Below are 56,709 nucleotides of genomic sequence, written 5' to 3'. Positions count from 1 at the left end.
CGTTCCGTACGCGCTCCCCAACCCGAGGAACCGCACCGAGAAAGGCCCGAACCTCCCATGCCAGAGCTGGTGTTCTTCTCCGGAACGATGGACTGCGGAAAGAGCACGCTGGCGCTCCAGATCGAGCACAACCGCTCGGCGCGCGGTCTCCAGGGGATGATCTTCACCCGGGACGACCGCGCGGGTGCCGGCAAGCTCTCCTCCCGGCTCGGCCTGGTCGCCGAGGCCGTCGAAGTGGCCGAGGACCTCAACTTCCAGCAGCACCTGGTACGCCATCTGACCGCCGGGGGCCGCACCGACTACGTGATCGTGGACGAGGCGCAGTTCCTGGCGCCCGAGCAGGTCGAGCAGCTCGCCCGCGTCGTGGACGACCTGGGCATCGACGTCTACGCGTTCGGCATCGCCACCGACTTCCGTACCCGCCTCTTCCCCGGTTCCCAGCGGCTGATGGAGCTGGCCGACCGGCTGGAGACCCTCCAGGTCGAGGCGCTGTGCTGGTGCGGTGCCCGTGCCACCCACAACGCGCGCACCGTCGGCGGCCGGATGGTGGTCGAAGGCGCGCAGGTGGTCGTGGGGGACGTCGGCGAACCCAGCGGCCAGGTCGGCTACGAAGTGCTGTGCAGGCGCCACCACCGCAGGCGGCTCACAGCGGCCTCGGCGGGCGCCGGCGCGCTCTCGCCCGATGTTCTCCCGGTGGACGAACCCACCACGGCGCCGAAGGTGCCGCCGCGGCGCGGACTCAGCGATCCGCTGCGACGGGCCGAATCACACTGAAGTGCGCACTTTCCGGGTCCGCGAGCGTCACCAGCCGCCCGTACGGTGAGTCGTCGGGGCCGCGCACCACCAGGCCCCCCAGCTCCTCGGCGCGGCGCGCCATCCCGTCCGGGTCCTCCACCGCGAAGTACGTACGCCAGTGCGGCCCCCGGTCGCGCGGCAGCGCGTCTCCGACGCCGTGGATTCCGGCCACCGGTTCGCCGTCGACGCAGAGTGTCAGATAGTCGAAGCCGGGCGCCTCGATGCTCTCCGCGTCGTAACCGAACACCGCCTGGTAGAACTTGACCACCGTGCTCGCCTCCCGGGTGACGAGCTCGAACCAGACCGGAGCCCCCAACATCCCCCGCGGCGCCGTCCCCAGGGCCGGAAGGTGCATGTCCTGCCACAGTCCGAACGGTGCACCGTGCGGATCGGCGACGATGGCCATCCGCCCGGCCGACTCCGCGTCCAGCGGACCCACCGCGACCGTGCCGCCGTACGAACGGACGGCGGACGCCGTCTCGTCGGCGTCGTCGGTCGCCAGATACGGCAGCCACGCGGTCGGCAACTGCCTGCCGCTCGCCTTCTTCCCCAGCCCCGCCACCTCGTGTCCACCCGCGACCGCGCGCACATACGGGCCCAGCTGCTGGGGCCCGGCACGGAACTCCCAGCCGAACAGGCCCTGGTAGAACTCCTTGCCGACATCCAGCCCGTGCACCATCAGACTCGCCCATGCGGGCGCGCCAGGCGTGTGCCGTAGCCGAGTCGCTGCCTCGGTCATCTGCTTCGCTCCTTGACCATCATCGATGCGGTCGTGCGGGTGGAAGTGCCCCGGCGTCCTTGCCGCGACTCCATGACTACTCGCCAGTGCAGATGCTGTCACCACCTGTCGTGCCGCGCTCCCCGGCCGCGCCGCTTTTTGCCGCTTCCAGACGGAGAATCCCCGATCCGTGTGCCGTCACAGGACCGCGGGGTCGGCGAGCGGAAGGCTGCGCGAAGATGGCGCCATGACAGCCATCATCTCCGTACCGGCGCTCGCGAGCGACCTCGCAGCCGGAGCCGCACCCGTGCTGCTCGACGTGCGCTACAAGCCGGGCGACCCCCCGGGCCTGCCCGCGTACCAGAAGGGCCACCTGCCCGGCGCCGTCTACATCGATCTGGAGAGCGAGCTCGCCGCACCCCCCGGGGAGGGCACCGGCCGCCACCCGCTGCCCGGGCTGGACATCTTCGGCGCGGCCATGCGCCGTGCGGGTGTGTCCGCTGACCGGCCCGTCGTCGTCTACGACGCGGGCGGCCTCGGCGGCGGCTGGGCCGCGGCCCGCTGCTGGTGGCTGCTCCGCTGGGCGGGCCATCCCGATGTCCGGGTGCTGGACGGCGGCCTGGAGGCGTGGCAGAGCTACCGCGATCCGGAAGGCGGGGGAGCGCTGCCGGTCAGCACCGAGACCCCCGATCCGGTGCCCGGCGACTTCACCCCCTCGCCGGGCGGACTTCCCACCCTGGACGCGGACGAGGCCGCCGCACTGGCCCGGCGCGGGGTGCTGCTGGACGCGCGCGCCGCGGAGCGCTACCGGGGTGAGGTCGAGCCCATCGACCCGGTCGCCGGGCACATTCCGGGCGCCGTCTCCGCGCCCACCACGGAGAACCTCACCGACGCAGGCACCTTCCGCTCCGCGAGTGCCCTCGCGGAGCGGTTCGAGGCCCTCGGCGTCGGCCCCGACACCGAGGTCGGTGTCTACTGCGGTTCCGGCGTCTCCGCCGCCCAGGAGGTGCTCGCCCTCCACCTCGCCGGCCTCGACGCGGCCCTCTACGTCGGCTCCTGGAGCGAGTGGACCGCCGACCCCGGCCGCCCGGTGGCCACCGGCCCCGAACGCGGCTGAACCCGTCCCCGCGAGGGGGAGCGCGAGGGGGCGAACGGACCGGCAGGTCCATTCGCCCCCTCACAAAAGTCCGCCGCGACAGCGCCGGCCCTCACGCTCGGCTGCTCGGCTACTCCTTCTTACGGCGGGTGCCGAAGACGATCTCGTCCCAGCTGGGCACGGCGGCGCGCCGCCCCGGGCGGACGCCGTCGGCCTCGGCCTGCCGGTCCGTGTTGCCCTTGAGCCGGTCCCGATGGGCGCCCACCGACCGCGGCATCAGCACATCGGCGTACGCCGATCCGGCACTCGCGGCGGGGGCGGGCGGCTCCACGGCCTCCTGCTCCTCCTCGCGCTCCCGCTCGCTTTCGGCAGTCTCGGCCGCCGCCGTCTCGGCGGAGGCGGCCGTCTCACCGTCCTCGTCCGCGACGGAGGGCTTCGGCTCGGGCACGACCAGGTCGCCCCGGAAGCTGGGCACCGCCTCCAGCAGGCTGGTCAGCGAGTCGGGGGTGCCGCTGCCGTCCTCGGCACCGGGCGGCGGCTGGTCGTCCTCGTCGCCCGGCGCGGGCGCCGGCCCGGCGGGCTCCAACTCGTGCCGGCCGGAGCCGGAGCGCTCGCTCCGGTCCGTACGCTCCCGCGGCAGCCGGGCGATCCGGGGCACGAACGGGAAGCTGGGCTCCGGGGTGTCGTCGGTCTCGCCGATGAGCGCCCTGGCCTCGTCGTCCACCGCCTGCACCAGTCGGCGCGGCGGGTCGTAGGTCCAGGTCGCCGAGTGCGGCTGGGCCGCGACGCGGTAGGCGAGCAGCACTTCCCAGGTGCCGTCGTCGCGTCGCCAGGAGTCCCAGTGCACGGAGTCCTTGTCGGCGCCGCGCAGCAGCAGCCGCTCGGCGACGGCCTCACCGAGCTGCGGCCCGACGTTCTCGCCGGGGCGGCGTACGGGAGTCTTGCGGGCGCGCTCGGCCATGAACGCGCGCTCGGCGAGCACGGGGCCCTCGAAGCGGCGTACCCGGTCGACGGGGATGCCCGCGAGTGACGCGACCTCCTCAGCGGAGGCACCGGCTCGTATCCGGGCCTGGATGTCGCGAGGCCGCAGGTGGCTCTCCACCTCGATCTCGATCTGGCCCAGCCGCGCCCGGTCGTTCCGGACGGCGGCGCGCAGCCGCTCGTCGATCGGAAGCGTGTATTCCGTGCTGTCGGCAGCTTTGAGCACCAGTCGTGTGCCGTCGTTGCTGACGGCCACGACACGCAGTTCGGGCATGGGGACCTCCCGGGTGGTGCCTGCCGACGTCACGTGCGTCGCTGCTCCCGCTAGACGAGTGTGGCCTGCCCGGGTGCAGCCTGCCACAACCTTGCCGACTTCCTCGGGGTCCGAGGCTGTTTCCAGATCGTTGTTCGAATCCTATGGAACTGCCCAGAACCGCCGCTATGGCACGGTTACCTCCTCACAACGCACAGTGACCGAGGTGGTCACCGTGTGCAGCCAGCGCCGGGTCAGAACCGAGACCAGGGCTCGTCACACTACTCCATTAGGGCCACCCGGGTGGACCGCCGCGCCACCGAAGTTGCTCCGGAGTAAGGGAGTTGACGCCCCAAGAGTCCATTTGGCCTGGATACGGGGGTGGGAAGCGTCACAGAACCACCCTAAATGGAACCTTTGCCTTCCCTCGAAAGTCCCCTATTCGTGCACAGTGGTTGGAGTGTGCGATCAAGGGCGGTAGATGGACAAGAGCGACAAGCGATCGATATCCAGCAATGAATCCGAAAAGCAGGAAGAGAGCAAGAGTGCCAAGAAGCCGGATCTGAGCGTGGCCCAGGTGCTGGGCAGCGCGGTCGCCGCGGTGATCGCCGCGTTCGCGGCAGGGCAGCTCGGGGTGTACGGCACCTTCCTCGGCGCCGGTGTCGTGAGCCTCGTCGCCACCAGCGGCGGTCCGATCTTCCAGCACTTCTTCAGCAAGACCGGCGAGCAGCTCAAGGAAGTCACCGTTCCGCCCAAGGCGCGGCAGGCCCCGGTGCGGGACCCCGCCGCGGGCTGGAAGGACGACGACGGCCGGCACACCGGCCAGGCCGTCCACAACGCCGAGGCGCTGCACGGCAACCGAGCCGCTGCCACCCAACTGCTTCCCACCACCTCATGGGGCAGGGAGACCGAGAACGGCACGCAAGGCAGCTCCGAAGGCGCGGATGCCACCCAGGTGCTGCGTACCTCGGGCGCCACCCAGGCGCTGCGGAGCGAAGACGCGACGCGGATGCTGCGCCGCGACGACGCGACCCGGGTGCTGGGCACCGTCAAGCGGCCCGCGGGCGCGCCCGGCGCCGAGGAACGTGCCGGGGCACGAGCCGAGGAACCGCCGGGGAACGGGGAGTTCACCGAGGCCACCACTCATGGCACCAAGTGGCGCGGCTGGCGGCGCACGCTGCTGCCCGCCGTCGTGGTGTTCGTGATCGCGATCGGCGGCGTCACGCTGTACGAGGCGATCTCGGGCCACAGCGTGTCCGGCGGGAAGGGCACCTCCATCAGCGGCGTCTTCCGGCCGGGCCACGGTTCCTCCACCGGCGGCTCGCCTGACGCGCCTCCCGCCACCCCGGATCCGGACACCTCGGAGAACGGCGGCAGCCCGACCCCCACTCCGGAGGGCTCCCAGCAGTCCACCGATCCGAGTGACCGGAACAGCGGCGAGAGCGGCCGGACCGACTCCGGCGACAACGGAGGCAAGACGACGCCGACGCCCGCCCCGTCCCGCTCCCAGTCGAGCGGAACGGGCGACACCGGCAGCGGTGACACCGACACCGGGGACACCAGCGGCTCGGACAGCCAGCAGGGCGGCCAGGACGGGACCGGCTCGGGGGAGACCGGTGGCGCGGGCAGCGGCTCCCAGCTCCCACAGGGGCAGCAGCCCGGGCTCAGCTCGCAGGGCTAGCCCGCTTCCGGAGCCGTACCGCCGGGGCCGTGCCGCCAGGCCGTATCGCCGGGCCGTGCCGTGCATCCGAGCGGGTGCGCGGCACGGCCCGTGCGCGGTCAGTCGCCCAGTACGCGCCGCAGATAGTCGTTGCCGAAGACCCGGTCCGGGTCCAGGCGGTCGCGCAGTGCCGTGAACTCACCGAACCGCGGATACACCCCCGCGAGGTACTCCGCGTCCCTGCTGTGCAGCTTCCCCCAGTGCGGGCGCCCGGCGTGCGCCGTCATGATCCGCTCGACCGCGCTGAAGTAGGCCTCGTGGGGCGTGCCCCGGTACAGGTGCACCGCCACGTACGCCGTCTCACGACCGCTCGCCGTCGACAGCGGTATGTCGTCCGCGGGCGCCGTGCGCACCTCGACGGGGAAGCTCACCCGGAAGTTGGACCGCTCCACCAGCGTCTTCAGCTCCCGCAGCGCCTCCACCAGCGCGGCCCGCGGTATCGCGTACTCCATCTCCACGAAGCGCACCCTGCGCGGGCTGGTGAAGACCTTGTACGGGATGTCGGTGTAGCTGCGTGCCGACAGGGCGCGGCTGGAGATACGGGCGACGCCCGGAACGGCGCCGGGTACGGCCTTGCCGAGCGCACAGGCGGCCTGGAAGACGCCGTTGGACAGCAACTCGTCGTCGACCCAGCCGCGCACCCGGGGGAGCGGTGCCGCGGGGCCCGCGCTGCGGTTGTTGCGCTTGGTGTTGCAGCTGTTGGTGTGCGGAAACCAGTAGAACTCGAAGTGTTCGTTCTCGGCCACCAGTTGATCGAATTCATCGACGACCCGGTCGAAGGGCATCGGCTCCTCGCGGGCCGTCAGCAGAAACTCCGGCTCCACCGCGAAGGTGATCTCGGTGACTATGCCCAGCGCCCCGAGTCCGAGCCGGGCCGCCGCGAAGAGCGCCCGCTCCTCCTCCGTACCCTCCGCCGAGCAGCGCCGCACGGAGCCGTCGGCCAGTACCAGCTCCAGCTCCCGGATCTGTGCGGCCACCGAGGCCGAGTCGCGGCCGGTGCCGTGGGTACCGGTGCTCACGGCGCCGGAGACGGTCTGCTCCATGATGTCGCCCATGTTCGTCAGCGACAGGCCCCGCGCCGCCAGCGCGACGTTCAGCTCCTTCAGCGGGGTGCCCGCCGCGACGGTGACCGTGCCCGCGGCCCGGTCCACGGCGCGTATTCCGGTCAGCCGTTCGGGGCGTATCAGCACCCCGTCCGTGACAGCGGCGGCCGTGAACGAGTGACCGGTGCCCGCGGCCTTCACCCGCAGTCCGTCGGCGGCCGCGCGGCGCACCACCTCGGCGAGGGCCTCCGTGGTGGAGGGCGAGACCGTGCGCTGCGGCGCGGCGGTCACATTGCCCGCCCAGTTGCGCCATGTCGCCGCCCGGCTGTTCGTCGTCGACCGCATGCCGCCTGACCGCACGCTCATCCGTGACCGTCCCCTCTCGCCGCGGCGCCGGCCGAGGGCTCGCCCTGCGGTGGCCGAGGTGTGGCATCACGGCCGCCGGCGCCCCCCGCTCCAGCGGACCCCCACCAGTTGGAGAGGGATCATACTCACGGGTGTCACCCGGAGACCCCAGAGTTCGCGCCGAGGGCGGCGACTGCTCGGGAGCACCGGATGGCAGGATCGAGACATGTCCGATGTGCTGCCCACCGAGCCTCCCGGCCCCGGCCCCGGCTCCTCTCCGGCCCCCTACGACGCGCTCCTGCTGCTCTCCTTCGGCGGCCCCGAAGGGATGGACGACGTCGTCCCGTTCCTCCAGAACGTCACCCGGGGACGAGGTATCCCCACCGAACGGCTCGAAGAGGTGGGCCGGCACTACTACCTCTTCGACGGGGTCAGCCCGATCAACGAGCAGAACCGGACGCTGCTGGACCGGCTCCGCGAGGACTTCGCCGCACACGGCCTCGATCTGCCCGTCTACTGGGGCAACCGCAACTGGACGCCCTACCTCACCGACACCCTGCGCGAGATGGCCCGCGACGGACACCAGCGGGTGCTCGTACTGGCCACCAGCGCGTACGCGTCGTACTCGGGCTGCCGTCAGTACCGCGAGAACCTCGCCGAGTCGCTGGCGACGCTGCGCGAGGAGGGGCTGCGTCCGCCGAGAGTGGACAAGCTGCGGCACTACTTCAACCATCCAGGCTTCATCGAGCCGGTGGTCGACGGCGTACTCGACTGCCTGAAGGACCTGCCCGCCGAGGTACGCGCCGGCGCCCACCTCGCTTTCACCACCCACTCCATCCCCACCGCCGCCGCCGACACCTCCGGCCCCGTCGAGGTACACGGCAACGGTGGCGCATACGTGGCACAGCACCGCGACGTCGCCGCGCTGATCACCGAGGCGGTCCGGGAGCGCACCGGTACGCAGCACCCCTGGAGCCTCGTCTACCAGTCGCGCAGCGGCCCTCCTTCGGTGCCCTGGCTGGAGCCGGACATCTGCGACCACCTGGAGGAGCTGCACGGGAAGGGGGTGCCAGGTGTGGTGCTGGTGCCGGTCGGCTTCGTCTCGGACCATATGGAGGTCCGCTACGACCTGGACACCGAAGCCATGGCCAAGGCGTCCGAGTTGGGCCTGCCCGCGCGCCGCTCGCCCACCGTCGGCGCCGATCCGCGGTTCGCCGCCGCCGTACGGGAACTGGTGCTGGAGCGGGCCGCCACCGAGCGGGGCGAGGCACCCACCCGGTGTGCGCTGGGCGCGCTGGGCCCGAGCCACGACGTGTGCCCGGTCGGCTGCTGCCCGGCGCGAACCCCGAAACCGGCCGCCGCCGGCGCCGACGCGCCCGCCCTCTGAGGCCGTGCGCGCCTCGGCGGCCCCCGCCCCTTGCGGGCATCCACCCTGCGACATACGTACGACTGGAGCAGCGACAAAGTGACTGACACCCCGCAGTCCGCACCCGAGCGTGCCGACGACGCGCTCAAGGCCGAACTGCTCACCCTCGCCCAGGAGGCAGCGGTCCGCGCGGGCGCCCTCCTGCGCGACGGCCGCCCCGCCGACCTGGGCGTCGCCGCGACCAAGACCAGCCCCATCGACGTCGTCACCGAGATGGACCTGGCCTCCGAGAAGCTGATCACCGGCTTTCTGACCGAGCACCGCCCGCACGACGGCTTCCTCGGCGAAGAGGGCGCCAGCAGCGACGGCACCTCCGGCGTCCGCTGGGTGATCGACCCGGTGGACGGCACCGTCAACTATCTGTACGGACGCCCCGACTGGGCCGTCTCCATCGCCGCCGAGTACCACGGTGAGCGCGTCGTGGGCGTGGTGGCGGCACCGGTACGCGGGGAGACCTGGCACGCGGTCAGCGGGCAGGGCGCCTATCTGGACGGGCACCGGCTGCGCTGCCGCCCGTCGCCGCCGCTGGACCAGGCACTGATCGGCACCGGCTTCGGCTACATCACCGAGCGGCGGGTGGCCCAGGCGGCCGTCGCCCAGGAACTCCTGCCGCGGGTGCGCGACATCCGCCGTGGCGGGTCGGCCGCCATCGACCTGTGCGAGGTCGGCACCGGACGGCTCGACGGCTTCTACGAGCGCGGCCTCAACCCCTGGGACCTCGCCGCGGGGGAGCTCGTCGCCCGTGAGGCCGGCGCGCTGACGGGCGGCCGCCTGGGCCGCCCCGCCGACGGTGACCTCACCATTGCCGCCTCCCCGGGCGTCTTCGAGGTCCTCCAGCCGCTGCTGGAGAGGGTGGGCGCCTGGCACGACTAGCCGGCGAGCGGGCGCCCCGGCGACCCGGCGACCCGGCGACAAAAAGGTGCGGCCCCCGGAGAGGGGGCCGCACCATTGATGAGAGTGAAGTGCGCCGTCAGGCGACCTGTACGCCGTGTTCGGCAGCGAGGCGGTGGAGGTCTTCCAGTTCCGACTGCTCGACGTCCACGAGGAAGTCGTCGCCCGATTCACGTGCGCGGTGCAGGTCGGACTCGGTGGTCCGTATACGCTGCAAGATGCCTGCGGTGAATGCGTCCATGGTGTGCCCCCTCGTCGCGGGTCGGTGGCACGGGGAGTGCCGAGGGTTTGTGGTGCTTCCCCGATCACGGCGTGGTCCCCGGGCTTGCGTCAGCGGTGCGTCGTGGCACGCTGCGCACAGGGCGTGATCGCGGTTGGTTCTCAGGTACTCCCCAACCGGAACCTCAGAGAAACCTCAAACGCTCTGAAAAAGTGCCAGGGTCCCGTGCGGGAGTCCGTCCCCAGTCTCTCACCTCGGCTCTTACCGCCGATTTACCGGGGTCCGAGGCACGATGGAGAGCACGATCCCCCTTTGTGTCCAGGGATCCTCATCCGTATCCAGGGAAGGACAGCGCCGTGCGCGTACTCGTCGTCGAGGACGAGCAGTTGCTCGCCGATGCCGTGGCGACGGGCCTCCGCAGAGAGGCCATGGCCGTCGATGTGGTCTACGACGGTGCGGCAGCGCTGGAGCGCATCGACATCAACGACTACGACGTCGTCGTGCTCGACCGCGACCTGCCGGTGGTGCACGGCGACGACGTCTGCCGTCGGATCGTCGAGCTCGGCCTGCCCACCCGGGTGCTGATGCTCACCGCCTCCGGGGACGTCAGCGACCGGGTGGAGGGCCTGGAGCTGGGCGCCGACGACTATCTGCCCAAGCCCTTCGCCTTCTCCGAGCTGACGGCCCGGGTGCGCGCGCTGGGCCGGCGTACGACCACTGCCCTGCCGCCCGTGCTGGAGCGTGCCGGGATCCGGCTGGACCCGGGCCGCCGCGAGGTCTTCCGGGACGGCCGGGAGATCCAGCTGGCGCCCAAGGAGTTCGCCGTGCTGGAGGTGCTGATGCGCGGGGAGGGCACCGTCGTCTCCGCCGAGCAGCTGCTGGAGAAGGCGTGGGACGAGAACACCGACCCGTTCACCAATGTGGTGCGGGTGACGGTGATGACACTGCGCCGCAAGCTTGGTGAGCCGCCGGTGATCGTCACCGTGCCCGGCGCGGGGTACCGGATCTGACGTCGATGGCTTCCTCCACCTCCCCCACCGGGGCCGGCCCGGGCGCCGGCAGCAGCGCGGGCAACGGCCCGAGCAGCAGCCGAGGCGGCGCCAACGGCGGCCAGATGCCCCCCGCGCCGCCCAAGCCGAACTGGGACCCGCGCGAGACGCCCCGCTCCTCACCCTGGCTGCGGCCCACCATCCGGATAAGGCTCACGCTGCTGTACGGCGGCATGTTCCTGATCGCGGGCATGCTGCTGCTGACGATCATCTATCTGCTGGCCGCGCAGGCCCTGGACGACGCCAGCCAGCTGCCGTTCCGCATCCTCAACGGGAACGCCCAGCCCACCTCGGACCGCTGTCCTGGGCTGACCGGGACGCTGCCCAGCGATGTGTTCATGCAGCGGCTGTCGGCGTGTGCGGAGGCGCAGCGCAGGATGGCGCTGGACGGGCTGCTGCGCCGCTCCCTGCTGGCACTGCTCGGACTGGCGGTGGCCGCGTTCGCCTTCGGCTATGTGATGGCGGGCCGCGTGCTGTCGCCGCTGGGCCGCATCACCCGCACCGCGCGCCAGGTGGCCGGTTCCGATCTGCACAAGCGGATCGAGCTGGAGGGCCCGGACGACGAGCTGAAGGAGCTGTCGGACACCTTCGACGAGATGCTGGACCGCCTGGAGCGTGCCTTCACAGCGCAGCAGCGCTTCGTGGGCAACGCCTCGCACGAGCTGCGCACCCCGCTGGCGATCAACCGCACGCTGCTCGAGGTGCAGCTCGCCGACCCGGACGCCTCGCCGGAGCTCCAGCAGCTGGCCAAGACCCTGCTGGCCACCAACGAGCGCAGCGAGCAGCTCGTGGAGGGTCTGCTGCTGCTCGCCCGGAGCGAGAACGAGCTGGTGGACCGCAAGCCGGTGGACCTGGCCGAGGTGGCCTCGCAGGCCGTCGAGCAGTCGCGTGGCGAGGCCGAAACCAAGGGTGTCGAGTTGCGCGGAGTACGCCAGCCCACATATGTGCAGGGCAACGGGGTACTCCTGGAGCGCGTCGCACTGAACCTGGTGCAGAATGCCGTGCGCTACAACCTGCGTGAGGGTGGATGGGTCTCGGTGAGTACGGAGGCCCAGCCGGGGCAGGCGGTGCTGGTCGTGGAGAACACCGGGCCCGTCGTCCCTGCCTACGAAGTGGACAACCTCTTCGAGCCGTTCCGGCGTCTGCGCACGGAGCGGACGGGCAGTGACAAGGGAGTCGGGCTCGGGTTGTCGATCGTGCGCTCGGTGGCGCGGGCGCACGGCGGCGCGGTCTCCGCCGTGCCGCGCGAGGACGGCGGCCTGGTGATGCGGGTGACGCTGCCGCTGTGAGAGCCACAGCGGTCGGCGGCCCCGGCGATGTGACAGACGTGGGAGGTGACGAAAAGTGACCAGAAATGGCTCGACGTAGCCGGGATGCCGTTCGCTATATGCGGAATTGACGGCCTTCTCGCCGGTTACGGCCGGGCTGTGATCGATCACACACGCGATTCTTCAGGTGGGGGCACAGCGTGGCGGTCAGGTGGGAAGAAATCCCGGAAACGCCAGGTTTCCGCAGGTGGAAATCGTGGGCAGTACCGGGGATGGCGTGTGCGGAGCGCTACCGGGGACCGTTTATGGTCCTCCTCGACAACCGACATGATCACCTCTTCAGGGGTCCGGTTGGGTGTCGATTGAGTAACAGACCTTGATGTGAGGCAAAATCTCCGCCTCAGGCCGGGCACAAGTCCGGCCTCTCACGCGTTACGTGCGCTGGAGACACCACAGACACCCAGAGGGGGAGAGCGACAATGGCTACGGATTACGACACTCCACGCAAGACCGACGACGACGTCAACGAAGACAGCATCGAGGAGCTGAAGGCCCGGCGGAACGACAAGTCCGCGTCCAATGTCGACGTGGACGAGTTCGAGCAGGCCGAGGGCCTCGAGCTGCCCGGCGCCGATCTCTCCAACGAAGAGCTGTCCGTGCGGGTGCTGCCCCGCCAGGCGGACGAGTTCACCTGCATGAGCTGCTTCCTGGTGCACCACCGCTCCCAGCTCGCAGCGGAGAAGAACGGTCAGCCGATCTGCCGCGACTGCGCGGCCTGAGAACGGTCCGACTGCGTGGCGGTCGAAGGCGCACGTGACGACGGGCGAGGCCCTCATGACCGGTCGGCCTCGCTCGTCCGGTACGAGGGCGGACTCATGCCGTACGAAAGCGGCCCAGAGCCGTACGAGGGCGGTGCCGCACCGTCCGCACTGCCCGGGAGCGGCCCGCACGAGCCCGGGAGCGACCAGCGCGGCAAGGGCTTGTGGCGCACACGGGGGCGCCGCGCCCAGGCCTTTCTGCGCACAGTCACCGAGCGCATCATCGAGACCGCGCCGCGCGTGCCGGTGCGGGATCTGGAGACCCTCCGCACACAGTTCCCGGGGCTGAGCACCGAGGAGCTGGCGGACAAGCTGGTCGCCGGAGCCACCAAGGGCTCGGCGGCCGTGGGGGCCGGCGTCGGCGCGGCGGCCATGCTGCCGGTGCCACCCGCGATGCCCGCCGAGCTGGCGGCCGAGATCGTCGGTGTCGCCGCTGTCGAGCTGAAACTGATCGCCGAGCTGCACGAGGTCTACGGCCGCCGCGCGCCCGGCAACGCCCGCGAACGGGCCACCGCCTACCTGGGGGCCTGGGCCTCCGAGCGGGGCATAGAGCTCACCCGGCCCGCCACCCTGAGCGTGGCCATGGGAGGGGAACTCCGCAGCCGGCTGCGGCAGCAGATCATGAAGCGCACGCTGCGCAATCTGCCGAACCTCACACCGTTCCTGATCGGCGCCGCGGTCGGCGCCTTCACCAACCGCCAGGACACCGCGAAGCTCGCCGAACGCATCCGCGCCGATCTGCGCGGCACAGCGGACGAACTGCCCGGCACCTCGCATCAGCTGCCCGGCGCCTGAGCTACGAAGCGGACGTCTCCCGGGCCGCGCGCAGCGCCGCCGCCAGTTCCTCCGGGTGCCGGGTGGAGACGTACACGTACGGCGTCGGGTCCTCGGGGTCGGTCACCTCGATCCGCACCGCAGTGGGGATGTAGCCGCGCAGCACCATGTGCGCACGGGTGTCCGCCTTGTAGGTACGCCAGGCGCGCGCCTCCTCGGCATCCAGCGGCTCGGCCTCGCCCAGCGCCGACACCGGGATCCGGGCGTCGCCGGCGACCAGCGAGTCGGCTACCACACGCACCCGCACACTGCCGTACGTGCTCACGCACACGGCCGCCAGCGCGGCGCCGGCCACCAGCCCGCACAGCAGCGGCAGCGGGCCGAAGGGGAACAGCACCAGTGCGCAGGCCACCCCGATGCCGGCGGCGATCAGCCACCAGGAACGGGGAGCTGTCAGACGTTCGTCGTAGGGCGGGGCCGCGGGAACCATGTGTCCAGCTTGGCACGGCGCCATCGGCCGCTCGTACGACGGTAAGGTCTGCACCCGTGAGTGCAGTCGATCCACCCAAGACCTCCCTGGTGCCGCCGCCCGACGCCGTCCCGCCGGTACGCCACCCCGAGGCCCCCGCGCCCGGCGAGCCGCTGGGCGCCCATTACGACATGTGCTTCGGTTGCGGCGGAGGACAGCCGCACGGGCTGCACTTGGTCGCGCGGGCCGGGGAAGGTGTCAGCGTCACCGCCGAGTTCACCGTCAGGCCCGCCCACCAGGGCGCTCCCGGACTCGCCCACGGCGGACTGCTGACCAGCGCGCTGGACGAGACGCTGGGCTCGCTCAGCTGGCTGATGCATGTGATCGCCGTGACGGGGCGGCTGGAGACCGACTTCCTGCGGCCCGTGCCCGTGGACGCGCTGCTGCACCTGGAGGCCCACGCCACCGCCGTGCACGGGCGCAAGATCTACGCCACGGCAACCGGCAGGATCGGCGGCCCCGACGGGCCGGTGGCGGTGCGCGCCGACGCCGTCTTCATAGAGGTGAAGGTCGAGCACTTCATCGACAACGGCCGCCAGGAGGAGATCCAGGCGGCCATGGCGGACCCCGACCAGATCAGGCGCGCACGTGCCTTCGAGGTGAACCCATGAGCGACAGCGTCGAGATCCTGCTGCGGCGTACGGACCCGGAGGTGCCGGTCCCCTCCTACCAGCACCCCGGGGACGCCGGGTGCGATCTGGTGACCACCGAGAGTGTGGAGTTGGCACCCGGAGAACGGGCCGTACTGCCGACCGGTATCTCCCTCGCCCTGCCCGACGGCTACGCCGCGTTCGTCCACCCGCGTTCGGGCCTCGCGGCCCGCTGCGGCGTCTCGCTGGTGAATGCACCGGGAACGGTGGATGCCGGGTACCGTGGTGAGATCAAGGTGATTGTGGCCAATCTGGATCCGCGCGAGGCTGTGCGGTTCGAGCGGTTCGACCGTATCGCCCAACTCGTCGTCCAGCAGGTGGAGAAGGTGCGTTTCCGCGAGGTTGAGGAGCTGCCCGGCTCGGTACGTGCCACGGGCGGGTTCGGCTCCACGGGTGGCCACGCGGCAGGCCGCCCGGACCGGCAGCCGGCCTCTGCCGACGAGCCGGGTGTCGCCCGGCAGACAGCCGCACAGCAGAAGGATTACGTTGCGGTCGGTGCCGATCGAGCTTCCGACCTGAGAGGACAGTGACGTGTTCGGACGTCGTCGCAAGAAGAGCGAAAAGCCTGAGGGCACCTCGGACGAGTTCGAGACGGAACAGGACGGCCAGGACGAGCCGCAGGACGGCGTGGAAGCCGAAGCCGACAGCGCCGAGACCCGTATCAAGCTGCCCCCGGCGCCCCGCCCGGACGGCCCCTGGGACATCGAAGAGGTCACCGAGCCCAGCTCCGGCCGGGTCGACCTCGGCGGTCTCTTCGTACCCGGCGTCGAGGGCATGGAGCTGCGGGTCGAGGTCGCCGGTGACGCGATCGTCGCGGCGACCGTCGTACTCCAGGACAGCGCCGTCCAGCTCCAGGCGTTCGCCGCGCCCAAGCGCGAGGGCATCTGGGACGAGGTGCGCGAGGAGATCGCCTCCGGGATCACCCAGCAGGGCGGCGTCATCGACGAGGTCGACGGTCCGCTGGGCTGGGAGCTGCGGGCTCAGGTGCCGGTGCAGCTGCCCGACGGTACGGGCGGCGTGCAGGTCGTACGGTTCGTCGGTGTCGACGGCCCGCGGTGGTTCCTGCGCGGTGTGATCTCCGGCCAGGGCGCGGTGCAGCCGCAGGCGGCCGGGGTGCTGGAGCAGATCTTCCGGGACACGGTCGTGGTGCGCGGCGACGGGCCGATGGCACCGCGCGACCCGATCGTCCTGAAGCTGCCGGAGGACGCGCAGATGGTGCCGGACGGCGTGCAGCAGGAGACGGTCGAGGAGGGTTCCCGCTTCGCGGGCGGCCTGGACAAGCTGCAGCGCGGACCGGAGATCACCGAGGTTCGCTGACACACGTGCCGAGTAGGCCGGGCCCCGCCGGGGCCCGGCCTTCGTGCGTACCGGCTTCCCCGTGGGCGCACCGTGGGGGCATGGTGTCCGCTGGGAGGGCCGGAATCCGGCCGGTGGCCGTGATCCATACGGAACCCTGACGGCCTGCGAGGTCCTCGTCTGCGGGTTCGGGTGGGGAAGCGGTGACAATGGGGGCATGTCGTCTGGAGAGCGGTCGCGGCGGGGCCGGCTGCGGGTCTTCCTCGGCGCTGCACCCGGAGTCGGCAAGACGTACGCCGTACTGTCCGAGGCGCACCGCCGGGTGGAGCGTGGCACCGACCTGGTGGTCGGTTTCGTGGAGCACCACGACCGGCCGCGAACCGAGGTGCTGCTGCACGGGCTGGAGCAGGTGCCGCGCCGCGAGATCACCTACCGTGGTGCGCTGCTCACCGAGATGGACACGGACGCGGTGCTGGCGCGCCGCCCGGCCGTGGCCGTCGTGGACGAACTGGCGCACACCAACGTGCCGGGCTCCCGGAACGAGAAGCGCTGGCAGGACGTCGAGGAGCTGCTGGCAGCGGGGATCGACGTCGTCTCCACGGTCAACATCCAGCACCTGGAGTCGCTCGGTGACGTGGTGGAGTCGATCACCGGCGTACGGCAGCGGGAGACCGTGCCGGACGAGGTGGTGCGGCGCGCCGACCAGATCGAGCTGGTCGACATGTCGCCTCAGGCGCTGCGCCGCCGGATGGCGCACGGCAACATCTACGCGCCGGACAAGGTCGACGCCGCGCTCTCCAACTACTTCCGGCCCGGCAATCTGACGGCGCTGCGCGAGCTGGCACTGCTGTGGACGGCCGACCGGGTCGACGAGTACCTCCAGCAGTACCGCTCCGAGCACCGGATACGTTCCACCTGGCAGGCCCGCGAACGCATCGTCGTCGGCCTCACCGGCGGGCCCGAGGGCCGCACCCTCATCCGCCGCGCTTCCCGGATGGCGGCCAAGGGCTCGGGCAGCGAGATCCTGGCCGTCCACATCTCCCGCGCCGACGGCCTCACCTCCGGGTCACCCCAGGAGCTGGCCGTCCAGCGCACCCTCGTGGAGGACCTGGGCGGCACCTACCACCACGTCCTCGGGGACGACATCCCGCAGTCCCTGCTGGAGTTCGCGCGGGGCGTCAACGCGACCCAGATCGTGCTCGGTTCCTCGCGCCGCAAGGCGTGGCAGTACGTCTTCGGTCCGGGGGTCGGCGCCACCGTCGCGCGGGACTCGGGCCCGGACCTGGACGTGCACATCGTCACCCACGACGAAGTCGCCAAGGGGCGCGGGCTGCCCGGGGCGCGGGCGGCGCGTCTTGGCACGACGCGGGTCGTCGCCGGATGGCTGACCGCGTTCGGCGCACCGGCGCTGCTGACGTTCCTGATGCTCGCCTTCGACCCGGGCATCGGCTTCGCCAACGACGTACTGCTCTTCCTGGTGCTCACCGTCGCCGCCGGGCTGGTGGGCGGGCTGCTGCCCGCGCTGGCCTCGGCCGCGGTGTGCTCGGCGCTGCTCAACTACTTCTTCACCGAACCCGTCCGCACCTGGACCATCAGCGACCCCCGCAACGTCGTCTCGCTCGCCGTGTTCTTCGGCGTCGCTGTCGCCGTCGCCTCCGTGGTGGACCTGGCGGCCCGGCGCACCCAGCAGGCGGCCAGGCTGCGCGCCGAGTCGGAGATCCTCTCGGCCCTGGCGGGCAGCGTGCTGCGCGGCGAGGCACAGCACGGCAGCGGCAGCCCCGGACCCGGGCCCCTGGACGCGCTGCTGGAGCTGGTGCGGGAGACCTTCGCCATGGACAGCGTCGCGCTGCTGGAGCGGGCCGACGAGCGGGCCGCCTGGACCTGTGTGGGCAGCGCCGGCAGCACCGAGTCCGGCAAGCGCCCGGCCGCCCCCGAGGACGGTGAGACGGACATGCCCGTCGGGGACAACATGATGCTGGTGCTCTCCGGGCGGGTGCTGCCCGCCGAGGACCGCAGGGTGCTGGCCGCCTTCGCCGCACAGGCCGCCGGGGTGCTGGACCGGCAGCGCCTGCTGGGCGAGGCCGAGCAGGCACGCGAACTGGCCGAGGGCAACCGCATCCGCACCGCCCTGCTGGCCGCCGTCTCGCACGATCTGCGCACCCCGCTGGCCGCCATCAAGGCGTCCGTCTCCTCGCTGCGCTCCGACGACGTGGAGTGGTCGGCGGAGGACGAGGCGGAGCTGCTGGGCGCCATCGAGGAAGGCGCGGACAAACTCGACAACCTCGTCGGCAATCTGCTCGACATGTCCCGGCTCCAGACCGGCACCGTCAAGCCCCACATCAAGGACATAAGCCTGGAGGAGGTCGTGCCCAAGGCGCTCGGCGGAGTGCCCGAGGGCAGCGTCCGGCTGGCCGTCGCCGAGGCGCTGCCGCTGGTCGCGGTCGACCCCGGGCTGCTGGAGCGCACCGTCGCCAATCTGGTGGAGAACGCGGTCAAGTACAGCCCCGAGGGCAAGAAGGTACTGGTGAAGGCGAGTGCGCTGGCCGACCGGGTGGAGGTCAGGGTCACCGACCGCGGACCCGGGGTGCCCGACAGCGACAAGGACCGCATCTTCGAGCCCTTCCAGCGGTACGGCGACGCCCCTGGCGGTGCCGGTGTCGGGCTGGGCCTCGCCGTCGCCCGCGGCTTCGCCGAGGCGATGGGCGGCACCCTGGAGGCCGAGGACACCCCGGGCGGCGGGATGACCATGGTGCTCACCCTGCGTGCGGCGCACGGGCGCGGGCCCGTACGCCACCGGCCGCCCGAACGGACCGGCGCACCGCTGCAGCCCCAGCCGCAACCGCAGCGCTCCGGCGCCTGAGCGGCCACAACCGAATCGAGAGGAAGCAAGCATGCACCGGGTGCTCGTGGTCGACGACGAACCGCAGATCGTCCGCGCCCTCGTGATCAATCTCAAGGCCCGCAAGTACGAGGTGGACGCCGCGCACGACGGCGCGACCGCGCTGCGCATGGCCGCCGACCGGCACCCCGACGCCGTCGTCCTGGACCTGGGCCTGCCCGACATGGACGGCGTCGACGTCATCCGCGGTATCCGCGGCTGGACCCGGGTGCCGATCCTCGTGCTCTCCGCACGGCAGACCTCGGACGAGAAGGTGGAGGCCCTGGACGCCGGGGCCGACGACTACGTCACCAAGCCGTTCGGCATGGACGAGCTGCTGGCCCGGCTGCGCGCCGCCGTGCGGCGTGCCGAGCCGCCGGCCGGGATGCCGGACGGCGCCGGCGTCATCGAGACCGAGACCTTCACCGTGGACCTGGCCGCGAAGAAGGTGCGCCGCGACGGCGGAGACGTGCGGCTCACCCCCACCGAGTGGCACCTGCTGGAGGTGCTGGTCCGCAGCCCCGGCCGGCTGGTGAGTCAGAAGCAGCTGCTGAAGGAGGTCTGGGGCCCCTCGTACGGCACCGAGACCAACTACCTCCGCGTCTACATGGCCCAGCTCCGCCGCAAACTGGAAGCCGACCCCTCGCATCCCCGGCACTTCGTGACGGAAGCGGGGATGGGATATCGGTTCGAGAAGTGACCTGGCTCCGGCCGGGGGCCCGGGGGTTGTCCCCCGGGTGGACACAGCGTGACGGAAGCGGGGATGGGGTATCGGTTCGAGAAGTGACGGCTCCGGGCGGGGCTCTTCCGGGTGGGGGACCGAGGTGCGACGGCCGGAGGCAACGGGGTGGCGTCCGGCGGTACCCTGGCGGTTATGACTGGCGCCACCCGAGAACAGCGGGGCACGGGAAGCGGGCGGTTCCGACGGTTCCTGGAACGGCTCTCCTCCTCCGAAGAGGACCTGCGCTCGGCCGAGCTGCGCGAGGAAGCCGAGGACACGGGCTGTGCCCGTATCTCCGAATGCGGCGACCGCGAGATGGTGCGGGTAACCGGTACGCTGCGCACCGTGACGCTACGGCCACGTGCCGGGGTCCCCACCCTGGAGGCCGAGCTGTTCGACGGGTCGGCCTCGCTGGACGTCGTCTGGCTGGGCCGCCGCTCCATCGCGGGGATCGAGCCGGGCCGCAAGCTGATCGCCTGGGGACGGATCACCGTCAACCACGGCCGTCCCGTGATGTTCAACCCCAAATACGAGCTGCGACCCCTCGGACAGGAGTAGCGGGTGACCTCTCCCGACAAGCAGACCGAAGCGGAGGCTCCGGACGGGCAGCAGGCCGACGACGCCGGATCGCAGGCCGTGACGGAAGCGGCACTGTTCGAGGCGTTCGGCGGCGTGCGTGGCCTGGTCGAGACGACCGCGCCCGGCCTGGTGTTCATCGCGATGTACACGATGACCCAGGACATCCACCTCCCCGCCATCACCGCGCTGGTGATCTCCGGCGTGCTGGTCGTCTTCCGGCTGCTGCGCAAGGACACCGTCAAGCACGCGTTCAGCGGGATCTTCGGCGTCGGCTTCGGTGTGCTCTTCGCGATGATGACGGGCAACGCCAAGGACTTCTATCTGCCGGGCATGCTCTACACGCTCGGCTTGGCGCTCGCCTACATCGTCACCTCGCTGGCGGGTGTCCCGCTGCTCGGACTGGTGCTCGGGCCGGTGTTCAAGGAGAACCTGTCCTGGCGCAAGCGCAACCCGGGCCGTAAGAAGGCGTACACCAAGGCCAGTTACGCCTGGGGTTTCATCCTGCTCGGCAAGTCGGCCGTGCTCTTCCCGCTCTACTTCTGGGGTGACACCACGCAGTTCGGCTGGGTGACCGTCATTCTGAAGATCCCTCCGTTCCTGCTGGCGGTCTATCTCACCTGGATCTTCCTGGCGAAGGCGCCGCCGCCGATCAACGTCATCGCGGAGATGGAGGCCGAGGAGCGGGCCGCCAAGGCCACCAGCTCCTGAGGCCGTATGTGGTTGCCACGGCAAGCAGCCACGGTGGGGAGTGTCCGGCTGCTCTGTGACGGCCTCGGCCAGTACGCTCGGCGAGCGGACGGAGGCGACGGCATGGATGAGCCCACTCGGGCCGGGCGGCCCGCATACGGACCGACGACGCGCAGGGTGTTGCTGCGTACCGCGCTGGCGGTCGGCACCGGTGGTGCCCTCGCCGCGTGCGGGGCCGGCGGCGACGGCGAGGACGACGCGTCGCCCTTCACGGGACAGCGGCGCAAGGGTGACCACGTACTGGCCGTGAAGGTCGACAACGTGGCGCCGGCCCGCCCGCAGACCGGCCTGGAGCACGCCGACATCGTCTACACCGAGGAGGTCGAGGCGGGCCTCAGCCGGATACTGGCCGTCTTCGCCTCCGACGTCCCCGCCGCTGTCGGCCCCGTCCGCAGTGCGCGCGAGTCCGACATCGAGCTGCTGCGCCAGTTCGGCGAGCCCGCACTGGCGTTCTCGGGCGTACAGGGCAAACTCCTGCCGACCCTGGAAGCATCCCCGCTGCACCTGCTGCCGCCCGGCGAGCTGCCCGACGGCTACAAACGGGACCCGGGCCGCCGCCCTCCGCACAACCTCTACCTGGAGGCACGTCGCGCCGAGCAGGCTGCCGACGACGCCTCGGAGCCCCGCGACATCGGCTTCCGGTTCGGTGCCGCTCCCAAGGGGGGCCGGGCCACGTCCCGGCAGACCGTTCGGTACCCCGCGGCCCGGTTCGGCTTCACCTGGTCCGCGGACCGCCGCCGCTGGCTCGTCGCGATGGACGGTTCCCCGGCCCGCTCGCGCGGCGACGGACGGCTCGCGCCGGCCACCGTCGTGATCCAGTACGTGGACTTGCGCCAGTCCCGCTTCCACGACAGCTCCGGCAGCAACACCCCGTACACCGTGACCGTGGGCTCGGGCGACGCACTGGTGCTGCGGGACGGCAAGGCGTACGAAGCGCGCTGGTCGCGCCCCTCGGCGAACGGGGGCACGACCTTCACCGAAGCGGAGGGTGGGCGCCGACTGCCCTTCGCGCGCGGCCAGGTGTGGGTCGCGCTGGTGAAGAAGGACTGACGGCGCCCGCTGCGCGGACCGTTCAGGGCCGGACCCGGGGCCAGATCCGGCCCCCGTCCCTGGGTCAGACGCGTGTCAGCTCCGGGTCGAGAGCAGCTCCTCCAGCTGTTCCTCGCGCGCGGGCGCGGCGACGAACAGCAGCTCGTCGCCCGCTTCCAGCGCGTCGTCCGGGTCCGGCGTCAGTACCCGGGTGCCGCGGATGATGGTCACCAGCGAGGTGTCCTCGGGCCAGCTCACGTCTCCCACGCGGGTGCCGGCCAGGGTGGACTCCGGCGGCAGCGTCATCTCGACCAGGTTCGCGTCGCCCTGCGAGAAGCGCAGCAGCCGCACCAGGTCGCCGACGCTGACGGCCTCCTCCACCAGCGCCGACATCAGACGCGGTGTCGAGACGGCGACATCCACGCCCCACGACTCGTTGAACAGCCACTCGTTCTTCGGGTTGTTCACCCGGGCCACCACCCGCGGCACCCCGTACTCGGTCTTGGCCAGCAGGGAGACAACCAGGTTGACCTTGTCGTCACCCGTCGCCGCGATCACCACATTGCAGCGCTCCAGCGCCGCCTCGTCGAGCGAGGTGATCTCGCACGCGTCGGCCAGCAGCCACTCCGCCTGCGGCACCCGCTCGACCGAGATGGCCGTCGGCGCCTTGTCGATGAGCAGCACCTCGTGCCCGTTCTCCAACAGCTCGCCCGCGATGGAGCGACCCACGGCGCCCGCCCCGGCAATCGCCACCCTCATGCTGCGTTCCCTTTGTTCGCCTGTTCGCCCATGCTGCTGAGCGCGCGTTCCGTGGTCACGACTCCGGCCCCACAGAGAAGACTTCCTCCACTCGTGCGACCTCGTCGCAGCGCATCATCACATGCACCAGGTCGCCCTCCTGAAGCACCGTCTGGGACGTGGGCAGTATGGCCTCGCCCAGCCGGGTGAGGAAGGCGATACGCACCCCGGCTTCCTCCTGGAGCTTGCTGACGCGCTCGCCGACCCACGCGGGCGAGGTGTGCACCTCGGCGAGCTGGACGGCGCCGCTCGGGTCCCGCCACAGCGGCTCGGAGCCGGACGGCAGCAGCCTGCGCAGCATCTGATCGGCGGTCCAGCGCACGGTGGCCACCGTGGGGATGCCCAGCCGCTGGTAGACCTCCGCGCGCCGGGGGTCGTAGATCCGCGCCGCCACATGCTGTGTGCCGAACATCTCACGTGCCACCCGGGCCGCGATGATGTTCGAGTTGTCACCGCTGCTGACCGCGGCGAACGCGCCCGCCTCCTCTATGCCGGCCTCGCGCAGGGTGTCCTGGTCGAAGCCGATGCCTGTGACCCGGCGGCCGCCGAAGCCCGAGCCGAGGCGCCGGAATGCGGTGGGGTCCCGGTCGATGACCGCGACCGTATGGCCCTGTCGCTCCAGGGTCTGCGCGAGTTCCGCTCCTACTCGTCCGCAGCCCATGATCACAATGTGCAACGCCCGTCCCTTCGTCCCGTACAGCGGGCCGTCTCAGCATCGCACGACTGACCGCATACGATCCTCTGCGTGTCCAGGATGACCGACGTACCGAAACGCCTCCTCCTCGGGAGGGCTCTGCGCAGCGACAGACTCAGCGAGACGCTGCTCCCCAAGCGCGTCGCCCTTCCCGTCTTCGCCTCGGACCCGCTGTCCTCGGTCGCTTACGCGCCGGGCGAGGTACTGCTGGTCCTCTCGGTGGCAGGGGTCTCCGCCTACCACTTCAGCCCGTGGATCGCCGTCGCGGTCGTCGTGCTGATGTTCACCGTGGTGGCCTCCTACCGGCAGAACGTGCGGGCCTACCCGAGCGGCGGCGGCGACTACGAGGTCGCGACCACCAACCTGGGCCGCAGAGCGGGTCTCACCGTCGCCAGCGCACTGCTGGTCGACTATGTGCTGACCGTGGCCGTCTCGATCTCCTCGGGGGTGGAGAACCTCGGCTCGGCCATCCCGTTCGTGGTCGAACACAAGGTGCTCTGCGCGTCCGCCGTGATCGTGCTGCTGACGCTGATGAACCTGCGAGGCGTCCGCGAGTCCGGCAAGCTCTTCGCCATTCCCACGTACTGCTTCGTCGTCGGCGTCTTCGGGATGATCGTCTGGGGGCTGGTGCGGGCGGTCATCCTCGGCGACGAGATGCGGGCACCCACCGCGGACTACGAGATCCACAGCGAGCAGACCGGGCTCGCCGGGTTCGCGCTGGCGTTCCTGCTGCTGCGCGCGTTCTCCTCCGGCTGTGCCGCGCTGACCGGAGTCGAGGCGATCAGCAACGGTGTGCCCGCCTTCCGCAAGCCCAAGTCGAGGAACGCCGCCACCACGCTGGCCATGATGGGCGTGCTGGCCGTCACCATGTTCTGCGGCATCATCGCGTTCGCCCTGGTCACCGATGTGAAGATGGCCGAGAACCCGGCCAAGGACCTGCTGATCGACGGACAGCCGGCAGGGGAGGGATACACCCAGAACCCGGTCATCTCCCAGGTGGCGGCGGCCGTATTCGGCGACGGGACCCTCCCGTTCATCTTCCTGGCGGCGGCCACGGCGCTGGTGCTGTTCCTGGCGGCCAACACGGCCTACAACGGCTTCCCGCTGCTGGGTTCGATCCTGGCGCAGGACCGCTATCTGCCCCGTCAGCTGCACACCCGCGGCGACCGGCTGGCCTTCTCGAACGGGATCGTGCTGCTGGCAGGGGCCGCCGCGATACTCGTGGTGGTCTACGGAGCCGATTCCACCCGTCTGATCCAGCTCTACATCGTGGGCGTGTTCGTCTCGTTCACACTCAGCCAGACCGGCATGGTCCGGCACTGGAACCGGCTGCTGACCACCGAGACCGACCGGGCGCGCCGCCGCCACATGTACCGCTCGCGCGCCATCAACACCTTCGGGGCCTTCTTCACCGGGCTGGTGCTCGTGGTGGTACTGGTGACGAAGTTCACCCACGGGGCCTGGGTGTCCCTGGTGGGCATGGCCCTCTTCTACGCCCTGATGACCGGCATCCGCCGGCACTACGACGGGGTCGCCGAGGAACTGGCGACCGAGGACGCGGGCGAGGCGAAGCTGCGCCCCTCGCGGGTGCACTCCTTCGTTCTCGTATCGAAGATCCACAAGCCGACGCTGCGGGCCCTGCGGTACGCCAAACTGCTGCGCTCCGACACGCTGGAGGCCGTCACCGTCAACGTGGACCAGGCCGAGACGGAACAGCTGCGCAGGGACTGGGACGAGAGCGGTATCGACATTCCGCTCACCATCCTCGACTCGCCCTACCGGGAGATCTCGCGCCCCGTCATCGACTATGTGAAGCGGCTGCGCAAGGAGCAGCCCCGCGATGTGGTGAGCGTCTTCATCCCTGAGTACGTCGTCGGCCACTGGTACGAGCATCTGCTGCACAACCAGAGCGCGCTGCGGCTCAAGGGACGGCTGCTGTTCACACCCGGCGTCATGGTGACATCGGTGCCCTACCAGCTGGAGTCCTCCGAGGTCGCCAAGAAGCGGGCCAGGCGGCGCGAGCAGTGGAACGCGCCGGGCTCCGTCCGCCGCGGCCCTGTCATCCAGCCGCGCAAGTCACAGAAGGACGGCAAGGACGGCAGAGCCGCCAAGGGCGCGAAGGGCGCCAAGAACTCCGGGGACGGTCCGGGAGCGGCGGGCAGCGTGACCCGGCAGCGCGGGAAGTAGCCGGGAAGTAGACTCGGCGGCTGCGGCCCAGGACGCTCCCCGTCACACCCGGCCGGCCGGGGCCCGGCGTCCCGCCGCACGGCGCACCCGTTCCACCTCTCCCACTTTTGGAGTCACTGCCTGATGCCCGAAGCCAGCGCGTCCGAAGAGCTCGCTCCCTCCCTGGTAGGGGAGGAGTACGAGGTCGAGGTCGGCCCGGTGGCGCACGGCGGCCACTGTGTCGCGCGTACGGAGAGCGGCCAGGTGCTCTTCGTGCGGCACACGCTGCCCGGCGAGCGGGTGGTCGCACGGGTGACCGAGGGGCGGGCCGACTCCAGGTTCCTGCGGGCCGACGCGATCGAGGTGCGGGAGCCCGCGAAGGACCGTATCGAGGCGCCTTGCCCCTTCTCCGGGCCAGGGCGCTGCGGCGGCTGCGACTGGCAGCACGTCAAGCCCGGCGCCCAGCGCCGCCTCAAGGCCGAGGTGCTCACCGAACAGCTCCAGCGGCTGGCCGGGCTGACCCCCGAGGACGTCTCCTGGGACGGCACCGTCGAGCCCGCGCCCGGCGACAAGGTCGCCCCCGGCGAGGTCCCCGCCTGGCGCACCAGGGTGCACTACACCGTCGACGCCGACGGCCACCCCGGACTGCTCAAGCACCGCTCGCACGAGGTGCAGCGCATCGACCACTGCTTGATCGCCGCGCCCGGCGTCGAGGAACTGGGCATCGAGGACCGCGAGTGGCCGCAGATCGCAGCCATCGACGCCATCGCCGCGACCGGCTCCACCGACCGGCAGGTCATCCTCACCCCCCGCCCCGGCGGCCGGCTCCCGCTGGTGGAGCTGAACCGGGAGGTCTCCGTCCTCCGGGTCGGCGAGAAGGACCGCGCCGTACACCGCGTACACGGCCGCGACTTCGTGCGCGAGCGCGCGGACGGCCGCACCTGGCGGGTCGGCGAGGGCGGCTTCTGGCAGGTCCACCCCCGCGCCGCCGAGGTCCTGGTGGACGCCGTGATGCGGGGCCTGACCCCGCGCAAGGGCGAGACGGCGCTCGATCTGTACTGCGGCGTCGGTCTGTTCGCCGGCGCGCTCGCCGACCGCATCGGCGAGAAGGGCGCGGTGCTTGGCATCGAGGCGGGCAAGCGGGCCGTGGCCGACGCCCGCAAGAACCTCGAGGAATTCCCGCGCGTACGTATCGAACACGGCAGGGTCGAGAAGGTGCTGCCCCGCACCGGCATCACCGAGGCCGACCTGGTCGTCCTCGACCCGCCCCGCACCGGCGCCGGCAAGCAACTCGTCAACCACGTCGCCACCCTGGGCCCCCGCCGCATCGCCTACGTCGCCTGCGACCCCGCCGCCCTCGCCCGCGACCTCGCCTACTTCGCCACCGCCGGCTACCGCCCCCGCTTCCTCCGCGCCTTCGACCTCTTCCCGATGACGCACCACATGGAGTGCGTGGCGATTCTGGAGCCGGTGAAGAAGGGGGCCTGACCTGCGGTTTTGCGGTGTTCGCTAGCTAAGCCATACGTTTCCACTCGTCCAACAGGTGAACGGTGGTGATCGTCTGCAAAGGTCGTCTGACCTGCAGATTCGGGCCAATGTAGCGACAGCAGTGCAAGCCGTGTCCGTGCGTTTCTCGGGGGCTGTTGACGCTCGCATGACGCTCGTTCTGAAGCTCCGTCACATCGGCAGCCCGTATCCGACACAGCTGTGCGGCGTCCTATTCCACTACCTGAAGAAGGCTGGTACACCGCGGCTGGAAGCCTGACTTGATGCCGAGGAGCAGTTCGCTGTTCTTCTAAGGGCTGAGGTCGTGGGGCCCACTGCCTGTTTGGGATCATGCCCGGAGAGCTCGACATCATGGTCAAGGTGCTTGACCGCCTGGTGGCACGGCGGAGCTTGCGGGCTGTTCCGGCACAGCGTGTGTCACGACGTTGAGGACTTCCATCACAAGCGCTTCATCTACCAGCGCGTGCGATGGCGATGCGACCCCATAGAAATGTCAGTCGGGGAAGTCGAGGCTCTCCTGATCAGGTCCAGGGGTGCGCCGGGACTTGCGCGGTGGCCTCGGCTCCTTGATCGCGTAGGCAGGCACGGGCAAGATACCCCCGCCCCGGAGGTCGTCGGTGGTGATGAGCGGGCCGCTGCTCACGGCGTCCAAGAGCCGGGCCTGTCCGGGTTCGAGGGCCACGAGCAGCCCGAGTGCGTTGATGAGGTCCAGAAGGTCGATGGTCCACCGGGAAGGCCAGGTTGGAGGCAGGATGTCGTTCAACGGGGTCTGCCACTCCACGTCCGGGTTGCGTTTGCGGAAGCTGAACCACTTGCGGATCACCTGTACCCCGCCGATCCGGTAGTCCCAGACCTCCGGCGCCACTGGACGTATGCAGCCGGTGCCCACAGTGAGGGTTCGTGTGGGTGCGTCGTAGGAGATGTTCTCCGGGATCCCGTCGTCCTCTCCGATCGGGACGACGGGTTCCGGTCGCTCCTCTGGGGGAAGCCTCGGGGCCGATCCAGGCGGACGGCCATGGCGGTGAGAGGCGAAGCGCTGGCCGTACGTGTGGATCCACACCGTGCGTCTGCCTACTTCCACCATCTCCGCCCACAGGGCCGGGTCGCGTGTCAGGGGGATACGGGCTCCACGCTCGGCGAGGTTTGCGGAGAAGCGTTGCGTGTAGCCGCTGTGGCCGGCCGTTCCCGCGATGTACGCAAAGAGGTCTTCGGCGGTGATCGTCACTCCGTGCACTTTGGTAAGCAGCTGCAGCAGGCCGGGGGTCACGTTCGGTTCTGCCTGGTGAGGGTGGCGGTAGAGGGGGGCGACGCGACCCCCTTCGGTGCCTTTGAAGTGATGGATGTCGGGCAGAAGGGCGGTGAAGCTCACCGCTGGCCCCGGACGGCCTGATTCCGTGTGGAGTTCGGACAGGTAGATCTGACGCTGGTCGTTGTGGGCGAACCACAGGGCTGGCCGGGGCCGGTCGATCACTCTCCGATCCGCGATGACGTATTGCCGGTCGAAGGTCATCCGTCCGTACTGGAGGACGACCGGAACCGTCTCCTTCTCTGCGGCGAGACTGCCCGTCTCCTGCTGGCCGGGCAGGGGTGGCTCCAGCTTGTCTGGACGGCGGTCTCCGGTGCTCTTCATCAGCGCCGCTTTGGCGTCTTTCGGCGCCTGGATGAGCCTGCGCCAGCGCCTCTCCAGAACATCCCGGCTGGGTGAGACGGGCCAGTTGCGGTTGTTCTTGTTGCCGGAGCTCGTCCAGGGCAGCAAAGCGTCCACTGGTGGCATGGCTGACCACTCGGAGTTGGGGGTGATGTGAAAAGGCGTGGTCCATTGTGTGGGGCAGAGCTGCCAGGAAGTCCCGTTCCGGTGGCCCTCGACGCTGAGCCCGTCCAGCCAGTCGAACTTCTCCTCGCGTGTGCCCGCGGGGACGTCGAGTCGCCACACCCGGGCTGGGTTCCTAGTGTCCGGCGCACCCCGGCGGACGAAGACGGCGATACAGACTTCGCGCTTAACTCCTTGGAAGACGCGGGTGCGTGTGTCGGAGTAGGGGCCTTCAGGGGAGAGACCGATGATCCAGCCCTCGTCGGCGGCCTCACGCAGGTAGTGGCGCATGCCGGCCGCGCCCTCGCTGTCCAGGTACCCAGAGTTGGTGATGAGGGCGACGATCCCGCTGGGGGCCTTCGGTGCTCCCGAGGCAGTCATCTGGTCGAAGACCTTCCAGGTGGACCACGCCCAGAAGTAGACGTAGAGGTTGTCGAGGGCATACCCGATGCGCCCGTTGTCCTCGGGGTGGAAGCGGGCGAGGATCGGGCCGTGGTCGTTCGGGTTGCCCTCGGTGACCCAGCGTCCGACGCCTGACTGCCTCGCGCCTCGAAGGTAAGGCGGATTCCCGATGACCACCATGACCTTCTCGTCTGCCTTGATCCTGTTCGCCATACGGCGATGGCGGGCGATCGCCTCGTACATGAAGCCCAAGTGGTGCTCGACGGCGGGATCGTCGAGTGTGTCGGCCACCAATAGCCTCGGCGGGCGGCGCATGACATCGGTGTCGTGGGACTGGAAGGCGTGATGCACACGGAGTTCGGCGACCGAGTACGGCCCAGTCTGTTTCTCCAATCCGACCAGTCGGCCAGAGAGTTCTCGGAGAAGTCCGGACTTGAGCGTTTTGCCGTACTTCAGCGACAGCGACTTGGCGGCGTGGTCGATGATGTTGATGAGGAAAGTCCCGGTGCCCATGGCCGGATCGACCACGGTGACGTCCTCACTTCCGTACCCGTCCGCTTGGCCGAGCCGGTCACGCAGTACCTCGTCGGTGAATCCGACCATGAAGCGGACGACCTCGCCAGGTGTGTAGTACGTCCCCGTCCGCCGTCGCAGTTCCGGGTCGTAGGCGTTCAGAAAGCCCTCGTACAGGTGGAGGTAGGCGTCTCCGGTCTCGTCTTTGAACATCTGGGGGTCGATGGCCGATATGACGTCGATCAGAGGGTCGGTGATCCCTCGCAGGTCGGTGAGGGCATCGTCCGTCAGCACCGCCAGCGCCTTGCCCATCAAGGAGTGCCGTTTGCCTAATCGGATCGCGACATCGGGGAGGGAGAGCCGGTCGAGATCGATGCGCTCAAGGCGCGCCAGCAGAATGGCGAAGGTCAGTGTCTGGCTGTATTGGTCCGCGAACTCCTCCGGGCGGGCGTCGGGAAAGAGTAGGTCCTTCCAGTTGCCTGCCAGGATCGAGAATGCGGCGTCGGCCTCGCCGTGCTCCTCGCGGGTAAGACGTTCGGTGACCTCGTCGCGCAGCAGGGCGCAGATTCCCGCGATGCGCCTGACCAGTTCGTCGATGCTGCTATGGACGATGGGCGTCGGCAGGAAGAAGTGCGTGAGGGCGCGTTCGAACCCGGTGTCCGGGGTGACGAGTTGCCGGTGGCCGGATTCCAGGTCTCCGACCAGGATTCCGGTCGGGCCGACCCGCACGCCGAAACGGTAGACCGCCCACTGGTATCCGTCGGTGTACAGGACGTTGTGGAGGGCCTTGATCTTCTCCCACTGCTTCCGGTCGTGGGATTTCACGGACCACTTCTCCGGATCGGCCCCCGCGCCCGGCTGCTTCAGCTCGACGTGACCTATGGTCCTGCCGCCGCAGGCGATGGCGAAATCGGGCCGGATCCCGAGTCCTTTGACGCGGCTCTGACCGTGGGCGATCAGCTTGAGGCGTTGCCGGGATCCCATACCGCGCAGCAGTTGCTCCACCGGCGCGGTGAGACTGTCCTCCCTACTGCTGACCGCCCCTGCGGGACCTTGTAGCTTGGCCCTGACCTCCTCGCCGAACCGGGCTACGAGGTCCGCGACCGATCTGGTCGTGTCCTTCCCCGCCTGGACGTCCTCTCTCGCCATCGGCCCCCCCAAGGTTGTGCCCACGCCGACGATCAGACCCAATTAAGAATGCCCATGGCATGCCAAGCGTCAAACGCCAGCAGATGTAGGTTGATTAGCGGCATCTACGGAAAACTCAGCGTACGGAAGAGACCGGAATGCGTGGCAGGAGTGCGTCTCGTACAGCGCGTCAGAGCACGGGCACAGTCGATCGGGGGGGGCAGTGCGTGTGCGAACCTGCAGGCGGCCGCATATGGAGCACGGTGTCGGTGAGGGTGACGGGGGCGGATCGCTGATCTCCGCCGCCCTCGGTGCAACTTCGCCATCGGCCCCCTCGGTGACCGGGCGGCGAATGGAGTCGCGAGGGTGACGAACGCGAGGCACTGTGAACCTGGCTGGCCGACTACGACACTGTGCGGACGCCGTCGATACTCTTGGACTGGGTCCGGGCAGGCGAGCCAGCGGTAGCGGGGTTGTCGGGGCGAGTTTGAGAACCCGGCACGCGACCGTGGCGGGCAATCCCTCCGATTCGTCATCGATGGCCGTGCGGCACATCCACTTCGATGACGCGACGGGGGTGTATGCCGAGCTCGACCGCGGTCTGCTTGGCCTGATGTCGGGCCTGGACCAGGACGATGGCACGCGCTCGGCACTCCGGTAGGCAGGGACGATATCCGGGCCTTGGGGTCGGCGCCGAATACTCCTCACCGTGCTGCCTCTCGCGGCACCTAGACTCTCACTGTGGTAGGAGAGGACGCTCACTTCAAGGGCATCTCGGGGGCGAAGAGAGCCAAGCTTTACCTTGAGGGCACCATGCGGATCTCGGGTGCCTTCGCGAACACGGACTCGGGCGCCTGGGTGAGAAAGCTGACGCTTGCCTGGCCGGAGGGCGGTCAGACCTCCTCTTTCGACCTGGGCGGGTCGATGCGGGGTGCTCCATACCATGGCGACCAGTTCTGCGCGGAGGTCAAGCACTATCAGGGACCAAAGGATCTCGAAGCCCTGCCGCCCAGTGGCGTACCGGTGAGGTACAACTTCTCCACCCGGACCGCCTCGGTGAAACTGCCTCGCGGAAGTGCCCCTCTGCTGGAACTCATGAACACGTCCATTCGACTCTTCACATATTTGTCCCGCGCGGAGGAGGAACGCCTTGTCGAGATGATTCCACCAGGCGGACCCACCCTGCATGCCGGAATCGGCTACGACATGCCAGGCAGAGAGTCACCCGCCGACTGACGCGGGGCGGAATTCCTAGTCTCCATTCCGATTCGCCCGTCCTTCGCCCACCGTCCGCCAGGAGGGCCAGTGCTCGGCCTTCCCCGGCCCGTTGGTTCGCGCGCGTCGTCACTGAGCATTGCCAGCGTGGCCACTGATCGGGTGACGCCGGTGAGGGCCGCTCCATGCCGCTGGGGGAAGGCACGCGGAGTCGCCCCCGTCGGTAGGAGTCTTTTTGCTCTATCCTGCCGCGCTCGGCCTGCCTCATGTCCTGGCCGAGCGGGTCACCAGATTGAGCCTGGCAACGGCCGGTGTGAGGACTAGTGCCATGCCTTGCAGTAGCCCCGTAGGGCGCATCTCTCCATCGTCATGACGCCCATGTACCCTTCGTGCTCCTGACAGCCCCACAGCTAAGCGCAAAATAGGCTCTGACCTGTTGTTTTCCTCGTCCGCGCCTAAGGTGACACGTTTCTGATGCCCCATCACATGGAGTGCGTGGCGATTCTGGATCCGGTGGAAAGGGCCGCTGACCTGGACCGCCTGACTTTGCCGCGCTCCCTTCTCGCCGCAGCGGTGAGAAATCTCTGGGGTCATGTTCGGCGGTGCCGTTGTGGCGGGAAGCCGCCGTTGGGCTGGTGCTGAGTTCCGTGTGCGGCTGGGTTGTGGCTGGTCGCGCAGTTCGCCGCGGCCCTTCGGGGCGTGCGTCTTCGGGGCGTGCGTCCCCTCACGGGCGTGAGGGGAAGACCCAGGCGCGGAAGAGGGTGAAGCGGAGCACCGTGGCGGCGAGGTTGGCGGAGATGAGGACGGCTAGTTCTGCGGTGTGGGGGGCGTTGGGGGTGGCGGTGTGGAGGGCGGATAGGGAGCCGCTGGTCAGGGTCAGGCCGATGGCGAAGACTAGAAGGCCCTGGGCCTGGTGGCGTACCGCGCGTTCGCGGCCGCGGATGCCGAAGGTCAGTCGTCGGTTCGCGGCGGTGTTTCCGAGCGCGGACAGCAGGAGGGCCAGCGCGTTCGCGGCCTGTGCGCCCATGCCGTGCCGCAGTAGCGAGTAGAGGGCCAGGTACAGCAGCGTGCTCAGCGCGCCGACCAGGCAGAAGCCGATGAGCTGGCGGGGCAGACCGCCTGGTATGTCGTCGAGGTGACGGTCCCGTGGGTCGTCGCCGAACGGGCGGCGCAGCCGGTCGAGCGGTAGCGCGCCGCTCGCCAGTGCCCGGCCGACCCGCCAGACGCCCTTGAGGTCGTCGGTCACCGTACGCACGATGTCAACCCGCGAATCCGGGTCGTCCACCCAGTCCACCGGCACTTCGTGGATCCGCAGCCCGGCCCGCTCCGCCAGGACCAGCAACTCGGTGTCGAAGAACCAGCCGTTGTCCTGCACCAGGGGTAGCAGCCGGTCGGCGACCTCACCTCGTACGGCCTTGAAGCCGCACTGCGCGTCGGAGAACCGCGCGGCCAGTGAGCCGCGCAGCAGCAGGTTGTAGCCGCGCGAGAGGACCTCGCGTTTCGGTCCGCGTACGACGCGCGAGCCGGAGGCCAGCCGGGTGCCGGTGGCCACGTCCGAGTGCCCGGAGATCAGCGGCGCGACCAGCGGCAGTACCGCGTTGAGGTCGGTGGACAGATCCACGTCCATGTAGGCGCGTACGGGCGCGTCGGAGGCTGCCCATACGGTGCGCAGTGCGCGACCGCGGCCCTTCTCCTCCAGTCGCACCAGCGATACGGAGTCCAACTCCTCGGCCAGTTCGCGGGCTACCTGTTCGGTGCGGTCGCGGCTGGCGTTGTCCGCGATGGTGATGCGGAAGCCGTAGGGAAAGTGGCTGCCCAGGAAGGTGTGCAGCCGGCGGACGCAGGGCCCGAGGGCGGCTTCCTCGTTGTAGACGGGCACCACCACGTCCAGCACGGTGGTGCCCGCACGGGACGGCAGGTGGCGGCGGGCCGGGAGGGCGGCCCCGCATCCGGCGGGATCGGTCAGATCGGTCAGATCGTTCTCGGTCTCGGTCTGTGTGCTCATGCCGCCGACCGTGGCGCGCGGGCCTGTCAGCCCCGTGTGGTCAGGCTGTGAGCCACCTGTGAGGTGCCGGAGCCAGCTGAACTCGCAGGCGGGCCGGTGCCGGATCCGGCTGAACTCGCAGGCAGGCGCACGGTGAAGACGGTGTGTCCGGGGCGGCTCGCGACCTCGGCCTCCCCCTCGTGGGCAGCCACCACGGCGGCCACGATCGCCAGCCCGAGCCCGGTGCTGCCGTGCTGCCGGGAGCGTGCGGCGTCGCCCCGCGCGAAACGTTCGAAGACCCGTCCCTGGACGTCCGCGGGGATGCCGGGTCCGTCGTCCACGACCTCCACTCTCACCTCGTCGCCGTCCAGCGCCAGTTGGGCGTTGACCGTTGTCCCCGGCGGGGTGTGCGTACGGGCGTTCGCCAGCAGGTTGGCCAGCACCTGCCGCAGCCGCCCCTCGTCGCCCGTCACCAGCAGCGGCGAGGAAGGCAGCTCCAGGCGCCACACATGGTCGGGCCCGGCCACCCGGGCATCGCTCACCGCGTCCACCACCAGCGCTGACATGTCCACCGGGCGCCGCTCCAACGGACGCCCCGCGTCGAGCCGCGCCAGCAGCAGCAGGTCCTCCACCAGCGCGGTCATGCGTACGGCCTCGGACTCGATCCGTTCGAGTGCGTAGCCGCCCCGCTCGAAGAGCTTGGAGGTTCCAGCCGGGCCCGCGTCAGCACCGGCTTGTCCGCGGCGCGACAGCTCCGCGTAGCCGCGGATCGAGGCCAGCGGGGTACGCAACTCGTGGCTGGCGTCCGCGATGAACCGACGCAGCCGCTGCTCACTGTCGTGCCGCGCGGCCAGGGCCGAGCCGACGTGCCCGAGCATCCGGTTGAGCGCAGCGCCGACCTGTCCGACTTCCGTCTCCGGGTCGGTGTCCCGCACCGGTACCCGTTCGCGCAGCCGTACCTCACCGCTGTGCAGCGGGAGTTCGGAGACGCGGGTGGCGGTGTGCGCCATCCGCCGCAGCGGCCGCAGCGCGACCCGTACGGAGGCCGCTCCGGCGATCCCCGCGCCCAGCAGCCCGGCCCCGGCCACACACACCTCGACCAGGACGAGGGTGCTGATCGTGTCGTCGACCGCCGCGGTCGGCAGCCCGACCAGCAGCGTGCCGTCCGCGACGGGTACCGAGGTCACCCGGTAGCTGCCCACTTGCGGCAGCTCGGCGGTGTGCGGCTGACCGTCCCGCGGCACCGAGGCGAGTGCCGCGGACTGTTGGTCTGTCAGGGGTTTGATACCGACCCCGGGCCGGTCGTCGGCCGGTTTCTGCTGCACGCTGCGGGCGGCGGAGTCGAACGAGCCGCCGTCAGCCCTGTCGTCCTCCGAACTCCTGGCGAAGGCGCCGATGGTGCCCACCGGTTGCCCGCCCACGCCGAGGAACCGCAGCTTCTCCAGCCCGGGTGGCCGCGGATGTCCGGGCGGGCCCGGACCCGCGGCGCGGAAGGTGACGTCCTTCAGCTGGCTGTCGAGCTGCTGGTACAGATGTGTGTGCAGGGCGATTGTCGTGACCGTCCCGATCACCGCGGCCACCACCGCGATCATCGCGACAGCCGAGAACACCAACCGGGCCCGCAGCGAACGCCGCATCCGCAGTGAACGGCCCATCCGCAGCGAACGCCCCATCGCCAGCGGACGCCGCATCCCCAGCGAACGCCGCATCCGCAGCCGGCCACGCAGCCAGGCGAAGAGGCCGGACATCTCCGCCTCCCTCACTCCGCGGCAGGCTTGAGCAGATAGCCGGCGCCACGCCGCGTGTGGATCATCGGAGCCCGCCCCGCGTCGATCTTCCGCCGCAGATACGAGATGTACAGCTCCACGACGTTGCCCTGGCCGCCGAAGTCGTACGACCAGACCCGGTCCAGGATCTGCGCCTTGCTCAGCACCCGCCGCGGATTGCGCATCAGATAGCGCAGCAGCTCGAACTCGGTGGCGGTCAGATGGATCTCCGTACCGGCCCGCGTCACCTCATGGGTGTCCTCGTCCAGGGTCAGGTCACCGACCACCAGCTGCGACGACGGCTGCCCGGCGGCGGTGGCACCTGCGCGCCGCAGCAGTCCGCGCAGCCGGGCGATCACTTCCTCCAGGCTGAACGGCTTGGTCACATAGTCGTCGCCGCCCGCCGTCAGCCCGGCGATACGGTCCTCAACCGCGTCCCGCGCGGTCAGGAACAGCACCGGAATCCCCGGGCTCACCGCGTGCAGCCGTCGGAGCACGGTGAATCCGTCGGCGTCCGGCAGCATCACATCCAGCACGACCGCGTCCGGCCGCCAGTCCCGCGCGGTACGCACCGCCGCCTCACCACCGGCCTCCGCGCGCACCTGCCAGCCCTCGTACCGCAGGGCCATCGACAGCAGTTCCGTGAGCGACGGCTCGTCGTCCACCACGAGGATCCGCACCGCGCTGCCGTCGGCCCGCCGCAACGGCTCCTGCCCCAGCCCCCCGGCACGTACCGCGGACACCGCCTTCTCGTCCATGCGCGCCAGCCTGCACGCCGAACCTGAGAGGGAGCTGTGAAACAGCTGGGGGCCGGCTGAGAACCGTGGCCCCAGGTGAGAGGTGCGTCAGTCCTTCTGCTGCGCGCCGGGGCGAGCCTGTGCGCCGGGGCGGGCGCCGGGCTCCAGCGCGTGGTACTCGTGCGCCAGCAGGGAGTCCATCGCCGTGCTCAGCTGGGTCACGAAGTCCTGGAACTCCTGGAGTTGGGCGGTGGTGTACCTGGACATCTCCGTCTGCATCCGTTCGGTGTAGAGGCCGAAGAACTTCATCGCCTGCGGCCTGACCTCCGGGCTGCTGCGCAGAGTGACGATCCGGCGGTCGGAGTGCTCCCGTTTGCGTACCACGTGTCCTGCCTTCTCCAGACGGTTCAGCAGTGCTGTCGTCGCGCCGGAGGAGAGGCCGATCCGCTCGCTCAGCCGGGCGGGGGAGAGCGGTGTTCCCTGGTCCTCCGCGTACAGGATCTCCGCCAACGCCGCCGCGTCCGTGGAGTGCAGGCCCAGCCAGGTGGCGAACCGCCGGGTGAACTCGGCGTAGTTCGCGCCGAAGGTCCGCAGCGCTTCGACGACACGGTAGGGCGTGTCCGCCGCTACGGGCTCTTCGGTTGCCTTGATCACTTCCGATGCCTTCGTCGCGTCCATCGCTTCCATCGCTCGACTCCGCTTCCTGTCCGGTCCGGCTCATCCTGCGTTGACAATGGTACGGCCATGAAATAACTTCACGGCGGAATTGCTTCACCATGGAGGAACCGTTGTCCGGTACCGCAGCAGCCCCACCCACCACCCGCCAATGGCTCGGCCTGATCGCCGTGTCCTTGGGCGTCGCCCTGATCGTGGTGGACCTCACGATCGTCAATGTGATCCTGGCGCCGATCATCGAGGACCTGAAGATCGACTCCGCCGGGGCCCAGTGGATCCAGGAGTCCTACGCGATCTCCTTCGCCGCGCTCCTTCTGCTCACCGGCCGGCTGTCCGACGTCTTCGGGGCACGCAAGGTCTTCCTCGTCGGCCTGACGATGTTCGCGCTGACCAGCCTGCTGGCAGCAGCCGCGCCGGACGGCGGCGTGCTGATCCTCGCCCGCTTCCTCCAGGGGGTGGCGGCCGCGGCGATCCTGCCCACCTCCCTCGCCCTGGTGAACGCCACCTTCACCGGCCGGGCCCGCGGACAGGCCTTCGCCGTCTGGGGTTCCACCATCGGCGCGGCCGCCGCGCTGGGACCGCTGCTCGGCGGCCGGCTGGCGGACCTCTCCTGGCGCTGGGCCTTCGGCATCAACCTCCAGCTCGCCGCCCTGATCGTCGTGGGTGCCCTCCGCTACTTCGACGCCTCGCCCAGGTCGCGGACCCGTGTCGACGGGATCGGCGGCGCGCTGTCGGCCCTGGGCCTCGGCCTGCTCTCGTTCGCCCTGATCGAGGGGCGCACCTATGGCTGGCTGGAGACGATCGAGCCGCTCGACATTGGCGCGTTCACCTGGAGTGCGAGCCCGTCACCGGTCTTCGCGGCCCTCGTCGTGGCGACCGCGGCCCTGGTGCTGTTCTGGCTCAGGCAGGCGGCGCTGGGGAAGGCGGAGAGGGAGCCGCTGATGGACGTGCGGCTGTTCTCCCTCCGCTCCTTCCGCAACGGGAACTTCGTGACCCTGCTGGTCGGCGTCGGCGAGTTCGGCATCATCGCTGTGCTGCCGCTCTGGTTGCAGTTCGCCCTCGGCTACAGCGCGTTCGAGGCGGGCCTGGCCCTGGTCGCCCTCGCGGCGGGCAGCTTCTTCGCCAGCGGCGCCGGGTTCTCGATGGCCGCTTCCGTACCGGCCATCCAGCAGGTACGCATGGGCCTGGTGCTGGAGTCGGCCGGTCTGGTGCTGCTGGGGGTCATCGCCTCGACGGACACCGCCTGGTGGCTCATCACCTGCGCGCTGTTCCTCTACGGCGTCGGCGTCGGATTCGCGACCGCCCAGGTCACCAATATCGTGCTCGCGGACGTACCGGCACTCAGCGCCGGACAGGCATCCGGCATCCAAAGCGCCGCCCGCGAACTGGGATCCGCACTCGGTATCGCCGTTCTCACCACCCTGTTCTTCACCACCCTGGCCACCGACCTCGAAGACCGCCTCGCCGGTCTCGGCCTGGCCGGCCGCGACGCCGGGCAACTGCGCAACACGGTCACCGAGAGCGCCGGCTCGGCCATACCCTCGCTCGCCGACGACCCCCGGACCGCCCCCGTTGCCGACGCCGCCCGCGCCGCCATGGCACGGGGCCTGGAGTTGGCGAGCTACACCTGCGCGGCCCTCCTCGTACTGGCGCTCGCGGCAACGCTCTTCGTCCAGCGGGGCAAGGCGGGCACGCCGGGCGAGGCGGGCGCGCCGGGCACGTCCGAGGGCCCCCTCGCCCCGACTGCCGAACCGGTGTCCGGCGGAGGGGCGGGAGAGCACTGAGCACGCGCCGGGCCTCGGCGCCGGCGGTCGCCGCCCGCGGGGCGCCCTGCGCCGGAGAGGCGAGGGCGCCGAGCGGCCCCGCGGCGGCGGCCGCTACGAACCTGGCACGCGTTGCCAACCCGGCCACGAGCGTCCCCCTCCAGCCGGTACGCCGCTGATCTCCAAGCCCCGCCAGCTCCGTAAGTTCACCTCCGCGACGCGGGCACTCAGCAACTCGGCGTGGGTGAGGAGCCGGACGCGGTCGGGGTCCGCGTCCCACTCCCGCCCGCCGGCCAGCGGCCGCAGCCGAAGGCAGGCCGCCTCCCGCCCCGTCACAATGCCGACCCGGTCGCGCTCCGGATCCCGTACGGCCGAGCCGACGACCGGCTGCACGGGCCCGGCGCCGGTCGGTGCCTGCGGCTGAGGGCCGCCGTCCATCACCGGTCGGCACCGCGTGTGATTACGGCCGCCAGCGCGAAGGCGACGGAGGCGGAACAGACACCGAGGTGTACGAGGGCATATCGAGCGGCCCGCGCGGAGTCGGAATCGTGCTCGCCGTCGCCGCCCTCCATCGCGTCACGCCACGGGGTGCGTACGTCCATCGCGGGCAGCTGGATGCCCGCGCGGGTCAGTGCGTCGGCGAGCGCGTCGCGGGCCGCCACCGCCTCGCGGATCTTCGCGGCCCCGGCAGCCGTCCTGCCCTCCGTCCAGCCCCGGACCTCGTTCCGTCGCGCGTCGTCGTCCAGGTTCGGGTGCTGCTGGCTCGTCATGGGGCAACTCCTCAGCTTTTAGCTCTGTTTATTGTGAGATTTCGCTGCCCGGAGCGCATCCGGTGGACTACCGTGCGTGAGGGCCGCATGACGAGAATGCGGCTTGGCTGAGCTGCGCACACCGCTGACCGGTTGTGCTTCCCCGGCAGAGCAGCGCATGTTCCACACCTTCCACGGAGGCACCATGCCGACGAGGCGAGCGGTCACCGGCCGCAGCCGCGAACCACGCGCCCGGTTCGCGGAGGAACTGCGTCACCTACGGGCGCAGCGAGGGGAGAGTCTGCGCCAGCTCGGCGAACGGCTGGGCTGGGACTGGTCCCTGTTCGGAAAGATGGAGAGCGGAGAGACGCTGGGCGGGCCCGAGGTCGTCGAAGCCCTCGACCAGCACTACGGCACACCTGGATTGTTGCTGGCCCTCTGGGAGCTGGCCATCAACGACCAGACCCAGTTCCGCGAGCGCTACCGCCGCTACATGGAGCTGGAAGCCAAGGCCACCAGCCTGTGGCACTTCGCGGTCAGCGTCCTGCCGGGATTGCTCCAGACCCCGGGGTACGCGAGGGAAGTGCTCGCGGCTGGCGGGCTGAAGGGGATGGAGCTCGAACAACAAGTGCAGGCCCGCATGGGTCGCCGCTCCCTGCTTGAAGGCGACGATGCGCCACCGTTCCGGACCATCCTCTCGGAGGCGGTGCTGCGGACCCCGTTGCGGGATGCGGGGGAGTGGCGGGAGCAACTGGAATATTTGGGGGAGATGGCGGACCGGGGCAATGTGACAGTGCAGGTGCTGCCGTTTCGGGCGGGCTTCCATGGTTTGACCGGTGTCGCGACGATGCTTCTTCGTTTGCGCGAGGGACGTACGGTGGCTTACACGGAGACCGGCTACCGAGGCGAGCTCATCGAGGAAACCGCGCCTGTTGAGCGGCTCCAACTCGCGTACGATGCAGTACGCGACCTGGCGATGTCCCCAAACGAGTCGCGGAAGTTCGTTCTGCGCATGCTGGAGGAAGCACCGTGCGATCCCTCGACCTGAGCGCCGCAAGCTGGCGCAAGAGCAGCTACAGCAATCAGGACGGTGGCGAGTGTGTCGAGGTCTCCGACGACTTCGCCACCGTCATCCCGGTCCGTGACAGCAAGAACCCGCACGGTCCTGTGCTCACGTTCGCGGCGGACGGCTGGTCGGCGTTCGTGACTGCCGTCAAGGATGGCGACCTGCGCGCCTGACACACACAGCAAGCTCAACGAACCGGCCCCCGCGACCAGTTGACTGGCGCGGGGGCCGATTCTGTGCGCCGTTCCATCGCTCTCCGTACAGGCGTACGGTGACGAACATCTGGCGAACCGGAGAGGAGCGTGTCCGTGCGATCCCTCGACTCCAGCGCCCTTGCCTGGCGCAAGAGCAGCTACAGCAACCCGGATGGCGGTGCGTGCGTCGAAGTAGCGGCGCAGAGCTGGCGTAAGAGCAGCTACAGCAATCAGGATGGCGGCGCATGCGTCGAAGTCGCGGCCAGGAACTGGCGGAAGAGCAGCTACAGCAATTCGGACGGCGGCGAGTGTGTCGAGGTCTCCGACGACTTCGCCACCGTCATCCCGGTCCGTGACAGCAAGAACCCGCACGGCCCCGTGCTCACGTTCGCGGCGGACGGTTGGTCGTCCTTCGTGTCGGCCATCAAGGACGGCGCACTGCGCGCCTGACCCGCAGCGGGGCAGGGCTGCGTATTGAAGTGGCTGGTTCGGGTTGCGAGGATCGCGGTATGGCCCCTCTTCCTCAGCCCGATATCGACTCGTCGTTGGTCCTGCGTACCGACTTCGGTGACGACTCGGCGTGGGAGGGGCTGGCGGCGGCCGTCGAAGGGGATGGCGGCGCGACCTGCGTCAGTGACCGCGCGTATGCGGGGGTCAGCGTCCAGGCCCTGGTCGAGGCGGATGCCGCGGCCGACGACGAGGAAGCGCTGACCTACGTGTTTCTCGCCGACTCGACTGCCATGGCGGATGACGAACAGCGGCTGCTCGCGGTCGATTTGTACGAGGAGCCCGGTCGCACGTTCCGGGTGCCGCCCCGATGGTTCGCCAGTGTCTCCGCGAACCTGGCCCTCGCGAACATGGACTTCGCCGAGTACGCCGACGCCGCGGACGAGTCCGGCACTTTTCGGGGCTTCTGAGGGCGTGAGCGCCAAGGCACCGGCCCGGGCGCCCAGCCGCGTTCACCGATGAGCGGCCAGCACTGCCGCCAGGCCCTCTCGCAGGTCTTTGACGAAATACTCGGGAACCTCCAGCGACGGGAAATGTCCCCCGTTTTCAGCCGTCCTCCATCGGACGATCTGTCGGTATCGCTCCTGTGCCCAGGGGCGCGGGCACTTCTCGATGTCGCGGGGATACATGGTGATTGCTGACGGGACCTCGACTCGGAGTTCGGGGTCCAGCGCGTTGACGCCGCCGTGGCTTTCGTAGTAGATGCGGGCCGCCGATGCGCCGGTACGTGTCAGCCAATACAGGGTGACGTCGTCGAGAAGGCGGTCTATGGAAATCGTCTCGAACGGGCTGTCTTCGGTGTCCGTCCACTCGGCAAATTTGTCGAGGATCCAGGCCAGAAGGCCGACCGGTGAGTCGACGAGCGAGTAGCCGATGGTCTGCGGTCGGGTCGCCTGCTGCTTCGCGTACGCCGCGCGGAGGCGCCAGAAATCGTGGGTTTCCTCGGTCCACTTGCGCTCGACCGCCGTCAGTCCATCCGTTGCCAACCCGGGTGGTGCCTGCGCGAGCGTTGTGTGGATGCCGAGAACCTGCGCCGGAAACCTGCCGGCGAGGACGGTGGTGATCACACCGCCCCAGTCGCCGCCATGGGCTGCGAATTTGCTGTAGCCGAGCCTTCCCATCAGTTCCACCCATGCGGCCGCGATCTTTCCGGCTCCCCACCCGGTGGTGGTCGGCTTGTCGCTGTAACCAAAGCCTGGCAGCGACGGGACCACGACGTGGAACGCCGGCGTGTCCGCATCTTTCGGATCCGCCAGTTCGTCTACTACATCGACGAACTCGGCAATGCTGCCTGGCCAGCCGTGCGTCAAGATCAGAGGAGTGGCATCCGCGCGCGCGGATCGGCGGTGCAGGAAGTGGATCCCCAGACCATCAATGGTCGTGCGGAACTGGCCGACTTGGTTGAGCCGCTCCTCGAATGACCGCCAGTTGTACCCGGTGCGCCAGTAGTTCACGACGTCTACGAGGTCGGTGAGCGGAACGCCCTGTTCCCATCGGCGAGGGTCGGGCGCGGCGCGATGGACCGTCTCGGCCTCCGGCAGCCGCGCCGCGGCCAGCCGCGCGCGCAGATCTTCGAGGTCGGCGTCGGTTGCGTGGGCTTCGAATGCTTGCACGTCGCTGGTCGGACGGGGCATGAGACCTCCTGGCCATCGCGGAACCGGCTACGACCCATCGCGAACCGGCTAAGACGGTTCTACTATGCCTTCATGTCTGCGCGCAACCAGCTATGGTGGTTCCATGCGTACTGGGTTCCCTGACTTCCGCCTCGGCACCGTGCTGGCGACCAGCTTCACGGGGACGCTCTCGGAGCGTCACGGCGACGCCGTGGAGCGCATCCCCACGCCGCAGCGACTCGTCGACTGGCTGGCGGTGTACGGCCTGGCGGTGGACTCCTGCACCACTGCGCAGCTCGAACGGGCCCGGGAGCTGAGGGAGTCGATCCACGCCGCCGCGACAGCAGCCGCGGTCCAGGACGCTCTCCCTGCGTCTGCTGTCCAAGTCATCAATGACTGCAGCGCTCAGGGCCGGGCCGCGGCGATCTTGACGCCCGAGGGTAAGCGGCGATGGCGGCTCAGCTCGGCTTCCTGCGTGGAGGATGCCCTCAGCGTGATCGCCGCCGACGCGATCAGCATCATCGCAGGCGAACGCGACGGAAAATTGGCCTTGTGCGCATCGCCCACCTGCCGAGCCGCCTTCTTCGACACCAGCCGAAGTCGCACCCGCAGATGGTGCGACATGAACACGTGCGGGAATCGTCAGAAGAAAGCGCGCTTCAACGCCAACCAGCGCAAAAATGCCAGATCAGCGGAGTGATTGTTACCCCGGTGCATCGAGGTGGCCCCATGCCCGCGACACATCTGTCCCGTTGGGTGCACCCCAACGGCACCCCTAAGAGCCATCACCAACCCAGCTGCGCATCAGCTCACGCAGTTGCTCATCGATCAGTGCGCCATCGTGCACCGCAGTAATCACCACGCACCAACAATTGACCGCACGAGAAATTGATGCCGGGCGGGGTGCGGAAGGGAAGCTGGCGAAGCTGTCTACCCGCACCAGGCCGGCAGGGACTCGCGGTGGCTCCCTCAGTAGCGTTTCCATGGCTCTGTGGGCGGCGCTCGGGGAGAGTCCGATGGCGAGTTGAGTTTGGTCGAATAGGCTGAGGCAGTTGGTGCTGCTCTTGGGTTCTTCAAGCTCCTGGTAAGCCACTTCGAATTCGAGAGGGCCGGGCTCTCCGGGCGTGTAGGAGCCACCAATCAGCAGTGACTCGATGACGCCCTCGGCACCCGTCCTCCTGACTTCCGTCAGCCATTGAACGCTTGCCGTGGACGGAGCGGTCGCAGCATCTGCTGGTCCACTCTCCCGGAGTGACTGAGAGGGTTCGAGCCGAGCCCTCTCGTCGTACTTCTTCACTGCGACTTCGAAATCGCCGATGTGCACCGTCAGTACATTCTGCTTGCGTTTCCACGCGAGAACTGCCAGGGGAGCACGCAGATCGCTCTCGACCACGACGAGACACTCCCAGCCCGGTGTCTGCGCAACGAAGAACGACACCTGTCGTCGGCCAACTCCCCGCAAAGCACTAAGAAAACGATCGGCATCAAGGGTCTGGCCCGCGACGTCCTGGAGCCCCTGAAGCTTGGCTTCATAGATCCCAGCAAGGTAGTTCGCCTCAGCTTCGGAGACCGGAATCATGTCGCTGCCCGCACTGAGCGCCTCAGTTGCAATACCAGCCGACTCCCAGCCGGCTTCAGCCAGTTGCGTGCACAGCTGCAAGGCGTCGTTGCGAAGCAGACTTCGACTTGATCGGGTCGCCACTGGCGATCTCCCTCCTTCCTCGCTCACGGCGGTGGGACATGCCACACGGTTGCCCCGGTAGCCGATCCCTCGACCAAATGCTCACTGACCTCGAAGACGTCATCAAGGTAGAGCCAGGTGGGATGGAGGGGTTGTCCAAGGGGAAGCGAGTGCTGGAGGACGACTCCTCCGAGGTCACTACGGCCTTCAGCTGCTCCCCGCGCATATCTCATCGCTGTTTCTGGATTGGTGTCCCAGGACGTGTACTCACTTCGAGTATTACCGCGGTGATGCTCGACAATGTCCGCGGGTCCGCCACGGGGGTGTGCTGTGCCATTGAGAGCGTCCGCGTAGCCTGGATGCTCTGTCGATACTCCGCGATAAATATAGCGAACTCCGGGGTCTTGGGTTATGTCACTTGCCGAGTTCGCCACTCTTCCGGACGGATAGTCCGGTGCAAGGCCATACGGGTCGGCCCAGATGTGCGGGTTGTCGACGTAAGTATCAGGGTTGGGCGCCGGGGCGAGCCCCAGGGGGTCGGAGGTGGTGTACCGGGCGGTGGCGGGATCGTAATACCGGTGGAGGTTGTAGTGCAGGCCGGTTTCGGGATCGTGGTATTGGCCGGGAAAGCGCAGCGGTGTGGATGCGATGCTGGAGCGGTGAGTCGCAGTGTTGCCCCACAGGGTGATTCGGGTGCGCCAGGCTATCTCGCCCTCGGGTGTGATCAGTTCGCGTGGCGTGCCGACGAGGTCGGTGACGATGGCGTAGAAGCGGGCGTCTATCTCCGACTGAGTAGCGCTGTCGAGCAGCCGCTCGGTCTGCGACAGAGGACTCAGGCCGTCGTGTTCCCAGGTGGTGGCCACCGGTTGCGGCATTTCACCGCCGGTGGCGGTCTGTTCGATGAGAAGAGGGCCGTCCCAGGTGAATTCCACCCGCTCCGCCGGAGTTTCACCGTCCGCCGTCAGCCGTTCCTTTGCGATGCGGCGGCCCAGCGGATCGTAGCGGTATCGCCACCGGGTGCCGTCCGGGGTCGTGACCTCGGTCAGGTGGTCTTCCGCGTCGTGGGCGAAGTGCCAGGTGTCCGGAAGCTTGGACAGGTGCTTGTGCCGGCGCATGACCAGGCGGCCCGCCTGGTCATGCTCGTAACGCACGGCACCGGCGCGCTGGAGGCGCATGCCGGTATATCCACGTTCGCCCTCCAACTCCGGCGGGAACGGTTGCGGCCAGTGAGCCGAGGCCTGGTTGCCGAGTTCGTCGTACGCGTACGACTCGGTCCAGCCGCGCGCCGAGACTTGTGTAACCCGCCCCACCGGGTCGAGGTCGAAGCGGTACGAGCCGTTGAGGTGATCGTCCAGGCCGGTGAGGTAGCCGTCCTCGCGGTAGTGGTAGCGGCGCTGCTGCAACAGCCGGGCTTCAGGGCCGGCGGTCAGCGTCTGAGCCGACAGTCGGCCTGACGCGTCCCGCTCCGCCGAGATCGTCAGCGTGTCGCCGATGCGGCGGGAGGTTTCGCGACCCGCCTCGTCCCGGGTGAAGGTCAGGCGGTGGCCGCCCGTGGTCAGGTCGCTGCGGTTGCCCGCCGCGTCGTAGCCGTAGGTGGTCACTGCCCCGGTCGGCGTCACCCGGCGGGTGCGACGGCCCAGCGCGTCGTAGGTGAAGGTGGTGACCCGGCCGTTGACCATCTCGGCCTTGATACGGCCGAGTTTGTCGCGCTGGTAGATCAGCTCGGCATCCGGGCCGGTCGCCGACAGCAGCCGTCCGGCCGGGTCGTAGTCGAAGCGGGTGAGCCGGCCGGCGGCGTCCTTGGACGTCACCCGGCCGAGCTCGTCCCGCTCGAAAGCGATCACCTCGCCCAGCGGCGTCCTCCGCTCGGCCAGCCGGCCCGCCGCATCCAGCCGGTAGGCCACTTCGCGGCCGTCGAAGTCCGACTCCGCCACCAGCCGCCCAGCTGCGTCGTAGACGTAGTCCCACGTGAGCCCGGTCGGGCCGGTGACCTGGGTCAGCCGCAGCTCGCGGTCGTGGTCGAACTCGTAGCGGGTGCCATCGGGCTCGATACGGGCGGCGATCAGGTCGAAGTGGGTGTATTCGTAGCGGGTCACCGCGCCGGTCGCGTCCGTCTGCGTGAGGCAGTTGCCTTCGCCGTCGTACGTCCAGGAGGTGGTGGCCCCGTCCGGTGCGATGCGCCGGGCGAGTTTGCCTTCGGGTGTCCATTCCAGACGGGTGGTCGCACCCGAGGGATCCGTTGTGGCCACCACCCGGCCGAAGGCGTCGCGCTCATAGCAGGTCACCCCGCCCAGCGGGTCGGTGATCTCGACCGGCAGCCCTGCGGCGTTGCAGCGCACCGTCGTGGTGTTTCCCAAGCCGTCGGTCTTCGACGCCAGATGGCCCGCAGCGTCGTAGCCGTAGCTGGTGGTACGGCCTGCCGGATCGGTCACGGTGGTGCACAGGCCCCGGTCGTCGAATTCCCGCCGCCAGCGGGCGCCGTCGGCCGCGACGAACTCGACAGGCAGGCCGAGCTCGTTGTACGCGACGCGTGTCTGTCGTCCATCGGGCCGCGTCACTGCAACGCATCGGCCCAGCTCGTCGTAGGTGTAGCGGGTCGTCCGCCCCAGCGGGTCGACGATCGCCGTGATCTGCTGGCCGTCGCCGTATTCAGTGCGGGTGGTGTGGCCCAGGGGGTCGATGATGGCGGCGATCCGGGCGGAGTCGTTGACCAGGTGGCGGGTGACGTGGCCGTCCGCGGTGGTCAGCGTCGTGACCTTGTGGCCGGTGGCCTGATCGATCTCGTCGTAGGACAGGCGGAGTTGGAAGTGCCCGCCGGCACCGCCTTCGGCGATGACCCGGCCCTGGTCGTCGTAGATGTAGTCGAAGCGGCTGTTGTTGGTGTCCGTCCAGGAGATGACGCGGTTTTCGTCGTCGTACTCGAAGTGGAGGGGGCGGCCGGAGGAGTTGGTGACAGCGGTGAGGTTGCCGTCGGTGTAGGTGTAGCGCATGACCGTCTGGTCGGTATGTGCTCCACGTGTTCCATGTGCTCCGGCGAGGGTCAGCGCGGTGATGCGGTTGTTCTCGACGGTCAGCTGCACCACGTAGCCGCCGCTGTGGACGATGCGGGTGGGGGCGCCGGTGTGCTGGTCGTATTCGAAGGTGATGCTGTGGCCGTTGCGGTCGGTGATCTGTTCGAGCCGGGCGGTCCCGTTCCCGGAGGCGCCGCTGTGCGGGGGAGCGAAGTGCCGCTCCCGTCCTGTGTCCGGCTCGGTCAGCGTGTAGCCGCCGTCGGGCGTGCGCTCCAGCGGCATACGGGCCGAGCCCGCCGTCGGCAGGGTGGGGACACCGGGCGCGGGGTGCGGATACGACAACAGGCGGCCGTCCTCGGCGACGAAGACGACGCCCTCCGGGTCGATCTCCAGCCGCTGGTCCACCGTCGAGGCCCAGGTCGGCCCGAACCAGCGGCCCAGCCGGTAGCCGGACTCGACGCGGCGGGTGAACGTCAGCGGCAGGCAGCCGGGCAGGGACAGATCGGTCTGCGGGAGGTACATCCTGCCCGTGGCGAGGTCGACCGGGTCGGTCCTGCCGGACGGGATTTCGTCACCTCGCCGGGCGGCCTGGCCCGGGCCCCTCTCGGCCAGTGTGTTGCGGGCGTCGGCGGCTTCCTTTGCGAGTTTGCCAGCGCGGCCGGCTTTGGTTGCCATGCCGAGGCCTTTGGTGCCGAGGAGTTCGGGCAGGAGGCGGCCGATCCCTTCTGAGGGGTCCTTCTTGAAGGTCTCCCACATCTGTTTGCCGGTGCCGACGGGATCGTTGGCGACGCGGACGAGACCGGTGACGGTGGAGTTGAGGTTGGTGACGTACTCGGCGGGGTGGGTGATGTTGTACGGGTCGAGCGGGTTGACGCCCCTCACAAAATTGTTGAGCCCGGCCAGCCCTTTGACCACGCCGCCGCCGAGGTGGGTGGCATCCAGCTGGAGCCCCTGGAGGCCGTCGCCGGCCTGGTCCCAGTAGTCCGGCTTGGGCGGAGCGGCATCGCGCGCTGCCTTGACGGCCGTCTGGGCGATACCGGCGGCCGTATTCCGCTGGGTGCGGGCGCGGGAGAGCTGTTCTTCGGCTTCGTCTTTCTTGTCGTCCTTGTATTTGGCCACCGCCTCGCGGGCCTGGGACTGGGCGCGTTCGACGGTGTGGGCGAAGTCCTCCAGCGCCCCGGCAGCCTTCTCACAGGCATCGGCGGCCTTGGTCCACTTGGCCGGCTCCAGGCCGACCTTCTCCCAGAACGCGTCCGCCGCCTTCCCCTTCAACGTCCCCTTGGGCAGCTTCTTCAGACCGTTGGCGACGTTGTCGAACGCCGTCTGGAAGTCCTTCAGATGCTTCGCCGTGGAGCGGATCTTGCTCGGACTGCCGAAGATCAGCTTGCTCGGGTCGTCGGTCTCATCCAGCTGGAACTCGGCCGTCTCGGCGCCCATGGCGTTGGCCGCCGAGCGGGACTTGTCGCGGACCCAGTCCCCGCCGCTCTCCCAGCCGACATCGTCCATCCGGTCGGCGGTCCAGTTCCCGCCGCCCTCGACCAGGTCGCCCGCGCCCTCGACCAGGTCCTCGCCCTTGTCCTCGATGGAGTCGGGTACGAAATCCCGCCAGCCCATCAGCCCTCACCGCCCTGTTGTTGGGTGGCTGCGCGTTCTTCAGGGGAGGGGCCGAAGGCGCGGTCGCGTCCGGCCTCGATCTGCTCGTCGCTCAGGCCGGTGGCGTCCTGGGCCATGTCCATGTACATGCCGCCGCGGCCCTTGGTGGTCAGCTCCCGGCCGGTGTCCTGCCAGTCCTGTTTGATGTCCTGGCCCGCCTGCTGCCAGGACTCCCCGCTCCAGTCCGGCGCATCCGGCATCAGAATGCCGCCGTAGCCCTGCTTGGCGACCTCCTCCTCGGTCGCGTGCGGGTTACCGGTGTAGGAGACGGAGTTGAGGGCGACCTTGAGGGTTCCTGCCCGGTACTGGTCCTCCTCGTGCGCCATCCCCGCCGACAGCCCCAGCCGCTCCGCCAGCCCGTTGGCGTTCTGCACCAGGGCACGTACGCCCCACTCCCACTTCTCGCAGAAGTCCTCGAAATCCGTCGCCAGCCCGGGATGCCCCATCTCCATCCCGGACAGCGACAGCTCCCCGAAACCCGCACCCTGCAACGAGGACGTCGCCGAGCTGCCGGACTGCTTCAGTTCATCGATGGCCCCCTTGAGCCCCTTCTCGATCAGGTTGAGGGACTCTTTGTTCCACTGGACGCCGTCGCCCTTGTCGTCACCCATCAGGCGCCCTCCCCGCTACCGGCGCCGACGGCCACCTCATCCGGCACGATCCCCGGCACAGGCGGAAAGAGCATGGAGCCGTCCTCATCCGCGATGTCGACGGCCACACCCGTCGGCCCATCGAGTGCGGGGATGACGACATCCAGCAGCCGGGCACCCAGCACCGACACGTACTCCCACTGCTCACCCGGCGCACCGCCGCCCCCAAGCGCGAACCGCGCCAGCGCCCCCTCATCCGTGAACGCGAGAATCCAGCGCACCCCACCGAAACTCCGCGCCAGTAACCGATCACCGCCCACCCGCGGCACCAGCACCACAGCCCGCCGGAACTCACCCAGCAACGCACCGGGATCCCCGACCCCGGCACGCATCGCAGCGATCTCTTCTGGAAGCTCCATCTCGGTCCCCCGGCCGCACGAGCAAACCCCGGCACCATAGAACGACACGTCACCGGACCGATAGACAGCTGCGCGAACCCGCTGCAACGCGGCTTTCGTGGACCAGACGAGTAACTATGTCTCGCCGCCTCTCGACGCAGGCCCAGCTTGCTCTTCGGCCGGACGCACCCAAGATTCATCCGTGCAGCCTGGAAAACCATGTCAAGGAGCTGCTGCATGGTGCGCTGTCGTCGGTGGATGCCGTACGGGTGCTGTTGTGAAGGCTGGTCTCGATGCGGCTGGCATATGCGGCGGCGGCGCACGGTGCCATGGAGGTGCCGTCGCCCTTTCTTTTATGTCCCCCGAAGAAGACATGCGGAATTCATTCCGCCGTTGATATCCACCGCGAATTGCTTGAAGGTGGCGGGCTCGCCGGACCCGCCACGCGTACTCGGGATGTGCCACCCCCGGGAAGGTGCGCGGCGCGCAGAACTCAGGCAGCGGCCGCGGTGACAGGGCCCTGGAGCTGGGCCAGGAAGACGTGCTCACCGTCCTGGTGGCCGGTGACATGGACAGTGAGCTTGCCGGCCTGCTGGACCGTGAGCAGATGGGCCTCGATCCAGCAGGGGCTGTCGAACTCCGCGTACCGGCAGAAGTCGGTGGACATGGAGGTCGGGGCCAGGGTGTAGCCGGGGGCGAGGAGGGCGCGGGCCGCCTGGCGGGCGGCTTCCATCAGCACCATGCCGGGCACGTGGTCCCCGCCGTGGTCGAAGAGAATGGGGTGGTCGGGGTCGGGTGAGAGCAGCCAGCGGCCGGGCTTGTCGGTCGATCTGAGCACCACGTCCACGCTGCGGGTCCGGCCGAACTCGGCCGGGTCGCCCGTGTCCTGGTCGCCGCGTACCGTCCCGCGTCTGCCCTGCGTCGGCACCCGGTCCGGTGTGGCGACCGGCTCCCGGCCGCCGCGCAGCCGGCGGTAGGTGGCCTCCGAGACGCAGGTGAACCGTCCGCCGCCGTGCGCCACGGACTCGCCGTCGCGCCAGATGGTGATGTCCATCCCGAAGTCGGAGAGCCTTTTCCCCTTCCACACCGGATCGGTGCACACCGCGGTCAGGGTCAGATCACTGGGGTGATCGCCGATCAGCAGTCGATCGTGGTCGGTGGTGAAGGACAGGTCCCACATCACGAAGTGATGCCCGAGTGGAACATTGAATTCCGAGTGGGCGAGATACAGACCCACCTGCCGCATGGTTTCCGCGGCTTGCAGCGGATCATGGCGACGGCCGTCCGGGCTGGTGAAGAACGTATGCGCCCGGGGCCATTGGCCCGTCAACGAAAAGCGGTTCTCGCCGATCTTCTGGCAGCTGGTCAGAAAGACTTCGGCGAGTGAAGCACGGTGCACATATTCCCTGGGCACCGTGGTGGTCAGTCGTGGGAGGCGGAGTTGGTCGTCATCACCTCCCGGTCCCGGAGGGGCGTTGGTATGGCGATCTTCCTGTCGAGCCTCTAGCAAGGTCACAAGACCTCTCCCCCATGAGATGGCTGGAAGCGCTTGAGCCCCGTAAGATACGTCCCCGCCGGTTTTCTTTACAAGACCAAAACGAAAAGCTTGCCTATCACCGCAGCTCAGACCATGATCCGCGATCAACTGGGGATTCTGGTGGGTTGAGTAAACCGAATACCCGGTTTATTGTCCTGGCCGTGGCTCGCTCCCAGTGCACCCTCACCATCGACGCCTCGGGCCGTGATCTGCACAAAGACGCCGCCCGTTTCCGCAACCAGGGCCCTGTCGCCCGGGTACTCCTGCCGGGAGACATCCAGGGCTGGGTCGTCACCGATCTCGGTCTGATCAAGCAGTTGCTCCTCGATCCCCGTATCTCCAAGGACGCGCACCGCCACTGGCCCGCCTGGGCCGGCGGCCAGGTGGACGAGTCCTGGCCGATGTCCATGTGGGTGTCGGTACGGAACATGCTCACTGCGTACGGGGCCGAACACGCCCGCCTGCGCAGGCTCGTGGCCGGGGCGTTCACCGCGCGGCGTACCGCCGCGCTGCGTCCGGTCGTGACCACCGCCGTCGGTCAACTGCTCGATGGACTGGCGGAAAAGTCCGGTCAAGTGCTCGACTTACGCCAGGAGTTCGCCTGCCAGGTGCCCGCCCGGGTGATCAGCGCCCTGCTCGGGCTGCCCGAGTCCGTGCACGACGATCTGCTCCGCGTGGTCGGCACGCTGTTCCGGACCACGGCCACCCAGGAGGAGGCGCAGGCCAACCAGCGCGAGCTGTATGGGCTGCTGACCGAACTCATCGCCGAGAAACGGGCGTCCCCTGGCGCGGATCTCACCAGCGATCTGATCGCGGCCCGGGACTCGGAGGACGGTGCGGGGCTGAGCGAGAAGGAACTCCTCGACACGCTGCTGCTGGTGATCGGTGCCGGGCTGGAGACCACGGTGAACCTCATCGACCACGCGACACACGCCCTGCTCAGCCACCCCGGGCAACTGACGCTGGTGCGCGACGGGTCGGCGACCTGGAGCGACGTCATCGACGAGACGCTGCGCCAGCAGGCCGTGGTGGCGAACATCCCGTTCCGGTTCGCCACGGAGGACATCACCCTCGACGGAGTGTTCTTCCCGGCGGGTGACCCGATCCTGCTCTCCCTGGCCGCCGCCGGACGTGACCCGAGGGTGCACGGCCCGGACGCGGACGGCTTCGACGTGACGCGAGCCACCCGCCGCGACCACATCCCCTTCGGCCACGGCGTCCACCACTGCCCCGGCCGGCCGCTGGCCCGGATGGAGGCGACGATCGCGCTGGAGGAACTCTTCCGTCGCTTCCCCGACCTGGCGCTCGCCGTACCCGCTGACGAGGTGCCGCCGCTGGAGTCCTTCATCAGCTGCGGCCACGCCGAACTCCCGGTACGGCTGGGCCGCGAGAGCCAAGCGGGCTCCGACGCGTGTGCGACTCCCGGCATGAGAGGTTCGTGAGCTCCCGTCATGACCACGACGTCCCACCCGCTGCGCCAGCTGCGACTTGTCGCGCTCAACATCGACGGTGTCCTGCTCAACGACACCTTCAGCCCGGTCATCCACCGGTTCCTCACCTCCCGGGGGGTCCGCTACACCGCCGAACTGGAGCGGGCGCTGTTCTCCCAGCCGCAACTCGCCGCCGCACGCGCCTCCGGCCTCGACGGGTCGCCCGAGGAACTGGTGAAGGAGTACTTCCGGGAGCGGGAGGAGTATCTCGCCGCCCACCCGGTGCGGTTGCTGGACGGTACGGAGGAACTGCTGGCCCGCCTGGACCGGATGCGGGAACAGCAGGACGGCCGGCTCCGGCTGGTCTGCTACGGCGGACTGGAGCGGCACCATTTCGACCGCCATATGGGCGCGCTGACCCGGTACTTCGACGAACCGGGCTATGTGTGCACCAACGACTTCCGCCCCGGTATCGCGGAGATCACCGGCGACATCTGCGGAGTCCGGCCGGACGAGGCGCTGTTCGTCGACGACGTGGCACGTGTGGCGGAGGCGGCCCGGGAGCTGGGCGTGGCCTTCATCGGCCTGCCTTCGTCGTACGAGCACAGCTACCAGCGGGAGCTCATGCGGGAGGCGGGCGTACGCCATCTTGTGAGCTCGCCGGGGGAGATCGACGGGGCGCTGCTGCGGGCCGTGGACGAGGAGGCCGCGGCGGGCACGGTGTGGCAGCACACTCCGTCGTAGCTCCGTCCGTCCGCCCGTCGTAGCTCCGGTCACCCGGTCGTAGCTTTCCGTACCCCGAAGGGTGGCGAGTACGATACGTGCTGGACGGTTTCTTTTCGCTGCCTCGTCGTAGCGCCGACACCCGTGGGAGGGTCGATTGGCCCGGCAAGAACGAGCGGTCAGAACACGCCGCGCCGTGCTGGAGGCGGCGGCCGAAGTGTTCGCCGAGCACGGGTACGCGGCCGCGACGGTCGCCGACATCCTCGCCCGCGCAGGTGTCACCAAGGGCGCCCTGTATTTCCACTTCGACTCCAAGGAAGCCCTCGCCAGGGGCGTGCTGGAGGAACAGGCGGCGCACTATCTGCTGCCGCAGGAGCTGAAGCTCCAGGAGTGGGTGGACTCCGGACTGACGCTGGCGCACCGGCTGCCACAGGACGCGATGCTCCGCGCCGGAGCCCGGCTGTCGACGGATCTGCGCGGCCTGGAGGAGTACGGCACCGCCTTCCCGCTGTGGACGCAGTTCTCGGCTACGGTGCTGATAGAGGCCCAGCGCCGGGGTGAGGTGCTGCCGCATGTCGACCCGAAGGAGACCGCGGAGCTGATGGTCAGCGCCTTCCACGGCGTTCAGCTCTACTCGCAGGTCACCACGGGCTGGGCGGATGTGGAGCAGCGCGTCTGTGTGCTGTTCCGGCACGTCCTGCCGACGATCGCGGCGCCGGCACTCCTCTCCCGTATCGACATCACGCCGGATCGCGGGGCCCGGGTGGTCGCCGAGGCCAAGCGCATGCAGGCTCCGCCGCTCACGGTGAGTTGAGAAGGGCCGGCGGATCTTGACCGGCCCTCTCCGTTGTTCCGGTCGGGGGTGCCCCTGACCGCCGGCCGCAGGTGCGGGTGGTTTGTGGTTGCTCGCGCAGTTCCCCGCGCCCCTTCGGGGCGCGGTTCACAGATGGGAGCCGCCGGAGGCGTCCAGGCACTGGCCTGTGATCCAGCGCGCGTCGTCCGAGGCGAGGAACGCGACGATGTCGGCAACGTCGTCGGGCAACCCCATGCGGCCCAGTGCCGCATGGGCGGCGTGCGCCGCCTCCGCCTCGGCCGTGGCCCAGCGCCGAGTGTTCATGTCCGTCTTGACGAAGCCGGGAGCCACCGCGTTGACGGTGATGCCCCGCTCGCCCAGCTCCTTGGCCAGCGCGCGGGTCATGACCTCGAGCGCGCCCTTGGCCATCGAGTAGGCGAGCGACTGCGGGAAGGCCACCCGGGTTGCCGCCGAGCTGATGTTGATGATCCGCCCGCCGTCCACCATCCGACGCAGACCGTGCTGGACCAGGAAGAGCGGCGCCTTGGCGTGCAGCTCCAGCAGCCGGTCCACGTCCCCGGGCGTCACCTCGTAGATCGAACCGGGCACGCTGATTCCGGCGTTGTTGACCAGGATGTCCAGCCGCGCCGGCGCGCCCAGTTGGGCCAGGGCCGCGTCGAAACGCTCGTACAGTGCGGGCACCGCGGCGTCGTCGCTACCGAGCTCGGTACGCAGCGGCAGCGCTTGCCCGCCGTCCTTGACGATGCGCTCGACCGTCTCGCGCGCGGCCTCCTCGTTGCCCGCGTAGTGGACGACGACGAGTGCGCCGTCCGCCGCCAGCCGTCTCGCTGTTGCGCGTCCGATGCCCCGGCCCGCGCCGGTGACCAGCGCCGTTCTTCCGGAGAGAGTGCCCTTGCCGTGGTGCGGCCGTTCGTCCTGCCCGTCCGTGGCCATGTCGCCCCCGTTCTTCCGCTGTGTCCGACTGTCCACATCCTGACCATCGTGCGGGTTTTCGGCACGCTGCGGGGGGAGTTCGTAGGGGAGGCGACAGCAAAGGCAGGGTGCGCTCCCGCTCAGTCCTTGGTGCTGCCCGGGTAGCGGTGCTCGTCGGCCCCGGTGGGCTGGGATCCGCCGACGACGAGTGTCTCGCGTATCGACTCCTCGGCGAGCCGGGGCAGCAGCAGTGTCCAGAACCGGGTCACCGTGTGGTGGGAGAGCCACCGGTTGTCCTGCCCGCTGAGGGTCTCGAACCCCATGGTGGCCGCGACCACCGTGGCGGCGGCATCCCGGGCCGTCACGTCCGGCACCAGCGCCCCTTCCGCGTCGGCCTGCGCGAGAACGTCCTCCACCCAGCGCTGCCAGCTCTCCCGGAGCGTCTCGTCGCCCCGCGTCTTCTGCTGGGCGTGGCACAGCTCGAAACCGGCGCGCAGTACCGCGTCGTTGCCCAGCCCCCGGCACAGCGCGTGCGTGGCGTCGATGAGGCACTGCAACGGATGTGCGGTCCGGCGTGCGGTGATCCGGCGCAGCCGCTGGGCCGCGGCCTCCCATACGGCATCGGCCAGTGCCGCCTTGTTGGAGAAGTGGAAGTGGAGCGCTCCGTTGCTCACCCCGGCACGTGCGCTGATCGTGGTCAGTGACGCCACCTCGAAGCCGTCGCGGTCGAACAGCTCCGCGGCGGACTCGATCAAGGCGTTACGCGTGCGTACCGCACGTTCCTGTCTGGCCATCACCGGCGCTCCGTCAGTACGAGTGGCAGGGCGGTGTCCAGGCCGCCGGTGAAC

At 69.5% G+C, this 56,709-nt stretch carries 50 protein-coding genes; 29 read left to right on the top strand and 21 right to left on the bottom strand.

What is annotated here, in order from left to right:
• Positions 1–57: 57 nt before the first annotated feature.
• A complete protein-coding gene (locus ACQEU8_RS09270; protein WP_433098755.1) occupies positions 58–774 on the top strand; it encodes a thymidine kinase in 717 nt (238 codons plus the stop codon).
• Here ACQEU8_RS09270 and ACQEU8_RS09265 read toward each other — a convergent pair.
• Positions 740–1,534: a VOC family protein gene (locus tag ACQEU8_RS09265; protein ID WP_433098753.1), complete on the bottom strand. Its 795-nt coding sequence runs from the start codon at positions 1,532–1,534 to the stop codon at positions 740–742. The genes ACQEU8_RS09270 and ACQEU8_RS09265 overlap by 35 nt on opposite strands.
• A gap of 226 nt (positions 1,535–1,760) precedes the next feature.
• Between ACQEU8_RS09265 and ACQEU8_RS09260 the strand changes: the two genes are divergently transcribed.
• Positions 1,761–2,630 carry a sulfurtransferase gene (locus ACQEU8_RS09260; RefSeq protein ID WP_433098751.1) on the top strand — a complete coding sequence of 290 codons (870 nt, stop codon included), beginning with the start codon at positions 1,761–1,763 and terminating at the stop codon, positions 2,628–2,630.
• A gap of 109 nt (positions 2,631–2,739) precedes the next feature.
• On the opposite strand, the gene sepH is transcribed toward ACQEU8_RS09260, so the two are convergent.
• Positions 2,740–3,864 (bottom strand): septation protein SepH, encoded by a 1,125-nt coding sequence (gene sepH / locus ACQEU8_RS09255; protein ID WP_433098749.1) that lies wholly within the window; start codon positions 3,862–3,864, stop codon positions 2,740–2,742.
• Positions 3,865–4,324: 460 nt separating this feature from the next.
• Here sepH and ACQEU8_RS09250 point away from each other — a divergent pair, with 460 nt between their 5' ends.
• A complete protein-coding gene (locus ACQEU8_RS09250; RefSeq protein WP_433098747.1) occupies positions 4,325–5,524 on the top strand; it encodes a hypothetical protein in 1,200 nt (399 codons plus the stop codon).
• 98 nt (positions 5,525–5,622) lie between these two features.
• Here ACQEU8_RS09250 and ACQEU8_RS09245 read toward each other — a convergent pair whose 3' ends face one another.
• A complete protein-coding gene (locus ACQEU8_RS09245) occupies positions 5,623–6,951 on the bottom strand; it encodes a D-arabinono-1,4-lactone oxidase (RefSeq protein ID WP_433102253.1) in 1,329 nt (442 codons plus the stop codon).
• A gap of 226 nt (positions 6,952–7,177) precedes the next feature.
• Between ACQEU8_RS09245 and ACQEU8_RS09240 the strand changes: the two genes are divergently transcribed.
• Both ACQEU8_RS09240 and ACQEU8_RS09235 read left to right on the top strand, forming a co-directional pair.
• A complete protein-coding gene (locus ACQEU8_RS09240; protein WP_433098745.1) occupies positions 7,178–8,338 on the top strand; it encodes a ferrochelatase in 1,161 nt (386 codons plus the stop codon).
• A 78-nt stretch (positions 8,339–8,416) separates the two neighbouring features.
• Positions 8,417–9,250 carry an inositol monophosphatase family protein gene (locus tag ACQEU8_RS09235; protein ID WP_433098743.1) on the top strand — a complete coding sequence of 278 codons (834 nt, stop codon included), beginning with the start codon at positions 8,417–8,419 and terminating at the stop codon, positions 9,248–9,250.
• 97 nt (positions 9,251–9,347) lie between these two features.
• Here ACQEU8_RS09235 and ACQEU8_RS09230 read toward each other — a convergent pair whose 3' ends face one another.
• A complete protein-coding gene (locus tag ACQEU8_RS09230; protein WP_181856676.1) occupies positions 9,348–9,509 on the bottom strand; it encodes a hypothetical protein in 162 nt (53 codons plus the stop codon).
• Positions 9,510–9,844: 335 nt separating this feature from the next.
• Here ACQEU8_RS09230 and ACQEU8_RS09225 point away from each other — a divergent pair, with 335 nt between their 5' ends.
• The 4 genes from ACQEU8_RS09225 to ACQEU8_RS09210 all read left to right on the top strand — a co-directional run bounded on the left by ACQEU8_RS09225 (position 9,845) and on the right by ACQEU8_RS09210 (position 13,418).
• On the top strand, positions 9,845–10,498 hold the full coding sequence (locus ACQEU8_RS09225; protein ID WP_433098741.1) for a response regulator transcription factor: 654 nt from the start codon (positions 9,845–9,847) through the stop codon (positions 10,496–10,498).
• Between the two features lie 104 nt (positions 10,499–10,602).
• Positions 10,603–11,826, top strand: coding sequence for a sensor histidine kinase (locus ACQEU8_RS09220; RefSeq protein WP_433102251.1), 1,224 nt, complete (start codon positions 10,603–10,605; stop codon positions 11,824–11,826).
• A gap of 458 nt (positions 11,827–12,284) precedes the next feature.
• Entirely contained in the window at positions 12,285–12,584 is a 300-nt protein-coding gene (locus ACQEU8_RS09215; protein ID WP_016470291.1) for a DUF4193 domain-containing protein, read from the top strand.
• A gap of 96 nt (positions 12,585–12,680) precedes the next feature.
• The gene (locus ACQEU8_RS09210; RefSeq protein WP_433098738.1) at positions 12,681–13,418 is read left to right on the top strand and encodes a hypothetical protein; all 738 of its coding nucleotides are present in this window, start codon (positions 12,681–12,683) and stop codon (positions 13,416–13,418) included.
• Position 13,419: 1 nt separating this feature from the next.
• Here the strand turns inward: ACQEU8_RS09210 and ACQEU8_RS09205 are convergent, their stop codons facing one another.
• Positions 13,420–13,887, bottom strand: a complete 468-nt coding sequence (locus tag ACQEU8_RS09205) for a DUF3093 domain-containing protein (RefSeq protein ID WP_433098736.1) — start codon at positions 13,885–13,887, stop codon at positions 13,420–13,422.
• Positions 13,888–13,943: 56 nt separating this feature from the next.
• Here ACQEU8_RS09205 and ACQEU8_RS09200 point away from each other — a divergent pair, with 56 nt between their 5' ends.
• The 8 genes from ACQEU8_RS09200 to ACQEU8_RS09165 all read left to right on the top strand — a co-directional run bounded on the left by ACQEU8_RS09200 (position 13,944) and on the right by ACQEU8_RS09165 (position 21,847).
• Positions 13,944–14,537, top strand: coding sequence for a PaaI family thioesterase (locus ACQEU8_RS09200; RefSeq protein WP_433098734.1), 594 nt, complete (start codon positions 13,944–13,946; stop codon positions 14,535–14,537).
• The gene (gene dut, locus ACQEU8_RS09195) at positions 14,534–15,106 is read left to right on the top strand and encodes a dUTP diphosphatase (protein ID WP_433098732.1); all 573 of its coding nucleotides are present in this window, start codon (positions 14,534–14,536) and stop codon (positions 15,104–15,106) included. The genes ACQEU8_RS09200 and dut overlap by 4 nt, the downstream gene beginning before the upstream one ends.
• Position 15,107: 1 nt before the next feature.
• On the top strand, positions 15,108–15,893 hold the full coding sequence (locus ACQEU8_RS09190; RefSeq protein ID WP_433098730.1) for a DUF3710 domain-containing protein: 786 nt from the start codon (positions 15,108–15,110) through the stop codon (positions 15,891–15,893).
• Between the two features lie 196 nt (positions 15,894–16,089).
• Complete coding sequence (locus ACQEU8_RS09185) at positions 16,090–18,732, top strand: ATP-binding protein (RefSeq protein WP_433098728.1); 2,643 nt, start codon at positions 16,090–16,092, stop codon at positions 18,730–18,732.
• A gap of 31 nt (positions 18,733–18,763) precedes the next feature.
• Positions 18,764–19,450, top strand: coding sequence for a response regulator (locus ACQEU8_RS09180; RefSeq protein ID WP_433098726.1), 687 nt, complete (start codon positions 18,764–18,766; stop codon positions 19,448–19,450).
• A gap of 174 nt (positions 19,451–19,624) precedes the next feature.
• Entirely contained in the window at positions 19,625–20,029 is a 405-nt protein-coding gene (locus ACQEU8_RS09175; RefSeq protein WP_433098724.1) for an OB-fold nucleic acid binding domain-containing protein, read from the top strand.
• A 3-nt stretch (positions 20,030–20,032) separates the two neighbouring features.
• Positions 20,033–20,758: a DUF3159 domain-containing protein gene (locus tag ACQEU8_RS09170; RefSeq protein ID WP_433098722.1), complete on the top strand. Its 726-nt coding sequence runs from the start codon at positions 20,033–20,035 to the stop codon at positions 20,756–20,758.
• Positions 20,759–20,860: 102 nt separating this feature from the next.
• On the top strand, positions 20,861–21,847 hold the full coding sequence (locus ACQEU8_RS09165; protein WP_433098720.1) for a DUF3048 domain-containing protein: 987 nt from the start codon (positions 20,861–20,863) through the stop codon (positions 21,845–21,847).
• 75 nt (positions 21,848–21,922) lie between these two features.
• On the opposite strand, the gene ACQEU8_RS09160 is transcribed toward ACQEU8_RS09165, so the two are convergent.
• Positions 21,923–22,585 carry a potassium channel family protein gene (locus ACQEU8_RS09160; RefSeq protein WP_433098718.1) on the bottom strand — a complete coding sequence of 221 codons (663 nt, stop codon included), beginning with the start codon at positions 22,583–22,585 and terminating at the stop codon, positions 21,923–21,925.
• A 55-nt stretch (positions 22,586–22,640) separates the two neighbouring features.
• Complete coding sequence (locus tag ACQEU8_RS09155; protein ID WP_433098716.1) at positions 22,641–23,300, bottom strand: potassium channel family protein; 660 nt, start codon at positions 23,298–23,300, stop codon at positions 22,641–22,643.
• Positions 23,301–23,369: 69 nt separating this feature from the next.
• Between ACQEU8_RS09155 and ACQEU8_RS09150 the strand changes: the two genes are divergently transcribed.
• Complete coding sequence (locus ACQEU8_RS09150; RefSeq protein ID WP_433098714.1) at positions 23,370–25,505, top strand: APC family permease; 2,136 nt, start codon at positions 23,370–23,372, stop codon at positions 25,503–25,505.
• Between the two features lie 123 nt (positions 25,506–25,628).
• A complete protein-coding gene (locus tag ACQEU8_RS09145) occupies positions 25,629–26,972 on the top strand; it encodes a class I SAM-dependent RNA methyltransferase (RefSeq protein WP_433098712.1) in 1,344 nt (447 codons plus the stop codon).
• A gap of 511 nt (positions 26,973–27,483) precedes the next feature.
• Here ACQEU8_RS09145 and ACQEU8_RS09140 read toward each other — a convergent pair.
• On the bottom strand, positions 27,484–30,864 hold the full coding sequence (locus ACQEU8_RS09140) for a type ISP restriction/modification enzyme (RefSeq protein ID WP_433098710.1): 3,381 nt from the start codon (positions 30,862–30,864) through the stop codon (positions 27,484–27,486).
• 720 nt (positions 30,865–31,584) lie between these two features.
• On the opposite strand from ACQEU8_RS09140, the gene ACQEU8_RS09135 reads away from it, so the two are divergent.
• Positions 31,585–32,079: a hypothetical protein gene (locus ACQEU8_RS09135; RefSeq protein WP_433098707.1), complete on the top strand. Its 495-nt coding sequence runs from the start codon at positions 31,585–31,587 to the stop codon at positions 32,077–32,079.
• Positions 32,080–32,782: 703 nt separating this feature from the next.
• Here the strand turns inward: ACQEU8_RS09135 and ACQEU8_RS09130 are convergent.
• From ACQEU8_RS09130 to ACQEU8_RS09115, 4 genes are all read right to left on the bottom strand, one after another.
• The gene (locus ACQEU8_RS09130) at positions 32,783–34,063 is read right to left on the bottom strand and encodes a glycosyltransferase (protein ID WP_433098705.1); all 1,281 of its coding nucleotides are present in this window, start codon (positions 34,061–34,063) and stop codon (positions 32,783–32,785) included.
• Positions 34,064–34,089: 26 nt separating this feature from the next.
• Entirely contained in the window at positions 34,090–35,679 is a 1,590-nt protein-coding gene (locus ACQEU8_RS09125; RefSeq protein WP_433102249.1) for a sensor histidine kinase, read from the bottom strand.
• 122 nt (positions 35,680–35,801) lie between these two features.
• Entirely contained in the window at positions 35,802–36,566 is a 765-nt protein-coding gene (locus ACQEU8_RS09120; RefSeq protein WP_433098703.1) for a response regulator transcription factor, read from the bottom strand.
• A gap of 87 nt (positions 36,567–36,653) precedes the next feature.
• The gene (locus ACQEU8_RS09115) at positions 36,654–37,232 is read right to left on the bottom strand and encodes a MarR family winged helix-turn-helix transcriptional regulator (RefSeq protein WP_433098701.1); all 579 of its coding nucleotides are present in this window, start codon (positions 37,230–37,232) and stop codon (positions 36,654–36,656) included.
• Positions 37,233–37,321: 89 nt separating this feature from the next.
• Between ACQEU8_RS09115 and ACQEU8_RS09110 the strand changes: the two genes are divergently transcribed.
• Complete coding sequence (locus ACQEU8_RS09110) at positions 37,322–39,004, top strand: MFS transporter (protein ID WP_433098699.1); 1,683 nt, start codon at positions 37,322–37,324, stop codon at positions 39,002–39,004.
• A 416-nt stretch (positions 39,005–39,420) separates the two neighbouring features.
• On the opposite strand, the gene ACQEU8_RS09105 is transcribed toward ACQEU8_RS09110, so the two are convergent.
• Complete coding sequence (locus ACQEU8_RS09105; protein ID WP_433098697.1) at positions 39,421–39,753, bottom strand: hypothetical protein; 333 nt, start codon at positions 39,751–39,753, stop codon at positions 39,421–39,423.
• A 184-nt stretch (positions 39,754–39,937) separates the two neighbouring features.
• Between ACQEU8_RS09105 and ACQEU8_RS09100 the strand changes: the two genes are divergently transcribed.
• The 4 genes from ACQEU8_RS09100 to ACQEU8_RS09085 all read left to right on the top strand — a co-directional run bounded on the left by ACQEU8_RS09100 (position 39,938) and on the right by ACQEU8_RS09085 (position 41,909).
• Entirely contained in the window at positions 39,938–40,780 is an 843-nt protein-coding gene (locus ACQEU8_RS09100) for a helix-turn-helix domain-containing protein (RefSeq protein ID WP_433102247.1), read from the top strand.
• Entirely contained in the window at positions 40,762–40,971 is a 210-nt protein-coding gene (locus tag ACQEU8_RS09095) for a DUF397 domain-containing protein (RefSeq protein ID WP_433098695.1), read from the top strand. The genes ACQEU8_RS09100 and ACQEU8_RS09095 overlap by 19 nt, the downstream gene beginning before the upstream one ends.
• A gap of 129 nt (positions 40,972–41,100) precedes the next feature.
• Positions 41,101–41,442, top strand: a complete 342-nt coding sequence (locus ACQEU8_RS09090; protein WP_433098693.1) for a DUF397 domain-containing protein — start codon at positions 41,101–41,103, stop codon at positions 41,440–41,442.
• A 59-nt stretch (positions 41,443–41,501) separates the two neighbouring features.
• Positions 41,502–41,909 carry a DUF6924 domain-containing protein gene (locus tag ACQEU8_RS09085; protein ID WP_433098691.1) on the top strand — a complete coding sequence of 136 codons (408 nt, stop codon included), beginning with the start codon at positions 41,502–41,504 and terminating at the stop codon, positions 41,907–41,909.
• Between the two features lie 42 nt (positions 41,910–41,951).
• On the opposite strand, the gene ACQEU8_RS09080 is transcribed toward ACQEU8_RS09085, so the two are convergent.
• The gene (locus tag ACQEU8_RS09080; RefSeq protein WP_433098689.1) at positions 41,952–43,133 is read right to left on the bottom strand and encodes an epoxide hydrolase family protein; all 1,182 of its coding nucleotides are present in this window, start codon (positions 43,131–43,133) and stop codon (positions 41,952–41,954) included.
• A gap of 103 nt (positions 43,134–43,236) precedes the next feature.
• On the opposite strand from ACQEU8_RS09080, the gene ACQEU8_RS09075 reads away from it, so the two are divergent.
• The gene (locus ACQEU8_RS09075; RefSeq protein ID WP_433098687.1) at positions 43,237–43,812 is read left to right on the top strand and encodes a CGNR zinc finger domain-containing protein; all 576 of its coding nucleotides are present in this window, start codon (positions 43,237–43,239) and stop codon (positions 43,810–43,812) included.
• Positions 43,813–43,887: 75 nt separating this feature from the next.
• Here ACQEU8_RS09075 and ACQEU8_RS09070 read toward each other — a convergent pair whose 3' ends face one another.
• From ACQEU8_RS09070 to ACQEU8_RS09050, 5 genes are all read right to left on the bottom strand, one after another.
• Positions 43,888–44,814 (bottom strand): hypothetical protein, encoded by a 927-nt coding sequence (locus ACQEU8_RS09070; protein ID WP_433098685.1) that lies wholly within the window; start codon positions 44,812–44,814, stop codon positions 43,888–43,890.
• 23 nt (positions 44,815–44,837) lie between these two features.
• Positions 44,838–49,418 carry a putative T7SS-secreted protein gene (locus ACQEU8_RS09065; RefSeq protein ID WP_433098683.1) on the bottom strand — a complete coding sequence of 1,527 codons (4,581 nt, stop codon included), beginning with the start codon at positions 49,416–49,418 and terminating at the stop codon, positions 44,838–44,840.
• Positions 49,418–50,068 carry a hypothetical protein gene (locus ACQEU8_RS09060; protein WP_433098681.1) on the bottom strand — a complete coding sequence of 217 codons (651 nt, stop codon included), beginning with the start codon at positions 50,066–50,068 and terminating at the stop codon, positions 49,418–49,420. The genes ACQEU8_RS09065 and ACQEU8_RS09060 overlap by 1 nt, the downstream gene beginning before the upstream one ends.
• Positions 50,068–50,466 carry a hypothetical protein gene (locus ACQEU8_RS09055; protein ID WP_433098679.1) on the bottom strand — a complete coding sequence of 133 codons (399 nt, stop codon included), beginning with the start codon at positions 50,464–50,466 and terminating at the stop codon, positions 50,068–50,070. The genes ACQEU8_RS09060 and ACQEU8_RS09055 overlap by 1 nt, the downstream gene beginning before the upstream one ends.
• A gap of 472 nt (positions 50,467–50,938) precedes the next feature.
• Positions 50,939–51,844, bottom strand: coding sequence for a ScbA/BarX family gamma-butyrolactone biosynthesis protein (locus ACQEU8_RS09050; protein WP_433098677.1), 906 nt, complete (start codon positions 51,842–51,844; stop codon positions 50,939–50,941).
• Positions 51,845–52,143: 299 nt separating this feature from the next.
• Here ACQEU8_RS09050 and ACQEU8_RS09045 point away from each other — a divergent pair, with 299 nt between their 5' ends.
• The 3 genes from ACQEU8_RS09045 to ACQEU8_RS09035 all read left to right on the top strand — a co-directional run bounded on the left by ACQEU8_RS09045 (position 52,144) and on the right by ACQEU8_RS09035 (position 54,949).
• Positions 52,144–53,424: a cytochrome P450 family protein gene (locus tag ACQEU8_RS09045; RefSeq protein WP_433098675.1), complete on the top strand. Its 1,281-nt coding sequence runs from the start codon at positions 52,144–52,146 to the stop codon at positions 53,422–53,424.
• 9 nt (positions 53,425–53,433) lie between these two features.
• On the top strand, positions 53,434–54,156 hold the full coding sequence (locus ACQEU8_RS09040; protein WP_433098673.1) for an HAD family hydrolase: 723 nt from the start codon (positions 53,434–53,436) through the stop codon (positions 54,154–54,156).
• A gap of 136 nt (positions 54,157–54,292) precedes the next feature.
• Complete coding sequence (locus tag ACQEU8_RS09035) at positions 54,293–54,949, top strand: ScbR family autoregulator-binding transcription factor (RefSeq protein ID WP_433098671.1); 657 nt, start codon at positions 54,293–54,295, stop codon at positions 54,947–54,949.
• A 126-nt stretch (positions 54,950–55,075) separates the two neighbouring features.
• Here the strand turns inward: ACQEU8_RS09035 and ACQEU8_RS09030 are convergent, their stop codons facing one another.
• Together ACQEU8_RS09030 and ACQEU8_RS09025 are read right to left on the bottom strand one after the other, a co-directional pair.
• Positions 55,076–55,882: an SDR family NAD(P)-dependent oxidoreductase gene (locus ACQEU8_RS09030; RefSeq protein ID WP_433102245.1), complete on the bottom strand. Its 807-nt coding sequence runs from the start codon at positions 55,880–55,882 to the stop codon at positions 55,076–55,078.
• 119 nt (positions 55,883–56,001) lie between these two features.
• On the bottom strand, positions 56,002–56,655 hold the full coding sequence (locus tag ACQEU8_RS09025; RefSeq protein ID WP_433098669.1) for a ScbR family autoregulator-binding transcription factor: 654 nt from the start codon (positions 56,653–56,655) through the stop codon (positions 56,002–56,004).
• Positions 56,656–56,709 lie beyond the last annotated feature (54 nt).

The organism is Streptomyces sp. CA-250714, assembly GCF_050936705.1.
Lineage (GTDB): Bacteria > Actinomycetota > Actinomycetes > Streptomycetales > Streptomycetaceae > Streptomyces.
The sequence above is the reverse complement of the archived record's forward strand: the minus strand, read 5'-3'. Positions and strand labels throughout refer to the sequence as shown.

Bases quoted from the DNA above. Each gene is read 5' to 3' on its own strand.
- ACQEU8_RS09265 (WP_433098753.1), bottom strand. From the start codon at position 1,534: ATGACCGAGGCAGCGACTCGGCTACGGCACACGCCTGGCGCGCCCGCA.
- ACQEU8_RS09075 (WP_433098687.1), top strand. From the start codon at position 43,237: ATGCGTACTGGGTTCCCTGACTTCCGCCTCGGCACCGTGCTGGCGACC.
- ACQEU8_RS09140 (WP_433098710.1), bottom strand. From the start codon at position 30,864: ATGGCGAGAGAGGACGTCCAGGCGGGGAAGGACACGACCAGATCGGTC.
- ACQEU8_RS09270 (WP_433098755.1), top strand. From the start codon at position 58: ATGCCAGAGCTGGTGTTCTTCTCCGGAACGATGGACTGCGGAAAGAGC.
- ACQEU8_RS09025 (WP_433098669.1), bottom strand. From the start codon at position 56,655: ATGGCCAGACAGGAACGTGCGGTACGCACGCGTAACGCCTTGATCGAG.
- ACQEU8_RS09085 (WP_433098691.1), top strand. From the start codon at position 41,502: ATGGCCCCTCTTCCTCAGCCCGATATCGACTCGTCGTTGGTCCTGCGT.
- ACQEU8_RS09065 (WP_433098683.1), bottom strand. From the start codon at position 49,418: ATGGGCTGGCGGGATTTCGTACCCGACTCCATCGAGGACAAGGGCGAG.
- ACQEU8_RS09240 (WP_433098745.1), top strand. From the start codon at position 7,178: ATGTCCGATGTGCTGCCCACCGAGCCTCCCGGCCCCGGCCCCGGCTCC.
- ACQEU8_RS09115 (WP_433098701.1), bottom strand. From the start codon at position 37,232: ATGGAAGCGATGGACGCGACGAAGGCATCGGAAGTGATCAAGGCAACC.
- ACQEU8_RS09145 (WP_433098712.1), top strand. From the start codon at position 25,629: ATGCCCGAAGCCAGCGCGTCCGAAGAGCTCGCTCCCTCCCTGGTAGGG.
- ACQEU8_RS09100 (WP_433102247.1), top strand. From the start codon at position 39,938: ATGCCGACGAGGCGAGCGGTCACCGGCCGCAGCCGCGAACCACGCGCC.
- ACQEU8_RS09210 (WP_433098738.1), top strand. From the start codon at position 12,681: ATGCCGTACGAAAGCGGCCCAGAGCCGTACGAGGGCGGTGCCGCACCG.
- ACQEU8_RS09215 (WP_016470291.1), top strand. From the start codon at position 12,285: ATGGCTACGGATTACGACACTCCACGCAAGACCGACGACGACGTCAAC.
- ACQEU8_RS09165 (WP_433098720.1), top strand. From the start codon at position 20,861: ATGGATGAGCCCACTCGGGCCGGGCGGCCCGCATACGGACCGACGACG.
- ACQEU8_RS09030 (WP_433102245.1), bottom strand. From the start codon at position 55,882: ATGGCCACGGACGGGCAGGACGAACGGCCGCACCACGGCAAGGGCACT.
- ACQEU8_RS09060 (WP_433098681.1), bottom strand. From the start codon at position 50,068: ATGGGTGACGACAAGGGCGACGGCGTCCAGTGGAACAAAGAGTCCCTC.
- ACQEU8_RS09160 (WP_433098718.1), bottom strand. From the start codon at position 22,585: ATGAGGGTGGCGATTGCCGGGGCGGGCGCCGTGGGTCGCTCCATCGCG.
- sepH (WP_433098749.1), bottom strand. From the start codon at position 3,864: ATGCCCGAACTGCGTGTCGTGGCCGTCAGCAACGACGGCACACGACTG.
- ACQEU8_RS09180 (WP_433098726.1), top strand. From the start codon at position 18,764: ATGCACCGGGTGCTCGTGGTCGACGACGAACCGCAGATCGTCCGCGCC.
- ACQEU8_RS09105 (WP_433098697.1), bottom strand. From the start codon at position 39,753: ATGACGAGCCAGCAGCACCCGAACCTGGACGACGACGCGCGACGGAAC.
- dut (WP_433098732.1), top strand. From the start codon at position 14,534: ATGAGCGACAGCGTCGAGATCCTGCTGCGGCGTACGGACCCGGAGGTG.
- ACQEU8_RS09230 (WP_181856676.1), bottom strand. From the start codon at position 9,509: ATGGACGCATTCACCGCAGGCATCTTGCAGCGTATACGGACCACCGAG.
- ACQEU8_RS09250 (WP_433098747.1), top strand. From the start codon at position 4,325: ATGGACAAGAGCGACAAGCGATCGATATCCAGCAATGAATCCGAAAAG.
- ACQEU8_RS09110 (WP_433098699.1), top strand. From the start codon at position 37,322: ATGGAGGAACCGTTGTCCGGTACCGCAGCAGCCCCACCCACCACCCGC.
- ACQEU8_RS09080 (WP_433098689.1), bottom strand. From the start codon at position 43,133: ATGCCCCGTCCGACCAGCGACGTGCAAGCATTCGAAGCCCACGCAACC.
- ACQEU8_RS09120 (WP_433098703.1), bottom strand. From the start codon at position 36,566: ATGGACGAGAAGGCGGTGTCCGCGGTACGTGCCGGGGGGCTGGGGCAG.
- ACQEU8_RS09220 (WP_433102251.1), top strand. From the start codon at position 10,603: ATGCCCCCCGCGCCGCCCAAGCCGAACTGGGACCCGCGCGAGACGCCC.
- ACQEU8_RS09185 (WP_433098728.1), top strand. From the start codon at position 16,090: ATGTCGTCTGGAGAGCGGTCGCGGCGGGGCCGGCTGCGGGTCTTCCTC.
- ACQEU8_RS09260 (WP_433098751.1), top strand. From the start codon at position 1,761: ATGACAGCCATCATCTCCGTACCGGCGCTCGCGAGCGACCTCGCAGCC.
- ACQEU8_RS09245 (WP_433102253.1), bottom strand. From the start codon at position 6,951: ATGCGGTCGACGACGAACAGCCGGGCGGCGACATGGCGCAACTGGGCG.
- ACQEU8_RS09130 (WP_433098705.1), bottom strand. From the start codon at position 34,063: ATGAGCACACAGACCGAGACCGAGAACGATCTGACCGATCTGACCGAT.
- ACQEU8_RS09125 (WP_433102249.1), bottom strand. From the start codon at position 35,679: ATGCGGCGTTCGCTGCGGGCCCGGTTGGTGTTCTCGGCTGTCGCGATG.
- ACQEU8_RS09205 (WP_433098736.1), bottom strand. From the start codon at position 13,887: ATGGTTCCCGCGGCCCCGCCCTACGACGAACGTCTGACAGCTCCCCGT.
- ACQEU8_RS09055 (WP_433098679.1), bottom strand. From the start codon at position 50,466: ATGGAGCTTCCAGAAGAGATCGCTGCGATGCGTGCCGGGGTCGGGGAT.
- ACQEU8_RS09175 (WP_433098724.1), top strand. From the start codon at position 19,625: ATGACTGGCGCCACCCGAGAACAGCGGGGCACGGGAAGCGGGCGGTTC.
- ACQEU8_RS09040 (WP_433098673.1), top strand. From the start codon at position 53,434: ATGACCACGACGTCCCACCCGCTGCGCCAGCTGCGACTTGTCGCGCTC.